Raw genomic sequence first — 56,488 nt, forward strand, 5'->3', positions numbered from 1 at the left:
TGACTTACTTTAGTGTGAGACTCTTGATACTTTTGCTATCCGATCCGAGGATCGGTTCGCTGCCATCAAGCGCCCACACTTATCGGCTGTTAATTTTTAAAGAACGTTTCTGCGAGAAATTCTTCCTTCTCAGCAGCGCTGCGTTGTCAGCAGCAGAGAAACGAGATTATGAACACTGTTTCGCAGTTCGTCAACAACTTTTTTAACTACTTCGTTGCGACTGCGGGGTTCATCTTCCTGCGCCGACCGGCGCCCTGCAGGCATCCGACCAACTCCGCTTCCCCCTTCCGCGCTGCGTTGCCGTTAGCGCGAAAGAGGCGTGATTCTAGGCATCCCGCGCCGCAAGCGCAAGGGGGTTCGCAAAAATATTTAAGAGGCCTCGCACGCCCCCGCCGCCTCAACCAAATGATCAATGAACGCCCGCGCGGTCGCCGGCAAGTGCCGGCGCTGCGGATACGCAGCATAGAGTTGTAGCGGCGCGGCCGGCCTGTCGAGCGCAACCCGCACCAGTTCCCCGCGTTCGATCAGGTCGCGGCACGCGGCCTCGACGACGATCGCAAAACCGACCCCGCACCGCGCGGCTGCCAACGCGAGCGTGCCACTATCTACTCGCAACCGCTCCTGCACACGCAAACTGGTCGGATGCCCGCCCGCGCCGACGAATCGCCATGGCCGCCCCTCGAGCACACCGACGGTAGTGCCTCGAGCGCCTCGATACGCACGGGGCTGCCATGCGCGGCAATCACCGACGGCGCCGCGACAACCACGCTCGGCAGGCTCAACATCGGCTTCACGACGCACGCGCTGTCCGGCAGGCGCCGCGGCCGACAACGACTGCCAGGTCGAGATCCTCGAGCCCTGTTTCCAGCCCGGCGAGACTCGTCGAGCAGCGCAGGTCCACGGCCGGATGCCGGCACGCGAAGTCGGCCACGGCCGCGCCGAACAGCTGCGGACCGATTTCGCTCGGCAGGCTCACGCGCAGCCGGCCCTGCAAGCGGGACTGCTCGGACGCAAGCGCATCGAGCGTTTCGTCGAGCACATCGAGCATCGGCCCGCACCGCTCGAACAGCAGCCGGCCCGCGTCGGTCAGCGTCAGGCCGCGCGCGTGCCGCTCGATCAGGCGCGTCGGCAGGCTCGCCTCCAGTTGCGCGACATGCCGGCTGACATTGGCATGGCATCGACCTACATCCGCCTCGTCGCGGCGTCCTCCGTGAGCGCAGCCTTCCCCGCTCCGGACCGTCGCACCGGTTTCAGTGCGCTGCAAACGGCCGCAACCCATTTCGGCACGACGCTCGCGTTCGCGCTGGGCGCCTGGATGCTCGACGGCCACGCGGTGATCCGGGCCGGCATCGCCCCGCTGCTGTGGGCCTGCCTCGTCGGCTCGCTTGCGTTGCCGGCCTATCTTTGGTGGTTGCGCGCGCACGCGTAACGGCGCATCGCGCCATGTCACATCGATGAAACGATTCTCCACCGCATTCCGGCCCGGTCGATCAAAACTGAAACGTTTTTGGCGGCCAAGCTTTCATTACGTCAAGTTACTTCTTGGAAATCAGGCGTTTGCGGCACCTGGCACGGTGTTCGCATGATCCGCCCTCGGCAGGGCTGCGCGCGGGTCATGGCGATCGTTGCATGCGCAGCCGGTCCATCGTGCGCTGCCGTCCCGCTCCCGCAAGCCGGGCCGGCCACGCCCCCGTTCGATCCATTCTGTCACGCGCCGCATGACGCGGCCGCGTCGGGAGGACACCATGCATCCCCCTGGATTCAAACGCTCGTCACGCTGGCCACGCGTGATGCTCTGCAGCCTGTTCCCGGCGCTGATCGCCGCCACGGCGATCGCGCCGCCGAACGCACTCGCGGGCGGCAAGGTCGCGCCGCGCGGCCACGCCCAGGCGCCGTCCGGCAAGGAAGGCTGGGGCAAGCCCCAATACCCGCCATCGGGCCCGCACCCGGGCGACACCGTCAACAAGTCGGCGACGAACAATCGGATACCGAAGCAATAAAGACAGGCACCACACCATTTTTTCGAATTGTCGGGGGACTCGTCCGAATCATCGGACACGATGCGTGAGGTTTGACATGAGCGCTTTGCGAACCCTATTCCGTCAGTTCAGGCATGTGGCGCGCTGTATCGTCGCGGCAGCACTCCTGGCCGCGGCCGGCGTCAGCCATGCAGTGCCGAGCGATGCCCAGATCGACCTGAAGATCCTGATCATCGCGAGCCAGCAGGCCGGCAGTTCGCCCGAGCTGGCAGCCGCCCGATCGATCCTCGATCGCGTGGGCATTCCGTATACGATCTACACGTACGACACGAACAACCCGACGCTGCCGCCGCTCGAAACCGGCAACCACGCGCTGTACCAGGGGATCGTCCTGCCGGTCAGCGACTACCGCTACATGAACCCGTTCGCCGGCGGCGCGCTTGCGCAGACGCTCGCGCGCTACCAGTTCAAGTACAACGTCCGGCTTGCGAGCTTCTATACGTGGCCGGGCGACAGCGCCTGCCTGCAGTACGTGAACTACCAGGACACGACCGCGACGCCGCTGTCGTCGCTGCTGACGTCGTCGGGGCAGGCACTGTTCCCGTACATGAACGCCGGCACGTCCACGAGCAGTCCGCTCACGATCTCGAACGCGTGGACGTACTTCGCATCGCCGGCCAGCCCGCTGCCGACCGGCACGACCGTCACGCCGATCGTGCAGGCCACGGGCCCGGGCAACGCGACGTACTCGATCGGCGCCACCTGCCTGTTCGCGAACACGACGCCGCTCACGGGCGACAGCACGACGCGCGAGACGATGTCGCTGATGTTCGACAACAGCCAGTACCTGACGCACTCGATCACGCTGTCGTACGGGATCGCGAACTGGCTCACGCGCGGCCTGTTCCTCGGCAGCCGGCACGTCTACATCGATCCGCAGGTGGATGACAACGGCATTCCCGACGAGATCTATCCGTACGCGCAATCCGACTCCACCGGCCTGTGGTACGACGTCCGGACCGGCGCCACGACCAGCACGAGCCCGCCCGGCCAATGCCCGCTCGGCTCGACGAGCCCGGCGACGGGCCTCACCGGCTGCGAGTACCGCACCACCGGCGCGGACTTCACCAACATCGTGAACTGGCAGTCGCTCGTGAACCTGACGACGCCGAACGCGTCCGCGGTCAAGCTTACGCTCGCGTACAACGGCGAAGGCTACGGCAAGGCGTTCGGCGGCCAGGGTTTCTACCCGCCGAGCGGCACGGATTCGCTGTCGCTGCAGACCGCGCTGCTGCAACGCAATTTCAAGTGGATCAGCCACACCTACGACCACGAACTGCTGGATCCGCCGTACACGACCACCGCCGCGCAGGTCACGGCCGAGATGCAGAAGAACCTGACCGTCGCGAACCGGTTCGGCTTCACGACCTTCAGCGCAAGCACGCTGGTGACGCCGGAAATTTCCGGCCTGTACAACCCGACGACGCTCGGCGCACTCGCGTCGTTCGGCACGCGCGTGCTCGTCTCCGACAGCTCGAAGCCGACGCCGCCCGTCGGCACGGCCGGCTGCCCGGTGAACAACGGCGGGGTGGCGTGGCCGCTGCCGGCGTTCAACGCGGGCAAGTACAGCTGCGTGAACCAGACGATCTTCGAGGTGCCGCGCTATGCGACCGCGCTGTTCTACAACGTGTCGCAGCCATCGGAATGGGTTGCCGAATACAACTACTTCTATGGCGCGAACGGGATCGACCCGACCCGCTGGGGCTATGACCTGACCTACGCTCAGGTGCTCGACAAGGTGTCCGACCAGCTCGTCGTCTACCTGCTCACGTACGACAACCGGCCGATGATGTTCCACCAGTCGAACCTGCGCGCATACAGCGGCACGAGCACGCTGCTCGGCGACCTGCTCAACGCGACGTTCACGAAGTACAACAAGTACTACAAGAACCTGCCGATCCAGAGCCCGTACCTGTCGACGATCGGCACGCTCGCGAACCAGCGGATGGTCTACAACGCGTCGAACGTGGCGGCAACGCTCACGCCCGGCAAGTCGATCGTCGTCAGCGCATCGCGCTCCGACGGGCAATCGGTGGTCGTGCCGGTGACGGGCGTCACGATCGGCACGTCGACCGAGGTATACGGCGGCCAGAACATTTCGAACCTCACGCTGCTGCCGGCCACCGCCTATACGACGCAGATCACGCCGGCGCCCGCGTGGCAGTAGCCGCGCGATCGGCGCATCGCAGCGCAGCACGGACGCCCGCCGCCACGCGGGCGTCCCGCTGACTGTATCTTTCCCCCCGCGAAATCGAGGTCGATAATGTCGGTGTCCCCGCTCCGGAAGGAGAGCTGCCATGACCGACCACGCTTCGTCGCCGGGCGACCCCGATCTCGCTCAAGGCATCCCGCTGGCCGACCTTCCCGACGGCGGCATGGTGACCGGCCATGTCGGCGATGCGCCGGTCCTGCTGGTGCGCCGGGCAGGCACGTGCTTTGCGGTGGGCGCGACCTGCACGCATTACGGTGCGCCGCTCGCGGACGGGCTCGTGGTCGACGACACGATCCGCTGCCCGTGGCATCACGCTTGCTTCAGCCTGCGTACCGGCGAGGCGCTCCGCGCGCCGGCGCTGTCCGGCCTGACGTGCTGGCGCGTCGAGCAGCGCGACGGCAAGGTCTTCGTGCGCGACGCGTTGCCTGCCGCCGCACCGCCCGTCTCGCCGGCCGCCTCGCATCCCGCATCGGTGGTGATCGTCGGCGGCGGCGCGGCCGGCAACGCCGCGGCACAGACATTGCGGCAGCAAGGGTATCAAGGCGCCGTCACGCTGCTGAGCGCCGATCCTGCATTGCCGTACGACCGGCCGAACCTGTCGAAGGACTACCTCGCCGGCACCGCGCAGGCCGACTGGCTCCCGCTGCATGCGCCGGAGTTTTACGCGGAGCGGCAGATCGACGTGCGCTGCGGCGCGCGTGCGGTCAAGCTCGACCCCCGACAGAAAATCGTCACGCTCGCCGATGGCGGCCAGCTTGCGTACGACGCGCTGCTGCTCGCCACCGGCGCTGATCCGATCCGCCTCGCGGCGCCCGGCGCGACGCTGCCGCACGTGGCCGTGCTGCGCACGCTCGCCGATTGCGATGCGCTGATCGCGCGCGCCGGCAGCGCGCGCCGATGCGTCGTAGTGGGCGCCAGCTTCATCGGGCTCGAGGTCGCGGCCGCGCTGCGCACGCGCGGCGTGGAAGTCCATGTGGTCGCGCCCGAAGCGCGCCCGATGGAGCGCGTGCTCGGCGCCGCGCTCGGCGACATGGTCAAGGCGCTGCATGAAGCGCACGGCGTGACCTTCCATCTCGGCGCGACGGTCGCGGCGATCGAAGCGGATCGCGTGACCCTGTCGACCGGCGCCGCACTGGCCGCCGAGCTGGTCGTGACCGGCATCGGCGTGCGCCCCGATATCGCGCTCGCGCAGGACGCGGGCCTCGCGATCGATCGCGGCGTGACGGTCGACGCGTTTCTGCAAACGAGCGTGCCGGGCATCTATGCCGCAGGCGACATCGCACGATGGCCGGACCCGAGAACCGGCGAGCGCATCCGCGTCGAGCACTGGGTGGTCGCCGAGCGCCAGGGCGCTGCAGCCGCGCTGAATATCCTCGGCCAGCGCAAGCCGTTCGCGGCGGTCCCGTTCTTCTGGAGCCAGCACTACGACGTGGCGATCAACTACGTCGGGCACGCGGAGCACTGGGATCGCATCGATGTCGACGGCGATCCGGCCGCGCACGACTGCACCGTCACGTATTGGCGCGACGGCAAGCCGCTCGCGGTCGCGACGGTCGGGCGCGACCGCGCGAGCCTCGATGCGGAAGCCTCATTCGAACGACAGACGCCGGCGTGACGCGCGCGCGTGCCGAAAGCAGGAGGATCTGCAACATGACGACGAGGTTCAAGACGGGCGACCGGGTCACGTGGAATTCCGCGGCCGGCCACGTGACGGGTACGAGCATCGCGATTCATACGCCGGATTGCGATTACAAGGGCCATCGGCACCACGCGTCGCCGGGCGATCCGCAGTACGAGACCAGGAGCGACAGGCCCGACCCCGTCGCCGCGCATCGCGGCCGCGTGCTCCCGCGCGTTTCCGGAAAGGGGGACGCGTGAAGCTGCCATTCTTCACGATCGGTCATTCCGACCGCACGCTCGACGACTTCATCGGCATGCTGACCGACGCCGACATCGCGCTGCTCGCGGATGTCCGCAAGATGCCGCGCTCCCGAACCAACCCGCAATACAACGAAACGACGCTCCCGGTCGCGCTCGCCGCATTCGACATCGCGTACGAACACGTCGCCGCGCTCGGCGGCCTGCGCGGCAAGACGCGGAGCGTGTCCGACGACGTCAACGGCTTCTGGACCAACGACAGCTTTCATCGCTACGCCGATTACGCGCTCACCGAGGCGTTTCGCGCGGGCCTCGACCACCTGATCGAGCAAGGGCGCCGGCAGCGCTGTGCGGTCATGTGCGCGGAAGCCGTGTGGTGGCGCTGTCACCGGCGCATCGTCGCCGACTACCTGATCGCGCGCGGCGAGACCGTCTTCCATATCATCGGGCCGAACCGTCTCGAGCCTGCCCGCCTCACGCCGGGCGCCGTCGCTCAGCCCGACGGCACGATCGTGTATCCGCGCGCGGCCGACCACACCGGCGAGCCGGATCCCGGCGAACTCCCTCACGGTTGAATCCGGGATGCGGCGACGCGAACGGCCCACGCTTCCGGCGCCCGCGATCCTGCATTACCATCTTGCGTCCGCCGCGACTGCCCGCCCCCGGCATGCCGGCCTCGTCCACCACCCGCTCCCGCACCGATGCTCACGCTCGTCATCCTCGCCGGCCTCTGGGCCGGCCTGCAGAACTCCCTCGCCGGCGGCGGCTCGTTCGTCACGCTGCCCGCGCTGATCGTGTCGGGCATGTCGCCGCTGGCCGCGAACATCACGTCGACGGTCGCGCTGTTTCCCGCGCAGGTCACGACCGGCTGGGCCAGCCGCCAGATGGTGCGCGGCGCGGGCAAGCTGCCGTTTCGTGCGCTGTTCATGATCAGCATCGTCGGCGGCGCGCTCGGCGGCCTGCTGCTGCTGAAGACCCCGTCGTCGATCTTCTCCCGGCTCGTGCCGTGGCTCGTGCTGTTTGCGACGGCCGTGTTCGCGTGGGGCAGCTTCTTTCGCAAGCCGAGCCAGGAAACCGTCCATCTCGGCCCGGTGACGACGGCAATCGCGCAGTTCGCGATCGCGATCTACGGCGGCTACTTCGGCGGGGGGATCGGCTTCCTGATGATGGCCGCGCTGACGATGGCGGGCCTGTCGCCGCGTCACGCGGCATCGACGAAGAACGCGCTCGCGGGCGTGATGAACGCGTCGGCGGTCGTGCTGTTCCTGACCTCGCCGCTGCTGCACTGGCCCGCCGCGCTCGCACTCGGCGGCGGCGCGATCGTCGGCGGCCTGCTCGGCTCGTGGGCGCTGCACCGCGTCAACGAGCGGATTCTGCGGATCGGCATCGTGTGCATCGGCGTCGCGCTGACGATCGGGCTGTTCGCCAAGCCGTTCTGACCGGCGAAGTCACCGGCCGGCGCCGGGGCCCCGCCCCCGCTCAGCCGAACGGCCGCACGCCGATCAGCCAGCCGTGCAGGAACAGCGCGAACACGGCCCAGATCACGAGGCCGGCGACGATCGCGATCGCATCGCCGGACGTCTTGCCGGCCGGGTAGCGCACGCCGTCCCGGCGATCGCGCGCGCGCGACACCACGAAGCTCGCGAGCGACCAGACGAAGAACGCGCCGAACAGCACGACCGCATGCAGCGTGCCGTTCGCGAGCAGGTGCGCGACCGCCCACACCATCACGCCGGCCACCATCGGATGCCCGACGAGCGCCTTGATGCGGTTCGCCGGCACGTGCGACGCCGCGATCAGCACGAACGCGATCGCGGTCAGCATCCCGGTCAGGTGCCGCACGCCGGCCGGCGACACCCACAGCAGCGTCGCGCCGCCGCGCGCGATGCCGTAGCCCCAGACGATCAGCACGAAACCGACGAGCGACGCGACCGAATAGCGCGCCTTCCAGCCCTTCTCGCCGAGACGGGCGATCTGCTCGGATCGCCAGCCGTCCGCGACGAGGCGGATCGAATGCACACCGAGGAAGATCGCCAAACCGAGAATCAGCACGAGCATCGGTTGTCTCCATCTGGATGGATGATGAGTGGGGAAGCGTGCCGCGTGGCGTTCTGCGCGCCGTCTGCGGGGCACGACCGCGCCGATCATAAACGCCGTGCCGCCGGTTGTGAAGCGCGGACGTCGGTGAAACCGGACCGCGGACAAGGTGTCGGGCATGCCGGGCAAACAGGCACGCGCGATGCGCTGAACGGAAAGCGGATAAATGGCCGGCCGCGACGCCCTCCGCGGCCTGCGCTGTCATGTCGCGCGCTTGGGCTTCGGCTTGCGCTTCGCCGGCCGCGGGCCGGCCAGCAGCGCGGCGCGATATGCGCCGCGGCACCAGTCGAACAGCGCGCCCGCGTCCTCGAGCACGTCGGCCGGCGTTTCGTAATAGCCCTCGAGCGCGACGGTGCGCGTGCGCCCCGGATAGGAGAACGGCCCCATCCCCGCCGCGACGAACGCCGGGCGGTTGACGTCGTCGACACGCAGGAACAGCGACCCGCGCGACATGAAGCCGAACATCACGCCGTCGATCCGCAGCGATGCGCCGCTGAAGAACCGCGCGACCTCCACCGCGCCGAGGCTCGCGAGCTGATACGCGATCTCCTCGCCGTGCGCCTTCTCCGACTGCCAGCTCACGCGCGCTCCGTGCAGCGCTGCGTCCACGCGTCGAGTTCCGCGTCGGCGAAACCAACGGCCGCCGCGCTGTCGCGGATCTGCCGCCAGGTCGCCGGGTCGACCGGAATCCCGTCCGCGCCGCGCACGGCGCGGCTTGCCTCTTCCGGCTCGCCGGGCATCCGCACCGGCGCGTCGCCCACCTGCGGCGACGCCTTCGCCCACGCGACGAACGCGTCGGCTTCGCGCTGCGCATCAGCCGCGTCGAACGCCTGCGGATCGATCAGCACCGACAGCATCCCGTTAACGATCGCGCTCGTCTTCTGCAGCGTGCCATCGTGCGTCGTGTGCCCGCCGACCAGCGCGCCGCCGAAGATCTCGCACATCGCCGCGAGCGCATAGCCCTTGTGCAGGCCGAACGGCAGCAGCGCGCCGAACGGCTGCTCGTGCATCACGGCCGGATCGTCGGTCGGCCGACCGCGATGGTCGATCAGCGACCCGGCCGGCACGCGCTTGTGCTGGTTGTACGCGACGCGCGTCTTGCCGTACGCGATCGCGCTCGTCGCGAAGTCGAGCAGCAGCGGCGGCTTGCCCGCGCGCGGATAGGCCGCGCAGAAAGGATTCGTGCCGAAACGCGGATCGGCGCCGTTCAGCGGCGCGACCAGCAGGTCGCCCGGCACGTTGACGAAATGGAACGACACGAGGCCCGCGCGCGCGCATTGCTCGGCCCAGTGGCCGATGCGGCCGAGGTGATGGACGTCGCGCAGGCCGACCGCGCAGATGCCCATCCGCCGCGCCCGCTCGATGCCCTCGACCATCGCCTCGAACGCGATCACCTGGCCGAAGCCGCGCCCGCCGTCGATCGTCAGCACCGCGCCCGCGTCGCGCACGATCGCCGCATGCGCGTTCAGCGCGAGCTGCCCTTCCCGCCACGACGCCACGTAGTTCGGGATCGTGCCGATCCCGTGCGAATCGTGGCCCGCGAGGTTCGCGCCGACCAGATGATCGGCGACGAGCCGCGCCTCGCGCTCGCTGCTGCCCGCCCGCGCCCAGATCGCGGCAACGAACGCGTGCAGCTGATCGGCATGCATGCGCAGCGGGTCGGTGGCGGGCGGCTGGTGCGGTTCGCTCATCGGCGTGTTTCCTCGCGGGTGGGATCGGTGCTCGGGCGGTCAGCCGCTCAGCGCGCGGAAGCGATCACGTCGGCGACGGCCGCCGTGAGCTTCTTCGCATACGGCACGTGCAGGAACTCGTTCGGGCCGTGCGCGTTCGACTTCGGCCCGAGCACGCCGCACACCATGAACTGCGCGGCCGGGAAGCCGGCCTGCAGCACGTTCATCAGCGGGATCGTGCCGCCGAGGCCCATGTATGCGCAGTCCGCGCCGAAGTGGCGGCGCGACGCGGCGTCGAGCGACGACGCGAGCCACGGCGCGAGATCGGGCGCCGCCCAGCCGGTCGCCGCGCCCGCGTCGGGCTTGAACGTGACCTTCGCGTTGTACGGTGGATCGAGCTCGAGCAATGCCTTCAGCTGCTGCACGGCCTGCGCGGCGTCGACGAGCGGCGGCAGGCGCAGCGAAAGCTTGAACGCGGTGCGCGGGCGCAGCACGTTGCCCGCGTCGGCGAGCGGCGGCAGGCCGGCCGCGCCGGTCACCGACAGCGACGGCCGCCAGGTCGAGTTCAGCAGCGCCTCGCGCGGGTCGGTCGTGGTCGGCAGCACCGGCTTGCCGTCCGCGCCGCACGCCCACGGCAGCCCCTTCCACACGGCATCGCCGAGGATCGCGGCGGTGGCGTCCGCTTCCTGCAGGCGGCTCGCGGGAATCTCGCAATGGAACGCGCCCGGCAGCAGGTTGCCGTTCTTCGCATCCTCGAGCCGTTCGAACAACTGGCGCATCACGCGGAAGCTCGACGGCGCGATGCCGCCGAACACGCCCGAATGCACGCCCTCCTCGAGCACCTCGACCTGCAGGTCGCCGGACACGAGCCCGCGCAGCGACGTCGTCAGCCACATCTGGTCGTAGTTGCCGGCGCCGGAATCGAGGCACACGACGAGCGACACCTGGCCGAGCCGGTCGCGCAGCGCGTCGACGTACGGCAGCAGGTCGTAGCTGCCCGACTCCTCGCAGGTCTCGATCAGGCCGACGCAGCGCGGCCGCTCGACACCCTGCTCGTCGAGCGCACCGAGCGCCGCGAGGCTCGCGTAGATCGCGTAGCCGTCGTCCGCGCCGCCGCGGCCGTACAGCTTGCCGTTCTCGTACTTCGGGGTCCACGGGCCGAGATCCGCGCGCCAGCCGTCGAATTCGGGCTGCTTGTCGAGGTGGCCGTACAGCAGGATCGTGTCCGTGCTGCCCGAGCGCGTCGCGGGCGTCTCGAAGAAGATCACCGGCGTGCGGCCCGGCAGGCGCACGATCTCGAGCTTCAGGCCCTTGACCGGCTGGCGTTCGGCCCATTGCGCGGCATCGGTGACGACACGCTCGAGATAGCCGCGCTTCGCCCAGTCGGGGTCGAACGCAGGGCTTTTCGCGGGGATCGCGATGTAGTCGGTCAGGGCATGGAGGATTTCATCGTTCCACTTGCGCTCGACGAAGGTCACGAGCTTGTCATGGTCGAGGACGGGGGTAGTGTCGACGGAAGTCATGGTGGGGTGCCTGGATCGGGCTGACGAAAACCAGGATGATACGCCGACGGCCGCGCCCCGCTCCTTCAGCCGGCGTTCAGCGCGCCGCCGGGAACGCCGCGCCGAGCCCCGCGGCGCACGCGAGTGCGTCGTCCCACAGGCGGCGCGTCAGCGCACCGGCATCCTCGTCGCGCGCGAGCGCCGCCGCCTCGCCGGACCACAGCAGCGAGAAGTCGTCGCGGCCCTGCCGCTCGAGCGCGCCGCGCAGCGGATCGACCGCCGCCGTCGCGAGCGGAAACGCGGGCGCGAGCGCGCTCATCGGCCCCTGCTCGCGCATGAAGCGCGTCATCAGGCCGCGCGCGGGGCGGCCGGTATACAGATTGGTCACGCGCGTGCCGTCGTCGCGCGCCGCGCGCACCGCCGCCTGATGCAGCGCGGAACGGCCGGCCTGCGGCGTCAGCAGGTAGCCGGTGCCGATCTGCACGGCCCGCGCGCCGAGCGCGAACGCGGCCGCGATGCCGCGGCCGTCGGCGATCGCGCCCGCCGCGATCACCGGCGCACGCACCGCATCGACGACCTGCGGCAGCAGCGCGAACAGGCCCGGCTGCGCATGGATGTCGTCGGTCAGGAACATGCCGCGATGGCCGCCCGCTTCCGCGCCTTGCGCGACGATCGCGTCGACGCCGCGCGCATCGAGCCAGCGTGCCTCCTCGACCGTCGTCGCCGACGACACGACCCGCGCCCCGGTGCGCCGCACCCGCTCGAGCAGCGCGTCGTCCGGCAACCCGAAGTGAAAGCTCACGACGGCCGGCCGCAGATCCTCGACCACCGCGCACATCGCGTCGTCGAACGGCGCGCGGCCGGGGCCGCCCCGCACGTCCGCCGGATCGAGGCCGGCCTCCGCGTAGTAGCCGGCGAGCGCCGCGCGCCAGCGTGCCTCGACCGCATCGTCCGGGGCGGGCGGCGTGTGACAGAAGAAATTGACGTTGAACGGCGCCGCCGTGCGAGCGCGAATCGCCGCGATCTCGTCGCGCAGTTGCTGCGGGCCGAGCGCCGCGCAAGCGAGCGAACCGAGGCCGCCGGCTTCGCACACGGCGATCGCAAGCGGGCTGAACGAACCGACCATCGGAGCCTGTATCAACGGCAGGCGGGAAGGCAGCGGCGCGCCGCATGCCGTGTGCGTGTCGTGGTCGGGAGCAGGATCGATGAGGGTCATGGCAGGCCGGATTCGATGGTCAAGGAATTTTCGATCATACGCCGCTGGCGGCGTTTCGCGGCCGGCAAGGCCGGCTGTGCAAGCGCTGCGCCGGCGTGCGCGGTCGGCCGCCCGTCGCGCCCGTGCGGCGGCCGCTATCGCGGCGTGCAGCGGCGCCACGCACCCCGGCGCCATCGCGGCATTCCCCCGGCATTGAGATTTCGTTGAGATTTCTTGAGGTTCGTTCGTCCATTAAATATCGTGCAGCGCCGGCCTCATCCGGCAATTCGTACCGCAAGTGACTTCCTTGGAATCCGATTTGATCAATTCACGACAACCGCTGACGATGGACAGCATTTTTCGGCGCCAGCCGGCTCAAGGTAATTGAAATGAATTTCAGAAAATTGGCACCGCTCGTCGTCGCACTGGCATTGGCCGGTTGCGGCGGCGACGCAACCGTTTCGTCTTCGCTGCCGCCGGACGAAACGACAACGCAGCAACAAGCCGCGTTGGCGAACATGAACGAAGCGACCTCCAGCAAGCTCGACGCGTTGCTGGCGATACGCGCCGCGCATCCGGACGGCGACGTCGGCCAGCTCGTCGATGCGTTGTCGCGCGAGTTCCTTGGCACGCCTTACCGAGGCGACATGTTGAAAGGGTCCGCGACCACGCCGGAACAACTGGTGATCGACTTCAGCGGACTCGATTGCTTCACCTATCTCGACTATGTCGAGGCCGCAAGAAAGGCGACGACGAAAGCCGATTACGCCAGCCGTCTCGTCCGCACGCGCTACGTGAACGGCGACATCGGCTTCACGCACCGCCGCCATTTCTTCACCGACTGGGCCAACCAGCCGCAACTGCTGGCCGACGACGTCACCGCCTCGATCAGCGTCCACGCCGTCACGATCCCGAAGCAGCTCAACAGGAAAGCCGACGGCGGCACCTACCTGCCGGGATTGCCGGTCGTCTCGCGCGATATCGTCCATATCCCGAGCGAATTCGTCGATGACTACGTCGTCAGCCGGCTGCGCACCGGCGACTTCATCGGCTTTTACGCGAAAGCGGACGGTCTCGACGTCACGCACGTCGGCTTCTTCATCGAGACGCGCGATGGGCCGATGCTGCGCAATGCGTCGTCGAAGAAAGCCAATATGAAAGTCGTCGATACGCCGTTTCTCGAATACGTGAAGAATACGCCCGGCATCGTGGTGCTGCGACCACGCGCCTGAGCGATGCCGCCGCCGCGACCGGCGCGCCGACTGGCGGCGCTCGCGGCGGCGCTCGCGATGCGGATCTGTTACGGATCGATTCGCACCTGCGGCGGCGGCCCGCGCCCTCGACCCTCCCCTCTCCTTCCGAAGACGCCCGACATCCGGCATCGAGGCGACCGCGCCCCGGCACGCGTGTCCCGGGCGAACCTTCCGCCCTTCAAATCCCCGCATCTCAACGAAACGTCAATTCGTTTCGATTTATTGAATGATCGCCGTCAAACGTCCTTTGAATAGGACGTCAGGCGTCACTTTTATTGACAGCAAGGCGATAACATCCGGGCAAACAAACTCACTGGCCGCGCGTCATTGCACGGCCGCCGGCGTCATTCCCGCCGTTCCCTGCCGCCCAACCCACGGAGGCTCGCATGTCCGAGGCCACATCTTCTCCCGCTGTCACCACCGACACGTCCGCGCCGAAAATCGGCGTGATCCCCGCCACACTGATGGTCGCCGGCAACATGATGGGCTCCGGCGTCTTCATGCTGCCCGCGAACCTCGCCGCGACCGGCGGCATCGCGATCTTCGGCTGGCTGATCACCGTGGTCGGCGCGGTGTCGCTCGCGCTGGTGTTCGCGAAGCTCGCGGCGATCGACCCTGTCGCAGGCGGCCCGTACGCGTATGCGCGCAAGTCGTTCGGCCCGTACATGGGCTACCAGACCAACCTGATCTACTGGCTCGCGAACGTGCTCGGCAACGTCGGCCTCGCGGTCGCGGGCCTCGGCTACCTCACGCACTTCTTCCCGGTGCTGAAGGATCCGCTCGTGTTCGCGCTCGCGCAGATCTTCGTGATCTGGCTGTTCACGTACGCGAACATCCTCGGGCCGAACGTCGTCGGCAAGGTGCAGTCGGTCACGACGATCTTCGCGCTGGTGCCGATCCTCGGCATGGCCGTGTTCGGCTGGTTCTGGTTCAGCAAGGACGTCTATTTCGCGGGCTGGAACGTGTCCGGCGCGAGCAGCTTCAGCGCGATCGGCGCGACGCTGAACTTCACGCTGTGGGCGTTCATCGGCGTCGAGAGCGCGTCGGTGTCGGCGGGCGTGGTCGAGAACCCGTCGCGCAACGTGCCGATCGCGACCGTCGGCGGCGTCGTGCTGGCGGCCGTCTGCTACGTGCTCAGCTCGACGGTGATCATGGGGATGATCCCGAACAAGGCGCTGCTCGCGTCGAGCGCGCCGTTCGCGGACGCCGCGCGCCTCGCGCTCGGCAACACCGCCGCGAACGCGGTCGCGCTGTGCGCGGCGCTCGGCTGCCTCGGCTCGCTCGCGGGCTGGACGCTGCTCGTCGGCCAGACCGCGAAGGCGGCCGCCGACGACGGCCTGTTCGCCGGCGTGTTCGCGCGCGTCAACTCGAAGAACGTGCCGTCGGCGGGCCTCGCGATCGTCGCGGTGATCATGTCGGTGCAGGTGCTGGCGACGATGTCGCCGAGCGCGAGCGAGCAGTTCGGCAAGATCGCGTCGATCGCGGTGATCATGACGCTGCTGCCGTACATCTACTCGTGCATCGCGATCAAGGTGCTCGGCTACGGCAAGATGCCGTCGCACCAGTTCACGTTCTACACGATCGTCGGGCTGATCGGCGCGCTCTACGCGCTGTGGGCGATGGTCGGCTCCGACGGCCAGCAGACGCGCTGGTCGCTGATCTTCGTCGTCGCGACGATCGTGTTCTACGAGCTGTCGATCAACCGCCAGCGCGAGATCGAGGAAACCCACGTGCATCCGGGCGGCCGCTCGCCGCGCTGGGTGCGCTACGTCGCGCTGTCCGTCACCATCGCCGCGCTCGCCGCGACCTTCTGGATCTCCGTGGGCCGCCATCAGGCCGACATCCTTCACGCCCGTTCGCCGATCGCCGCGGCGGGCGCCCAAGCAACCCAGCAAACGGGGGAATAACACATGACCGCTTCCTTGACCCAACAGTCATTCCGTCGCCTCGGCATGAAGGCGCTGCTGGTGCAGCACGACATCGACGAGCGCACCGCCACCGGACGCGCCGCGACCGCGCTCGCCGAGGAGCTGCGCGAACGGCTCGTCGACGTCGTGATCGCGACATCCGCCGACGATGCGCGCGCGGTCGTCAACGCCGACCCGGCGATCCAGTGCCTGCTGCTGAACTGGGAGCTCGGCGGCGACGCGACCCACGCGCCGGCGCAGTCGGTGCTCGACGCGATGCGCGCGCGCAATGCGACCGTGCCGGTGTTCCTGCTCGCGAGCCGCGCGAGCGCGGCGGCGGTGCCGGTCGAAGCGATGCGCAAGGCCGACGACTTCATCTGGATGCTCGAGGACACCACCGCGTTCATCGGCGGGCGCATCGTCGCGGCGATCGAGCGCTACCGCGAAACCGTGCTGCCGCCGATGTTCCGCGCGCTCGCGAAGTTCTCGCGCGTATACGAGTATTCGTGGCACACGCCGGGCCACACGGGCGGCACCGCGTTCCTGAAATCGCCGGTCGGCCGCGCGTATTTCGAATTCTTCGGCGAGGCGCTGCTGCGCTCCGACCTGTCGATCTCGGTCGGCGAGCTCGGCTCGCTGCTCGACCACTCGGGGCCGATCGGCGAAAGCGAACGCTACGCGGCGCGCGTGTTCGGCGCGCATCGCTCGTACCATGTGACCAACGGCTCGTCGATGTCGAACCGCGTGATCCTGATGGCGAGCGTCACGCGCAACCAGGTCGCGCTGTGCGACCGCAACTGCCACAAGTCGGCCGAGCACGCGATGACGATGTCGGGTGCGATCCCGACCTACCTCGTGCCGTCGCGCAACCATTACGGGATCATCGGGCCGATCATGCCCGAGCGCCTGACCGCCGCCGCCGTGCGGCTGTCGATCGAGCACAACCCGCTCGTGAAGGGCCGCGACGGCATCGACCCGACGCCCGTGCACGCGCTGATCACGAACTCGACGTACGACGGCCTGTGCTACAACGTCGCGCGCATCGAGGAGCTGCTCGGCCAGAGCGTCGACCGCCTGCATTTCGACGAAGCGTGGTACGGCTACGCGCGCTTCAACCCGCTGTACCGAGACCGCCACGCGATGCACGGCGACCCCGCGCGGCACGACGCGAGCAAGCCGACCGTGTTCGCGACGCAATCGACGCACAAGCTGCTCGCCGCGCTGTCGCAGGCGTCGTTCATCCACATCCGCGACGGCCGCAACCCGATCGAGCATGCGCGCTTCAACGAGGCGTACATGATGCATGCGTCGACGTCGCCGCAGTACGCGATCATCGCGTCGAACGACGTGAGCGCCGCGATGATGGACGGCCCCGGCGGCGAGGCGCTGACCACCGACGCGATCCGCGAGGCGGTCGCGTTCCGGCAAATGCTCGGCCGCCTGCATGCGGAGTGCGAGGAAAACGACGACTGGTTCTTCAACGGCTGGCAGCCCGATACGGTGGTCGACCGCAAGACGGGCCGGCGCATGCGCTTCCATGAAGCGGACGAGGCACTGCTGGTCGCCGATCCGTCGTGCTGGGTGCTGCATCCGGGCGACGCGTGGCACGGCTTCGGCGACATCGAGGACGACTACTGCATGCTCGACCCGATCAAGGTGTCGATCGTCACGCCGGGCGTGTCGCCGAACGGCGGGCTGATGCCGGTCGGCATCCCGGCGACGATAGTCACCGCGTATCTCGACCGGCACGGGATCGTCGTCGAGAAGACGACCGACTTCACGATCCTGTTCCTGTTCTCGCTCGGCGTGACGAAGGGCAAGTGGGGCACGCTCGTCAACACGCTGCTCGACTTCAAGCGCGACTACGACGCGAACGCGCCGCTCGAGCAGGTGCTGCCCGATCTCGTCGCGCGCTATCCGGACCGCTATCGCAAGCTCGGCCTGCGCGATCTGTGCGACCTGATGTTCAACGCGATGAGCGACCTGAAGACGACCGAGATGATGTCGCGCGGCTTCTCGACGCTGCCGACGCCGGATTTCAGCCCGGCGGAAGCGTTCGAGCGCCTCGTGCACAACGAGATCGAGATGCTCGAGCTGTCGGAGATGGAAGGCCGCACCGTCGCGACCGGCGTCGTGCCGTATCCGCCGGGCATTCCGCTGCTGATGCCGGGCGAGAACGCGGGGCCGTCGGACGGGCCGCTGCTCGGCTACCTGAAGGCGCTCGAGCAGTTCGACCTGCGCTTCCCCGGCTTCACGCACGATACGCATGGCGTGGAAGTGGAGGACGGCGTGTATCGGATCGCGTGCATCAAGCGCAAGGCAGGCGACGCCAACACGCGCTGATCGCGTGGCGCGAGCGACGCCCCGCCGGCTTGCGGCAGGGCGTCGCGATCATCGCGCGCCCCCGGCCGGCCGTCAGCCGGCCGGTTTCTCCTGCAGTTGCCCGATCCACGCATCGAGTTGCGCGTCGCCGTCGTCGTCGAGCTTGCCCTTGAGCGCGCCGTACCACGCTTCGACTGCCTCGGCCGGTTGCGTGGCCTTGAGGATGCCGAGACTGTTCTCCAGAAACGCCGAAAAGAACGGAATCCCGCGCATGTAGAGGAACGTCGAATCGGTGATGCGCACGTGGCCATAAACGTCGCGCACCCAGGTCAGGTGCGGCAGCGCTTCGGCGAAATGGCCGCTCTGCGTCAGCGCGGAAATGAAGTGAGTGCGCGCGGTGACGTCGGATTGCTCGTGCGTTTCGTGGTTGACCTCCGCGGCCTTCTGCAGCCACGCCTCGCCGCGTTTCACTTCGCCGCACATCACCGACGTGGTCGCCAGTTGCACCGCGTTGTGCGCGCTCGGCTCCTTGTCGAACAGCGAGAGCCAGTACGGAAACGCTTCCGGGTAGCGGTGCATCGCAGAATAGGCCAGCGCGCACAGGCGGCTTGCGTCCGCGATGCGCTCGGCGTGCGGCGCGGCGGCGGCGATTGCTGCCTCGTGCCTCCCGGCCTGGAAGGCCGCCAGCGCGGGCGCCAGTTCGGGCGCGATGTCGGGTTCGTCGCGCGCGGCTTCGGGTGGCGTCTGCGGCGCGGGCGGTTCCGATGACGTCGACGCGGACGCCGCTTCCGCTTCGCGAGATTTCTTGCCGAACAGTTTTCCCAACAGGCCCATCAGGTGTTTTCCTTTTTTGTCGTGGTGCGTGCGCATCCGGCAAGGCGGGCCCTCCGCCTCGTGCCGGGCCGTCAGCATCTTACGCCACGATCCATCCCCTTCCGGTAAGCGGCCGGGCTCGTCGCCGCGATGCGCCGGAAGTGCCGGCGCAGCGACTCCTCCGATCCGAAGCCCGCGCGCATCGCCACCTGCGCGAGCGGCATTGCCGGATTCGCCTCGAGCAAGTCCTTCGCGACGTTCACGCGCTCGCGGATCAGCCACGTGACCGGCGACATCCCGGTGGCGTCGGCGAACTGCCGCTGCAGCGTGCGCGGGCTCATCGCGGCGTGCGCGGCCAGCGACGCGAGCGTATGCGGCTCGGCCGCATGCGCGCGCATCCAGTCGATCAGCCTGGCGAGCCGGTCGCTGCCGCCCGGCGCGACCGGGCGCGGCACGAACTGCGCCTGGCCGCCGTCGCGATGCGGCGGCAGCACGAGCCGCTGCGCGACACGGTTGGCGATCGCGCCGCCGTGATCGCGGCGCACGAGATGCAGCAGCATGTCGAGCCCGGCCGCCGAGCCGGCCGACGTGATCACCTGCCCCGCGTCGACGTACAGCGCGTCCGGATTCACCGTCAGCGCCGGATAGCGCGCCTGCAGCCGCTCCGCGTAACGCCAGTGCGTCGTCACGGTCAGCCCGTCGAGCACGCCCGCGGCCGCGAGCACGAACACGCCCGAGCAGATCGAGCACAGCCGCGCGCCGCGCCGGTGCGCGGCGCGCAGCTTCTTCAGCAGCGGCTCGGGCGGCAACTCGTCGGGGTCGCGCCAGCCGGGAATCACGATGGTGTTCGCGCGATCGAGCATTGCGAGCCGGTACGGCGCGGCCACCGTGATGCCGCCCGCCGCGCGCACGGGGCCCGGCTCGCTCGCGCACACCGCGAAGCGATACCAGTCGACGCCCAGCTCCGGGCGCTCGAGCGCGAACAGTTCGACCACGCAGCCGAATTCGAAGGTGCAGAGGCGATCGTAGGCGAGCGCGACGACGAGATGGTTTTGCATGGCGCAATGTTACCGGAACTTGTCAATCGCGCCACTGCCGCGCGGCACGCCGAACCGCGATACTGACCCCATGTTCATCGCGTCCCGCGCCCTTCAGGAGAAACCCCGCATGTCTTACGTCACCGACGTTCCCGCCGCCGACAGCCCCGCCGCCCTCGCGCATTTCGAAGCGTCGCTGCGCTTCGAGACCGATTGCTGGGACGTGCACGACGCGCTCGCATCCGGCGCGCCCGATTTCGTGCTGCTCGACGTGCGCAGCCCCGGTCAGTACGCCGCCGGCCACGTGCCCGGCGCGCGCAACCTGCCGCACCGCAAGATCGTCGCGGGCAAGCTGGCCGGTTATCCGGCCGATATGCTGTTCGTCGTCTACTGCGCCGGGCCGCACTGCAACGGCGCGGCCCGCGCCGCGATCCGCCTCGCGCGGCTCGGCCGGCCGGTCAAGCTGATGATCGGCGGCGTCACGGGCTGGTGCGACGAGGGTTTCGCGCTGGCCAGCGAAGCCGGTCCGACGGACAGCCTGGCCGCCTGATCGTCACCAAAAGCGCAACAATCAATTGTCTGCACGTCAACGGGAAAAGCGCGACAATCGGTCCCATTGCAGTCCGGATGGAGCAGCAACATGCAGACCGAAGTCCTGATTCAAGTCGCCGGCTCAGTCGCCGCGATCGCGCTCTACTTCCTGCCGGCGATCATCGCCGACCGGCGCCGCCGCCACGACAAGCTGACGATCGCGCTGTTCAACGCGCTGTTCGCGTGGACCGGAATCGGCTGGCTGATGACCCTCTACTGGGCCTGCCAGCCGAACCCGCACGCCGACGTCGTGCAGGACATCCTCGCGAAGCGCCGCGGCATCAGCATGCGGACCTTCTCGACCGGCCTCGTCGAACGCGTGCAGCGCCGCGTCGCCGCCCAGGAACAGTGGGCGCAGAAGCAGGGCTGCCGCTGAGTCTCCTTTCCCTTTAGCGCGCCGCCTCGAACTTCGGCATCCTGACGTTGGTCGAGGCCCGGTAGCGCCAACTCAATGCGTCGCGCGGCGGCAAGCCGCCGGCGCGCAGCAACGCCCCCACCGCCCCTGCCGTCACCGCCCGCGCGATCCGTTCGCCCGGGCAGCCGTGCGGCCCCGCGCCGAAGCCGAATGCCGGCCCCGGCGGCCGGCCCGGCACGAAACGGTGCGGGTCGCGGTGCACGGCCGGATCGCGGTTCGCCGCCGCGAGCACCACCAGGATCGCGTCGCCCGCATCGACCGTCACGCCGGCCAGCGTCGTGCGCGCCGCGACGAAGCGCCGGGTGTTCTGCACCGGCGCGTCGAAGCGCGCGACTTCCGCGACGAATGCGTCGAGCGCCGCGTCGTCGTCCACTGGAATGCCGCCGCCATCGGGATGGTGGCCGGGGTCGAGCCACGCAGCCAGCGTATTGCCGAGCCACGCCGCCGTCGCCTCGCAGGTTTGCGACAGCAGCCCGACCAGGTTCGCGATCAGCGCGCCGCTCGCGTGCCAGCCGACGTCCCGCGCCGCGTGCTGCACCGCCGCGACCAGGCTGCGGTCGTCCGTGCGCGACGCGGCGACGAGCGCGGTCATCCGCTCGAGCAGGTGCCCGGCCGCGTCGCTCGCACGGGCCAGTTGCGCATCCGTCGACAGCGGCGACAGCGCCGCGACGAAGTCGGTCACCCATGCGGCGACGCCGTCGAGCCGCGCGTCGTCGAAGCCGAGCAGGTCGGCCACCGCGCAGACCGGCACCGTCATGCACCAGGCGTCCAGCGCGTCGGGCCCACGCGCCGGCCGGCGCTGCGCGGCCAGCACGGACGCGCGACGGCGCAGCGCCTCCGTGTCGACCGCCGCCAGCGCGGCCTGCATCGCGCGTTTCGGCACGTCGTGCCGCAGCGCGCCGTCGTTCATCCGGATCAGCTGCGCGAACAGCTCGCCCGCCGTCGTGCCGCACAGCGCGGGCGGCACGGGGGCGGCGAGCGGCCGGACGCGGCACGCGGGATGGCCGAGCACGGCGCTCACGCTCGCGGCGCTGCTCGCGACCCACAGGCCGAGCTTGGCATCGAACACGAGCGGCGGCCCGTCGACGAGCGCCGCATAGTAGGGGTAAGGATCGCGGTGCGTGACCGCGGCAATCGGATCGGTCGGGTTCATGCGTGCAGTATCGGCCTCGCTGCGCGCATGATGTTTCGGGCCCGCATGAAACGTCGATGCGGCGGGCGCCGCAGCCGCCCAACCGGCCGGCAAGCCTCTCCTAGGCGGCGGACCGGCAGCGATGGGCCTGCATCCGCACGCGCACCCGCCCGGCCGAGATCGCGCGCGGTTCCGCGACGCACGTCTCGTGGTGGAACATTTCCTGCCGGAAGTGCCCGCTTTCGTCGAACCACTGGCAAATCAGCCAGTCGGCCTCGTCGAAGACGACCGGCCCGGCATAAATGACCGTCATGCGCGGCCCACCCGTTTTCAGCGTCACGACGTCGCCGACGCGAAACCGGGTACGGAGAATATCTCGGATCGTCATGGCTCTCTCATTACTTTTATATTGATTTTCCGGCATCGTCGAGCCGGCATTTTTTAGGCTGCCGTGAAGATTATCAATCTACAAAAAAACCGGCAACTCCCATTCGAGCCAAATTACAAAAAAATGCCGGAAACGCCCGCCCTGCGGGCGATTTCCGGAATCTTTCCATCAAATTGATGCGATACGATTAAAAACACCTGATCGAAAATACAGGGTTCGGCGAATTTGCCGGGCGCCCGGCCCATCGTCACTTAATTAATCGAGCGCGGATGCACTTGATTGGTGTCAATCAATGTTTCAACTGGAAACGATCCCACATTCTTTTCGGCATCAGTTTTCGAACGAGCGCGGTGAATTATTCTCTGCAGCGAACCAATGATCGAGCCGGGCGCCCGATACGGCTGCTTGAGCGAACGTAAACGTGCCGTCCTGCACCATTTCGGTGACCCCGCGCAGGAACGCGCCAAGAGCGGCCCGCGCGAGCGCGCTGCCGACGCTCACGCGCTTCACGCCAAGCGCCGCGAGCGCATCGAGGCTCAGCAACGGGCCCGACAGCCCCATCACGACGTTCACCGGCGCGTCCACCGCGCGCGTGAGCGCGGCGATCTCGTCGGGATCGGTCACGCCCGGTGCATACAGCACGTCGGCGCCGGCGTCGCGATACGCGACGAGACGCGCGATCGTGTCGGCCAGGTCACGCCGCCCGTTCAGGTAGTTCTCGCAGCGCGCGGTCAGCGTGAACGGGAACGGCAGCGCACGCGCCGCGTCGACGGCCGCCGCGATGCGCGCCACCGCGGCGTCGCGCGGATAGATCGGCGCGTCGGGGCGGCCCGTCGCATCCTCGATCGAACCGCCGACCGCGCCGGCGCCGGCGGCGAGCCGGATCGTCTCGGCCACCGTCCGCGGATCGTCGCCGAAGCCGTTCTCGAGATCGGCGCTGACCGGCAGGCCGCCGGCCGCGACGATCTCGGCAATGTGCGCGAGCATCGCGTCGCGGCCGATCGCATTGTCGGGCAGGCCGCGCGAATGCGCGTAACCGGCGCCCGTCGTCGCGAGCGCGCGAAAGCCGGCCATCGCGAGCAGGCGCGCGGTGCCGGCATCCCACGGGTTCGGCAGGATGAACGCGCCGGGCTGCGCATGCAGCGCGCGCAATGCGTGCGCGTGGCGGATCTGAAGGTCGGAAGGGATCATCGCGGGGCTCCGTTGGAACGTGGAAAGCCCCAGCGTACGCGCGCGGCGTGCAACGACGCTTCGGCGTGCGCTGAAATGTCGACGCGCGCGACGGTGGCGGTGGCGGTGGCGGTGGCGGTGGCGGTGGCGGCGGCGGCGGCGGCGGCGGTGGCGGCGGTGGCGGCGGTGGCGACGGTGGCGACGGTGGCGACGGTGGCGACGGTGGCGACGGTGGCGACGGTGGCGACGGTGGCGACGGCAACGCGTCCCGCGATCCGTCAGACCACGTACGCGCCCTTCGCGTGCAATTCGGCTTCCGCGTGTTCGAGCGCGGCGATCGCGTCGCTGCCCTCGAGCGCGAGCAGCTGCGCGACGAGCGCCTCGGCCAGCGCGTGCGCGGCGACCAGCGACGGAAAGAACGACGGGCTGTCGTGCGTGAAGATCAGTTGCGCGTCCGCATGCAGCGCGATCGGCGACACCGCGCTGTCGGTGATCGCGACGATCCGGCTGCCCTGCGCCTTCGCGGCCTGCGCGACGCGCGTCGCTTCCGCCGAATACGGCGCGAAGCTGACGATCACCGTCGCGCTGTGCTTCGCGATCGTGCGCAGTTCCATCTCGAGCGAGCCGGCCACGCCGGCGAGCAGCGACACGGTCGGCCGGAACAGCCGGTAGCCGTATACGAGCCCGAACGCGACCGGATAGCACGAGCGGAACCCGGCGACATGCACGTGCGACGCCTTGCGGATCAGCTTCGCGGCCTCCGCGAGCGCGTGCGCATTCTGCGCGGCGGTCGCGGAGAGATTGTGCTGCTGGGCGGCGAGCAGGTCGTGCGCGAGCGATGCCTTCGCATCGGGCCGCACCAGCGAGCGCGCCCGCTGCGTGAGCGGCTCGGGGCGCGTGCGCACGCGCGCGACGCACAGGTCGCGCAGCTCGTTCCAGCCGGGAAAACCGAATTGCTGCGCAAGCCGCACGAGCGACGCGGGCTGCACCTGCGCGCGCTGCGCGACCTTGCGCATCGACGACACGGCGACTTCGTCGGGATGATCGAGGAGAAAAGCCGCGCCCGCCTGGAATTGCGGGCTCAGCTCGGAAAATTGCGCCCGGATCCGGGACGCGAGTTCATCGAAATTGGCGGCCATCTTGGTGAAAGCGGAAACCGGTCGCCCATGGTATCACCGGCCCCGCGCGCACCGGTCAGCGCAGCACGTCGATCCGCTCGGCATCGACCTTCACGCGGCCCGACCACTTGCGCTCGAACTCGCCGGTCAGCTTCACCTCGTTGCGTTCGCTGACGGGCTGGCCGCCGGCCCACAGCTTGTCGTCGATCTCCACGCGGATCGTGCCGGTCGCGTCGGCGAATTCGTAATCCTCGCCGCCGACGTGCTTGACGATGCGCCCCTGCAGCAGTACGTGCTGGTCGTCCTTGCCGTTGGCGAGCAGTTCCTTCACGGTGGTCGCCGCCACGGTGGACGGCCCCGTGTATTGCGCGTGTGCGGCGGCCGGCAGCACGGCGAGCGCGATCGTCAGAATGGTGGCCAGTTGCTTCATGATGTCGTTCCTTTTCTTTGCATGACGCGCGTTCCCGATGAACGCGACACCCGAATATTACGAAACGTAAGATTAAGCAAAGCTGAAGATTGTGACGACGTGACGCAACGCCGCATTGGACGAGTACGAAGAAACCTGCTCGCGAGCGCCAGGCTTCCGTCGTCGGCCGCTCAGGCGACGCCGCTCACGCCGGCACCCTGCGCGATGCTCGACGCGACCAACTGCTGATAGATGTCCTGCTGGCCGGCCGGAAGCACGGGGCACAGCGTGTCGCGGCGCATCGCGTCGCCGAACAGGCGCTCGACCACCCAGCCGACCAGGTACAGCGCGGCCAGGCAGCCGCCGGCCGTCGCGACATTGCCGACGCTGGCGAACGGCCGGTCGTCCGGCATCACGCCGGCCTCGCGCAGCGCGTGCCGCGCATCGGGGTGGGTGGCGGCCCGCCGCCCGGGCAGCAGGCCCAGCCGATCGAGAATGAACGAACCGGCGCAAATCGAGCCGATCAACTGCCGCTCCGGCCGCAGCCGGAAGGCGCCGGTGAAGGCCGGATCGGCCAGCGCGGCCGGCACGCCCTCCCGGCCGCTCGAAAACAGCACGACATCGGCCCGGTTCGCCTCGGCCAGCGCGCCGTGGGTGTCGACGGCGAGGCCGTGGGCCGATCGCAGCGTCGGCTGCAGGCCGAGGATCCGGACGTCCCAGTCGCGGCGATTGCGGCCCAGGATGTCCCACATCAGGAACAGGTCGATGTCGGTGAATTGGTCGAAAGCGACAAGGGCGATTTGCTTCATCGGCGGCTCCATGGATTGACGGTTATCCGTCGCGCATCACAAAAAGGAAGCCGCAGCTTAGCGACGCAGGCGATACCATACACAGCCTGTATGTTTCTCGGGATACACCGCATGTTGACGCGTGACCACTGGATCGCCGCCGGCTTCGACGCCCTCGATCGCGAGGGCTATCCGGGCGTGTCCGTCGAGCGCCTGGCGCGGCGCCTGAACGTGACGCGCGGCTCGTTCTACCACCACTTCCGCAGCCGCGATGCGTTCGTCCATGCGCTGCTCGCGCAATGGGAAGCGGACTATACGGCGCGCATGCTCGCGCACGCGGCGCAAGGCCACAGCCTCGAAGACGTCCTCGCGCGCTACCTCGCGATCGCCGCGGAAAAGCAGCCCGGCCGGGAAATCGCGATTCGCGCGTGGGCGCGCCGCGATCCGCTCGCCGCCGAATACCAGGACCGCGTCGACCGCACGCGGCTGGCGTTCGCGATCGACACGTGCCGCGCGCGCCTCGCGGATCCCGGTCATGCCGAGCTCGTCGGCCGCGTCGCCCACCTGTGCCTGATCGGCGGCCAGCAATCCGGCGACCGGCACCAAGCCACATCGTTCTCACAATTCATCCGCACAGCGCTGACGCAGTTGCACGATGCACCGCGACCGAACCGCGCGTGAACGATCGCCGCGGCGCGCATCGCGCCGGCGCGCCTTAAGCCTCCGCTAACGCGCCCGCGCCTATCATCACGCCAACCGGCGCCCTGTCGCGCCGCCACGGAGAAACACGAAAGCCATGCGCGTACTGCTCGTCGAAGACGATCCGCTGATCGGCAGCGGGCTCGAACAGGGTCTGAAACAGGAAGGCTTCGCGGTCGACTGGGCCAGGGACGGCGATGCCGCGTCGCTCGCGCTGCGCACGACCCGCTACGGCCTGCTGCTGCTCGATCTCGGGCTGCCGAACCGCGACGGCCTGTCGGTGCTCGCCGCGCTGCGTCGCCGCGACGAGAACGTGCCGGCGATCATCATCACCGCGCGCGACGGGCTGTCCGACCGCATCGCCGGCCTCGACAGCGGCGCCGACGACTATCTCGTGAAGCCGTTCGCGCTCGAGGAACTGCTCGCGCGCATCCGCGCGGTGAACCGCCGGCACGCGGGGCGCGCGCAGACCCTGCTCGCGATCGGGCCGCTGCGGCTCGACCCGGTCAAGCACCAGGTCTGGCTCGGCGACGACGAAGTGGCGCTGTCGCCGAAGGAATTCGTGCTGCTGCACGAACTGATGCGCGAGCCGGGCGCGGTGATCTCCCGCGAGCAGTTCGAGGAGCGCCTGTACAGCTGGGGTGAGGAAATCGAAAGCAACGCGGTGCAGGTCCACATCCACAACCTGCGCAAGAAGCTCGGCCACGACACGATCCGCACGGTGCGCGGCGTCGGCTACCGGATCGGTGACGTCGCATGACGGGCCTGCGGCAGGCGATCGCGCGCTGGCGCGGCGCATCTCTGCGCCGGCGGCTGCTGTGCTGGCTGCTGCCGGCCGCCTGCGCGATCGGCGTGCTGGCGAGCGCCGGTACCTACTGGGCCGCGCTGCGCGAGCTCGACGACCTGCTCAACGACCAGATGCGCAGCATGTCGAAGCAGATCGTCGTCGGCCCGAACGGCGAGCTGTCGTTCAGCCGGCGCGGCGGCGGCGGTGACGACGACGAGCACCATTTCAAGACCGACGATCCGGATGCGGTGCTGCTGCAGGTGTGGCGCAAGGGCGCGCTCGTCTATTCGACCGACCGCGATTCGAAGCTGCCGCCGCCCGCACAGGCCGGCTTCGCGAGCGTCGATGTCGATGGCCAGATGTGGCGCACCTACGTAACCGAACGCGGCGGCACGACGATTCGCGTCGCGCAGGCGCGCTACGCGCGCCGCGAGGCGATCGCCGGCATCGCCGTGCACCTGCTGTGGCCGGTGCTCTCGATGCTGCCGGTGCTCGCGATCGGGCTGTGGTTCGGCATCGGCGCGGGGCTGCGGCCGCTGCGCACGATCGCCGCCGGGCTCAAGCGCCGCAACGCGAACAACCTCGAGCCGGTCGACGTCGCGTCGATGCCGAACGAGATGCGTCCGCTCGCCGAGGCGATCAACGACCTGCTCGCCCGCCTCGATCGTTCGTTCACGCTGCAGCGTCACTTCATCGCCGACGCCGCGCACGAACTGCGCACGCCGATCATGGGGCTGTCGATCCAAGCGCAGCTGCTGCAGCGCGCGGCGACGCCCGGCGAACGCGAGCACGTCCTCGCGCAGATCCACGCGGGCACGACCCGGCTCAGCCACCTCGCCGAGCAGTTGCTGACGCTCGCGCGCGTCGAACCGGATGCGCAGGCGGCCGCCTTCGCGCCGGTCGATCTCGCCGCGCTGTGCCGTGCGGTGGTAGCCGACCGCGCGCGCGTGGCCGACGCGCACCACGTCGACCTCGGCGCGACCGGCGCGTCGCGCGTGATGGTCGCCGGCCACGCCGACACCTTGCGCGTGCTGCTGAACAACCTCGTCGACAATGCGATCCGCTATGCGGGCGACGGTGCACGCGTCGACGTCGGCGCGCGCGTCGACGGCGCGACGCCGGTGCTCGAAGTTTCGGACGACGGCCCCGGCATCCCGGACGCGGAGCGCGCGGACGTGTGGGAGCGGTTCTATCGCGGCGCGGGTTCCCAGGCGGCGACGACGTCGGGCAGCGGCCTGGGCCTGTCGATCGTCAAGCGGATCGCCGAGCAGCATCGGGCGACGGTCGCACTCGGCACGAGCGCGGGCGGCCACGGCCTCACCGTCACGGTGCGCTTCGATGCACCAGCATGAATCCGTGCGGATGCCCGGTTTGTCCACAGATTTTGTTGGCAAGCTTGTGGATATCCTGCGCAACATCACGCTAAACCCTTGATCCGGCGGGCTTTGGCATGCGTGATGCAGACGGGGCTCGCGCGTGCGGCACACTGCACGCCATTTTTTCGGAATTCGCACCACGGCCCCGCGGGCGATGCACCGGGAAGCGTCGCGGCTGCGTGGGCGCCGACCCCGCCAGTTACCCACAGTTTTTGTTGGCAAGCTTGTGGATATCCTGCGCACGCCTGCGCTAACCCGTTGATCGGACGGCGAATCGTGCGGCGCGTCAGCGATGCGGCACCGCGGCGGGCCGCAACGGCTTGACGCTCGCGCACGCGACGCGTCACCATCACGCCAGCCGGCATCCTGTCCACGCAGTACAACGACAATCAACTCGCTCGAGGGGAAGGCCATGCATCATTTCAGCGCGCTGAAGCTGCTCGTCATGCTCGTCATCATCGCGATCTGCATCTATCCGTATGTCCGCATCGTCCGGCGCACCGGCCACTCCGGCTGGTGGGTGCTGACGATGGCCGTACCGATCCTGAACTTCATAATGCTCTGGGTGTTCGCGTTCGTGCGCTGGCCGGCCGTCGACGACCAGCGCGGCTGAGCGCCGCCGCCTCTCGGCGGCCCGGCTTTTCCACAGATTTTGTTGGCAAGCATGTGGATAGCCTGCGCATACCGCGGTCAACTGCCTGATCCGAAAGGCTTTCCTTGCGCCGTCGCGAATGAGGCACGCGCACGCCGGGAGGCCGGCGCGCGCGCCCTGCTTGTCCACAATTTTTGTTGGCAAGCATGTGGATAGCCTGCGCATACCCCGCTCAAGCGCTTGATCCGAAAGGCTTTCCCGGCATCGCCACGAATGAGGCACATGGGATGCCGGGAGCAGAGCGCCCCGCCAGGCGCACCCCGCTATCCACAGATTTTGTTGGCAAGCATGTGGATATCCTGAGCATGTGCGAGCTAAGTGGTTGATCGCACAACATTTCAGGTCGCGCGTCGAATTCGCGTCACGCCCGGCGCGCCGCGCCGATCAGCCGAGCGCCGCGATCGCGATGCGCGTCGCCGCCGCGATCACGTCGTCCTTCGCCTGCGCATCGGCGCGCGCCTGCGTGTAGTACACGGCCAGCGCGACCGGCCCGCCCGCAGGCGACCACAGCACGCCGACGTCGTTGGTCGTCCCGTAGTCGCCCGTGCCGGTCTTGTCGCCGACCTGCCAGCCCGCCGGCACGCCCGCGCGAATCCGCTTGTCGCCCGTCTTGTTGCCGCGCAGCCATGCCACGAACTGCGCGCGCTGCGGCGCGGGCAATGCGTCGCCGAGCGCGAGCACGCGCAGGCTGGCGGCCATCGCGGCGGGCGTCGTCGTATCGCGCGGGTCGCCCGGCAGCGCGGTATTCAGTTCGGTTTCCCAACGATCGAGCCGGAACGTGTCGTCGCCGATCGTGCGCGCGAACGCGGTCACCGCCGACGGCCCGCCGAGCACCTTCATCAGCAGGTTCGCGGCCGAGTTGTCGCTGTACTGCGCGGTCGCCTCGCACAGCTCGCCGACCGTCATGCCCGCGCCGACGTGCTGCTCCGTCACCGGCGAATAGCGCACGAGATCGGCCTGGCGATACGTCACGCGCTGCGCGAGCAGCGCCGGACGCGCGACGCTCTGCGCGAGCACCGCGGCGATCAGCATCGCCTTGAACGTGCTGCAGAACGGGAAGCGCTCGTCGGCGCGATGCTGCACGCGCCGGCCGGTCGCGGTGTCGATCGCGCACACGCCGAGGCGGCCGCCCGCCGCGCGTTCGAGCGCATCGAACGACGTCGCGGAAGCAACGGACGGCGCGCCCGCCTGCGACGACGCGCATGCGTTCACGGTCAGGACGAGCGGCGCCGTCGCGGCGGCCAGCAGCAGGGTTCGGCGTTGCGATGAGTAGGTCATGGGGGTGTCTCGTAGTGGAAGGGAAGCGTGATGCCGGCCCGGCGAGACGAACTATCGTCAGTTTACGGTTCACTGACAAGCAACGATAATTGAGCGCTGACAAAAGAATTTCTTATGACCAAGCTCCGCCCCCATCTTCCGCTCAACGCCCTGCGCGCGTTCGAATCGTCCGCGCGCCACCTGAACTTCACGCGCGCCGGCCTCGAGCTGAGCGTGACCCAGGCCGCGGTCAGCCAGCAGGTCCGGATGCTCGAGGAGCGGCTCGGCTGCACGCTGTTCACGCGCCTGCCGCGCGGGCTCGGGCTCACCGACGAGGGCCGCGCGCTGCTGCCGGTGCTGAGCGATGCGTTCAGCCGCATCGAGACGGTGCTCAAGCAGTTCGACGGCGGGCGTTTCCACGAGGTGCTGTCGCTCGGGGTCGTCGGCACGTTTGCCCTAGGCTGGCTAATGCCACGCCTGAAACACTTCCGCGACACCCATCCGTTCGTCGAGCTGCGGCTGCGTACCAACAACAACGTCGTCGATCTCGCCGCCGAGGGGCTCGACTTCGCGATCCGGTTTGGCGTCGGCAACTGGCCGGCCACGCGCAACCAGCCGCTGCTCGACGCGCCGCTCAGCGCGCTGTGCGCGCCGGAGATCGCCGAACGCCTCGCGCAGCCGGCCGATCTCGCGAACGAAACGCTGCTGCGCTCGTACCGCACCGACGAATGGCTCGGCTGGTTCGCGGCCGCGCAGCTCGAGCCGTGGCCGGTCGGCGGGCCCGTGTTCGATTCGTCGCGGCTGATGATCGAGGCAGCGATGCAAGGCGCCGGCGTCGCGCTCGCGCCGGCCTGCATGTTCGCGCGCGAGCTGCAGCTCGGCCTGCTCGCGCGGCCGTTCGACATCGACGTGCGGGCGGGCGGCTACTGGCTCACGTCGCTGAAGTCGAAGCCGCTCACGCCGGCGATGACGCTGTTTCGCGACTGGATCGTCGACGAGGCGGCCGGCTCGATGCCGGCAGCATGAGCTTCGCGGCCGTGCCGCTTGTCCACAGATTTTGTTGGCAAGGATGTGGATATCCTGGGTACCCGGCGCCTAACTCGTTGATCCGGCACGATTTCCCGCCGCGACACCCGCTTCGGGCAGGCCGCCCGCGCGAGGCAGCCGTCACCCGCGCGGCGCCCCGGCATTACCAACCATCGCGACGCAATGGCGCACGAGTTATCCACAGATTATGTTGGCAACCCTGTGGATATCGTGCCGATGCGGCATGTAAGCATTTGATACAACGGGAGATTCGCTCCGGCGCCACCCCGGTGGCGCAGACTAGGCACGCGCGATCCGATCGCCGCGCCTCCTTTCGGCGGCAGGCAGGTTCTCCACAATTTTTGTTGGCAAGCTTGTGGATATCCTGCGCACGCGATGCCTAACCCATTGAGCGCACGGCATTTTGTGCGCGTGCGCAATCGGTCGGCCGGCGGGCATGCGCGGCGGCGCGCGCACCGCCACGCGGGGATTCAGCGCTTCTCGAGCGAGCCGCGCAAGTCGCGCGCCTTGTCGCGCAGCGCCTCGTAGCCGGAGCGCGCATGTTCGGGCAGGTCGGGGTCGCCGATCAGCGCGCCGAGGGTTTCGATCAGGCTGAAGAGGATGCCTTTTGCCGCGCCGACGGCGATGCTCTGCGATTCGATCGACTCGTGCAGGTGGTTGACCGCCGCTTCGAGATGCTCGAGCTTCTGCTCGCCGTCGTCGGGCCGCTTGTCGGTCGTCATCGTGTGCCTCCGGAAAGTTCGAGGGTCATGTCGCGATTCTATGCCTGCGTGCGCGAACGTGGCGCGACATCGCTCAACGTTCACGCATGCCGCGCTACAGCACCGCGACGACCTTCACGCGCCCCGGCTCCGCCGCCGCGACCACCTGGCCGTCGACGCGCCGGAACGTCAGCGACACGCTGTCGTCACCCACCCGCAGGCCGTCGATCCGCAGCCAGTCGACGCCTTCCGGCAGCGTCGGCCGCTCGACCCGCACTTCGTGGCGCATGGCGTCGACGCTCACGCCGAGGCAGGCCTGCAGCATCATGAACGGCGCGCCTGCCGCCCACGCCTGCGGCAGGCACGCGACCGGATAGGCGGTCGGCGGCTCGCCGCGCCGGCGCGGGAACCCGCAGAACAGCTCCGGCAGCCGCATCTCGAAGCTCACCGCGGCCTCGAACAGCGCGCGCAGCAGGTTCAGCACGGCGGCCTTGTCGCCGTAGCGCGCGAGCCCGCGCGCGGCAAGCGCATTGTCGTGCGGCCACACCGAGCCGTTGTGGTACGCCATCGGGTTGAAGCGCGGCTGGCCGGCGGCCAGCGTGCGCACGCCCCAGCCGGTCTGGAACAGCGTCGAGCCGAGCACGTCCGCGACCGCCGCGCCGCGCGCCCGATCGGGCAGGCCGAACGCGAGCAGATGGCCGGCATTCGACGCGAGCACGCGACACAGCTCGCCGTGGCCGTCGAGCGCGATCCCGTAGAAATTCGCCTCCGGCATCCAGAACAGCGCCTCGACCTGTTCGCGCAACTGCTTCGCGCGCAGCGCATAGCGCGTCGCGTCGGCCGCGTGGCCGCGCCGCTGCGAGCACGCCGACATCGCGTCGAATGCCGCGCACGCATACGCCTGCACTTCGACGAGCGCGATCGGCCCGTCGGGGAAGCGGCCGTCCGCGTGGAACACCGAGTCGTGGCTGTCCTTCCAGCCCTGGTTCGCGAGGCCGCGCTCCGACGTGCGCTGGTAGTCAAGCAGTCCGTAGGGATTGCGGTCGCACTTGTCGGTCACCCACTGGATCGCGCGTTCGAGCGCGGGCCACAGCTCGTCGAGCAGCGCGTCGTCGCCGGTGTGCTCGACGTACGCGCCCGCCAGCACGACGAACAGCGGCGTGGTGTCGACGCCGCCGTAGTACAGCTCGAACGGCACCTCGCCCGTCGCCGCCATCTCGCTCTTGCGGCATTCGTGCATGATCTTGCCCGGCTCGGCATCGCGAAACGCGGACGTCTCGCGCGCCTGGCGCGACGCGAGAAACCGCAGCACGCCGCGCGCGAGCGACGGCTGCAGCCACAGCATCTGCAGCGACGTGATCACCGCGTCGCGGCCGAACGGCGTCGAGAACCACGGAATGCCCGCATACGGATACGGGCCCGTGTCGAGCTGCGTCGTCAGCAGGCCGAGATCCGCGAGCGATCGGTCGAGCCATGCATTGAACAGCGGGTTGCCGGTGCGCACGCGGGCCATCGTCGCGCGCCGCGCGCGCATCGCGCGGTGCACCGCGACGAGCGCCGTGCGCAACGCGGGGCGGTCGCACGCAGGCGCTTCGCCCGGCACATCGCCGACCGTCGCCTCGACGGTCAGGTAGATCGACACGCACGCCTGCGCGGCGATCGTCAGCGTGTAGTCGGCGCGATCGACCGACAGCACGTCGGGCGCCGGCGAGAAATTGAGCGTCACCGCGCGTTCGACGCCGTCGAGCCCGTCGTAGCGCAGGCGCACCGCGCCTGCTTCGATGCGCGGCGCGGCGACCGTGCCGCGGCGCACGCGCTGCGTGCCGCGCACCTCGAACATGTCCTTGAAATCGGCCGAGAACGACAGCGACAGCGGCACCTCGGCCTCGCTCGCGCCGTAGTTCGTCAACATCAGCGCCTCGTAGAGCACGTTGTTCGCGAGCACGCGCATCCGCTCGATGTGGATCACGCCCTCGGGCGTCTCGCGGCCGCCGAGCGGCGGCAGCGGCCGGTTCGTCAGGTGCGCGGTGAACGATGCGTTGTCGGCGCTCGTCGCGCCCGACAGCAGCGACGGCGCGCGGCCGCCGAACGTCAGGCGCCAGTTCGACAGCACGCGCATGTCGTCGACGAACAGGCCGTCGTCGTGGCCGCCGATGTCGCCGAGGGCATCGCTGACCACGAACGCGTCGTCGGCCTTCAGCACGTACTGGTTGTTGCGCGCGGCCGCCAGCGGATCGGCTTCCGGCGCGATGAATGCGGGGCCCGACGCCTTGGTCGGAGGAAGGGGCGCGACCTGCGGCGCTTGCGTGGTCGTTGCGTCGGCTTGATTCGGCATCGATGCTCCTGGGTCGGACAGCACGCGCGGCGCGCGTCGCCGGTTCCGCACAGGATAGGCCAGATTGCGCCGGGCGCGCAGCGAGCCGGATGCGCGGCGGCCCCGCGCGGCGTCGATGCCGGGCGGGGCCGCTTGTGTGTGCCGCCGTGTCGGCGGCCGGTCAGAGGTGGCTCAGAAGCGCCACAGGATGTTGCCGAGCACCGCGTTGTCGCGCACGCCGCTGCCGAACTGGCCGCTGTACGACACGCCGAGCGTCAGGTTCTTCGTCACGCTCGCGTCGAGCCCGACCTCGAGCACCGCGCTGTCGCGCGCGATCGGCACGCCCGCGACCTGGAACGACGAACTGCCGCTCGCAAACGCGAACGTCGACTTCGGCCGCGCGTTGCCGAACGCGTGCCGCCAGCCGACCGTCCCGCGCGCCGTCAGCGCGCCCTTCGCGAGCAAGCCGAGCTCCGTCGCCGCGCGCACGCCGAGGGTCGAGAAGCCGACGTGGCTCGTGTCCGAATCGGCGTGCAGCGCGGCCGCGCCGCCGGTTTCCGTGTAGCCGCTCGTATGCAGCCGCACGTACGCGAGCCCGGCGAACGGCTCGAGCGCGACGCGCCCCACGGGAATCGCGTAGCCGACCTCGCCGAACACCTGCGCGGTGTTCGCGTTGTAGCCGGCCGAGTTGCTGTCGCTGAAGCCCGCGTACGACGGATGGCGGTCGCTGTTGATCCGGTGCCACGTGTACGCCGCGCCGCCGCGCACGCCGAGCGCGTCGAACTGCGTGCCGCCGTACAGCACGACCGAGTAGCTGTTCAGCGACGCCGACGCGCTCTGGTCGTTGTCGAGCGAGCTGTGCGTGACGCTGCCCGCGAGGCCGACGCGCGTGCGCTCGTCGAGCGCCATGTCGGCGCCGGCGATGAAGCCCGTCATGCTGCGGTTGATCGTCGACGCGTTACCGTCGCCGGCCAGCCGGCTGCGGCCGCCGAAGCCCTGCCCCCACACGACCGGCCGGTACGGCACGTTGCTGACGCAGCCGGCGTGCGAGCCGAGCCGCCGCTCGGGCGCCAGCGTGTTGCCGCGCGCCGCGGCCGCGCCCGTGTCGTCGCACAGCGCCGAGCCGCCCGACGACAGCGCCGCGAGCGGCCCCGAGCCCGCCGCGAGCCCCTGGCGCACGCGATCCGACACCGCGTCGCGCACGTAGCGGCTGTCGGTCATCAGCATGCTCTTCGCGCTCGCCTGGAACTCGCCGCCGAGCTGCCGGAACGCGGTGCGTGCGGTCGGCGCGTCGGCGACGAGCACCGAGTCGTACACCGGGTTGCCGTCGCCCAGCGTGCCGATCGCCGTGGCGACGGCCACTTCGTTCGGCGTCTTCGCGACCGACGCGAACGACGTGCCGTTCGCCCCCAGCTGCAGGTACACGTGAGTCGGGTCATAGCTGAGCGTCGGCGTGACGAACGCATAGTTCGAGCTCACGCCCGTGAACTGCCCCTGCACGCCGCCGACCGCGCTCAGGATCGTGTACGGCTGGTTGGCCTGATACGACGCCTGGCTCGCGATCACCTGCACATTGCCGCCGTTCAACGTCGCGCTGCCCGTCGCCGCGAGGCTGCCGCTTTGCTGCGGCGTCGTGGCGACCTGCATCGTCGAGCCCGGCTGGAACGTCACGTTGCCCGCGACGTTCAGCGCCTGCCCCGGCTGCGACAGCGACGCGGTGCCGCCGCTCGCGACGACGAGGCCGCCGATCGTGCCGGTGCCCGTGACCGTCGCGCCGCCCTGCACGGTCACGGCCGATGCGGCCAGCGAGCCGTTGACGGCCAGCGTGCCGGCCGCGACCGTCGTCGGCCCGGACAGCGTGCTCGTGCCGGTGAGCGTCAGCTGGCCGCTGCCCGCCTGCGTGAGCGAGCCGCTGCCGGACAGGATGCTGGCGACCATGACGTTGCCGGACTGGTTGAAGACGAGCGCGCCGTTGTTGGCGATGTCGCCCGCGACGCTGCCCGACGTGCCGCCGTTGCCGAGCTGCAGCGTGCCGCCGGCCGCGATCGTGGTGCCGCCCGTGTACGTGTTGCTGCCGGTCAGCACCTGGGTGCCGCTCGCCACCGTGACGCCGCCCGCGCCCGCGATCGTGCCGCCGAACGCGGTGCCGCCACCGTTCAGCGCCAGCGCGTTGCCGCCGAGATTCACGTTGGTGCCGGCCGCGCCCGACAGCGCGCCGATCGTCTGCGCGCCCGTCGCGCCGCTCACGTCGAGCGTCGCGCCCGTGCCGGCGAGGTTCACCGCGCCCGTCGACGCGAGGCTGCCGCCCGCGCCCAGCGCGAGCGTGCCTGCGTTGATCGTCGTGCCGCCGGTGTAGCCGGCCGCGCTCGCCAGCGTCACCGTCGCTGCGCCGGTCTTCACGAGCGCGCCCCCGCCGGTGATGCTGCCGCTCAGCGTGAGCGCGTTGCTGCCGCCGAGCGTCAGCGCCGCACCCGTCCCGAGGTTGACCGCGTTGCCGAACGTCATGCCGGTGCTCGTATCGAGCGTCGCGGCGCCGCCGACGTTCAGCGCGCCGTTGCCGAGCGCCCCGCTGTTGCCGAGCACCACGCTGCCGCTGTTCAGGTTCGTGCCGCCCGTGTACACGTTCACGCCGGTCAGCGTCTGCGTGCCGGTGCCGGCCAGCGTCAGGCTGCCGGCGCCGCCGATCGTGCCGCCGAAGGTGCCGCTGGCGGTTCCGCCCAGCGTCAGCGCGTTGCCGCCCAGATTGACGCTCGTGCCCGCGCCGCCCGACAGCGCGCCGAGCGACTGGGCACCCGTCGCTGCGCTCAGGTCGAGCGTCGCCCCCGCGCCGGCCAGGCTCACCGCGCCGGTCGACCCGAAACTGCCGCCCGCGCCGAGCGCCAGCGTGCCGTCGTTGATCGTCGTGGTGCCGGTGTACGTGTTCGCGCCCGTCAGCGTCGTGGTCGCCGGGCCGTTCTTGACGAGACCGCCCCCGCCGGAAATCGGGCCGCTCAGCCCGAGGGCATTGCTGCCGCCGAGCGTCAGCGCCGCGCCCGTCGCGAGGTTGACGGCATTGGTGAGCGTCAGGCTCGCGTTCGTATCCAGCGTGGCCGCACCGCCCACGTTCACCGCGCCGAAGCCGAGCGCCTGGTTATTGCCGAGCACGAGGGTGCCGCTGTTCAGGTTCGTGCCGCCCGTGTACGTGCTCGCGCCGTTCAGCGTCTGCGTGCCGCTGCCGGCCAGCGTCAAGGCGCCCGTGCCGCCGATCGCGCCGTTGTATGTCGCGCTGCCGCTGCCGCCCAGCGTCAGCGTGCTGCCGCCGAGGCTCACGTTCGTGCCTGCCACGCCCGTCAACGCGCCGATCCTCTGCGCGCCGCCCGCGCTGATGTCGAATGCGGCGCCCGCGTTCGCCAGGTTCACCGTGCCGTCCGCCCACAGGCTGCCGCCCGCGCCGATTGCCAGCGTGCCGGCGTTGATCGTCGTGCCGCCCGTGAAACTGCTCGCGCCCGTCAATGTCGTCGTCGCCGCGCCGTTCTTCACGAGCGCGCCGCCACCGGTAATCTGGCCGCTCAGCCCGAGGGCGTTGCTGCCGCCGAGCGTCAGCGTCTTGCCCGTCCCGAGGTTGATGGCGTTGGCGACCGTCATGCTCGTGGTCGTATCGAGCGTCGCCGTGCCGCCGACGTTCAGCGCGCCGTTGCCGAGCGCGTTGCCATTGCCGAGCACGAGGCTGCCGGCGTTCAGCGTCGTGCCGCCCGTAAAGTTGTTCGCACCGGACACCGTCAGCGTCCCCGCGCCGTTCTTCACGAGGCCGCCCGCGCCGGAGATCGTGCCGCCCAGGCCGAGATCGGTGCTGCCGGCGAGCGTCAGCGTCGTGCCCGTGGCGAGGTTGACGGCGTTCGCGAGCGACACGTTGGTGGTCGCGTCGAGCGTGGACGAGCCGCTGACGTTCACCGCGCCGATGCCGAGCGCCGTATTGCTGCCGACGGCGAGATTGCCGCCATTCAGGTTCGTGCCGCCCGTGTACACGTTCACGCCGGTCAGCGTCTGCGTGCCGGCGCCTGACAGCGTCAGGCTGCCCGAGCCGCTGATCGTGCCAGCGTAGGTCGCGTTGATGCTGCCGCCGAGCGTCAGCGAATTGCCGCCGAGATCCACGGTCGTGCCGGCCGCGCCCGCCAGCGCGCCGATCGTCCGCGCGCCCGACGCGGTGCTCAGGTCGAACGTCGCGCCCGCGCCGGTCAGGTTGACCGTGCCCGTCGTCGCCAGGCTGCCGGCGCCGCTCAGCGCGAGCGTGCCGCTGTTGATCGTCGTGTCGCCCGTATACGTGTTCATGCCGCTCAGCGTCGTCCTCCCCGCACCGTTCTTCACGAGGCCGCCGTCGCCGCTGATCGTGCCGGACAGCCCGAGATCGTTGCTGCCGCCGATCGTCAGCGTCGAGCCGTTGTTGAGATTGACCGCGTTGTTGAGCGTGACGTTCGTGCTCGTGTCGAGCGTCGCCGCGGCATTGACGTTCAGCGCGCCGACGCCGAGCGCCCCGTTGTTGCCGGCCACCAGGCCGCCGCCGTTCAGGTTCGTGCCACCCGTGAACGTGTTCGCGCCGGACAGCGTCAGCGTGCCGCCATCGTTCTTCGTCAGCGCGCCGCTGCCCGACACCGTGCCCGACAGCGTGATCCCGGTCGCGCCCTGCACCGTCAGCCCGCCCACGAGCGCCACGTTGTTGGATACGTTGAGCCCCGCCGTGCCCGCCTGCAGCGCGCCGCCGCCGCCGGTGATGGTGCCGGTGCCGAGCGACGCGTTGTCGTTGATGATCGCGACGCCGCCCGACAGCGTCGCGTCCTGCGCGGTGGACGCGCCATTGATCGTCCAGGTGCCGTTCTCGACGCTCAGGTGATTGAAGTTGATGTAGTTGTTGACCGCGATCGTGCCGTTCGCAGGGGTGCCCTGCTGCAGCTTGAGCGTGTTGTCGCCGCCCGCGCCGCCGTCGACGATGCCCGTCTGCGCCACGTTGAGCGTGTTCGGACCGACCGTGATGTTGAACGCGGTGCCGGTGCCGCCCGCCGTGTTGACCGACGAGCCTGTCTTCGCGATGAACGTGTTGTTGCTGTTCGCGCCCATCGACACGCTGCCGTTGATCGTGCCCGAGTTGGTGAACGTATTGCCCTGCCCGGGCGTGCCGTTCGTGCCGAGCGACACGCGGCCGTTGATCGTGCCGCTGTTCGTCATGTTGACCTTGCCGCCGCCGTATGCGGCGACCACGGGCGCATCCGCGCCGGACAGCGTCGCGCCGACCAGCGGGTTCGAGCCGATCGTGCCGGTGTTCGTGATGGTCGACGTGCCGCCCGTGCCGTTCTGGACCGACAGCGCCATGCCCGTCACGCCGCTGATCGCGACCCCGGTCGAGCCGTTCATCGTGCCGTTGTTGGTGACGGTGGCGGTGCTCGCCGACGCATTGCCGACCACCGCGCCGCTCGACAGCACGCCGAGCCCCGAGCCGAGCGCCGACGGGTCGATCGTGCCGTTGTTGGTCAGCGTGGTGTTGTTGCCGGTCAGCGACATCGCCGTGCCGCCGACGCCGAGCAGCACGCCGACGCTCGCACCCGGGTTGACGGTCGCGTTGATGTTGTTCGCGCTGTTCGCATAGCTCGGCGCGAGCGGGTTGGCGACGCCCGAGCAGGTCACGGTGGTGCCCGCCGTGCTGCAGGTCGCGTACGCCGGAACGATGCCGGCGCCGGAGAGCGCGAGGCAGACGCCGGTCGGCAGCAGGAAGCGCGGGAGTGTCTCTTTGGTTTTTCTCGAACGCATGCGGTTCATGCTGATTCTCTCCTGTCAGCAGATACGGACGGCAAGGAACGGCTCGATGGCTCTTGATGGCAACGACGACGGCTGAAAATCGCGGGCAAACACGTACCCCTCCGACGCCGCGGAAAACGTTGTCGGCGGATGGATTCAGATGGTGAAGATTGAAATCGGCCCGGAAATGCGAACAGCGACGCTAGTCAAATGGCATGACGGCGACCCCTCTGGCAGCGACATTCTGGTTGATTTGATAACTGCCCTGCGTTTTGTCAGACAAGGCTATATCAAACCAACCCTATTTGCCAATCGATATGTCGAGATGAATTGACTTGGGTAGCCGGATATCGACTGGATTGCATGATTCAGTCATGCAAATCGCTGCGTGCGATCGCAGCGCCGGCGCGCAAAGGCTTTCCGGCAGGGCACAACGGCGTGAAACGTTTAGCACGGCGACGCGGGCGCATGCCGTCGCGCGCCACTCCCGGGAATGCCGCGGCGCAATAGTTTTCAAACTGAAAAAATTGCCGATTTTATTCGTTAATCGCCGAAATAATTAAGTTTTCGATTAACGGCGAGAATCCCTTTTTTTCGGGCCTTTCATTTCGGATTTCGATTCACCCGAACGAAGTGTGGCGTGAAATGTGCAATTTGATTCGATGACCGACGGGGGATCGTCGGGGGGCGCGCGGGCTGCGCCGCAACAACCGTGGAGGAAGAGAAATGGGGCCGAATATTTGAACGGCGGCCCCGGCCGTGTCGCGCGTCAGGCTGCCGCGCGCACCGGGAACTGCCCCATCGCCGCGCCCGCGCCGCGCACCGCGCAGGTCAGCGGATCGTCCGCGACCCGTGCCGTGAGGCCGGTCTCGTCGTGCAGCCGCTTGGCGAGATTTGCGAGCAGCGATCCGCCGCCCGTCAGCACGATGCCGCGATCCGCGATGTCGGTGATCAGCTCGGGCGGCGCGTTCTCGAGCGTGCGCTTGACCGCGCTCACGACCGCGTTCAGCGGTGCGGCGAGCGCGTCGGCGATGTCGTGGTTGCTGAGCTCGATCGTGCGCGGCAGGCCGTCGACGACGCTGCGGCCAACCGCCCGCATCGTGTCGCGCGGCACGTTGGCGCTCGCGGTGCCGATCGTCTTCTTCACATGCTCGGCGGTCTGCTCGCCGAGCTGGACGCCGTACAGCGTGCGGATATGGTTGACGATCGCCGCGTCGAACTGCTCGCCGCCGACGCGGATCGCCTCGCGATAGACGATGCCGCCGAGCGCGATCACCGCGACCTCGGTCGTGCCGCCGCCGATGTCGACGACCAGCGAGCCGATCGCGTCGGTCACCGGCAGCCCTGCGCCGAACGCGGCGGCGAGCGTCTCGTCGACCAGCGTGACGCGCGCGGCGCCCGCCGCGAGCGCCGCCTCGGACAGCGCGTGCCGCTCGACCGCCGTCGCCCCGGACGGCACGCACAACGTGACCTCGACGCGCCGGCCGAAGCGCGAGCGCGTGCGCGACATGTCAATGAAGTGACGGATCATCTGCTCGGCCGCGTGCGCGTCGGCGATCACGCCGTGCTGCAGCGGCCGCACCGCTTCAAGATGCACCGGCTCGCGGCCGAGCAGCGCTTTCGCGCGCTCGCCGACCGCCTCCAGCATCGGCCGGGCAACCGCGCCGTCCGGCTTGCGGAAACAGATGACCGACGGCTGGTTCAGCACCACGCCCCGCTCGTGCGTGTAGATCCGCGTGGTCGCGGTACCCGTATCGATCGCAACGGGTTGCGCAAACAGCTTTCCGAACAGCGGTGTCGGCATGATCAGGCCCTTTACAAACGGGTGAAACGTTTTCGGCGACGCACGGCGTGTGCCCGCCCATCTCCGGCTTAGCGGCAAATTGTGCCGATACTTTAATCAAATCTCGTGATTTTTTCGCGACTAAATGACCGGTGTCCGCCCCGCCGGCGCATCCGTGCCTCGCTCCGTACCCCTAAAACACGTTAATCTCTCGGTTTTGCCTGCTCCCGCCAGGCACCCGCTGCCCGATCACGCCAGGTAAACACGATGTCAGCGCCTGATTCCTACCGCTGGCGGGGGCTGTACCGCCTCTGTCCGATATTCGTTGCCGTCTGGTGCTGCGCCGCCGCCGCGCAATCCGGCCCCACCGCCGACGCGGCCGCCGCCACCGGCGCCGCCGTTCCGCCCCCGAATGTTTCGCACGCCTGCACACCCGACGGCGGCCCCGCCGGCCGGCCGTCGGTCGGCCTCGTGCTGTCCGGCGGCGGCGCGCGCGGCTATGCGCATCTCGGCGTGCTGAAGGTGCTGGAGGAGAACCGCATTCCCGTGGACTGCATCGCGGCCACCAGCATGGGCGCCGTGGTCGGCGGCCTGTACGCGAGCGGCATGGCCGCCGCCGACATGCAGAAGCGCCTGTCGGAAGTGAACCTCGCCGACATCGCGTTCGACGTGACGGAGCGCGCGGACCTGCCGCAAAGCCGCCGCGAGGACGAGCGCCTGTACGTGAACGGCCTGGCGATCGGCTTCGGCGCGAAGGGCGTGAAGGCGCCCGCCGGGCTCGTGCAGGGCAACCGCCTGCAGGCGCTGCTCGCCGACTGGACGGCAGCGGTGCCGACCAACCAGCAGTTCGACCGGCTGCCGATCCCGTACCGTGCGATCGCAACGGACCTGCAGACCGGGCAGATGGTCGTGCTCGACCATGGCTCGCTGCCGCTCGCGATTCGCGCGAGCATGGCGATGCCGGGCCTGTTCGCGCCCGCCGAGATCAACGACCGCGCGCTGGTGGACGGCGGCCTCGTCAGCAACCTGCCCGTCGACACCGCGCGGCAGATGGGCGCGGACGTCGTGATCGCGGTCGACATCGGCTCGCAGCTTCGCCCGCTCGACGCGCTCGCGTCGCCCGCCGACGTGATGCAGCAGATGGTCGGCATCCTGATCCGCCAGAACGTGTCGTCGCAGCGCGAGCACATGACCGCGCGCGACGTGCTGCTCACGCCCGCGCTCGGCTCGCTCGCGTTCACCGATTTCCAGAACGCGAGCCAGGCGATCGCCGCCGGCGAGGCCGCCGCGATCGCGGCGCTGCCGAAGCTGAAGCGCTACGCGCTGACGCCGGAGCAGTACGCCGAATATCACGCGGCGCACGCGCAGCCGCTGCCGCCGCCGGTGCGCATCACCCGTATCGAGATCCGGACCAGCGGCGGCGTGCCGAAGCGGGTCGTCAGCAATGCGCTTCACGTGAAGCCGGGCGACATCTACGATCCGAAGGCGGTCAGCCAGGACCTGCTGTCGCTCACGACGAGCGGCAATTTCGAGAGCGTCACGCAGCAGGTCGTCAGCGCGGGCGACGAGAACCGGCTCGTGATCGACGCGCGCGAGAAATACTGGGGGCCGAACTTCCTGCTGTTCGGCCTCGGCATGTCGAGCAGCTCGACCGACGAAGGCGGCTTCCGGCTGCACGCCGGCTACCGCCGCCCGTGGCTCACCGAATCCGGCCTCGAATTCCGCGCGGACGCGACGGTCGGCAGCGACCTCGATGCCGTGCACGTCGAGCTGCGCCAGCCGCTGTCGGTGAAGTACGGCGACTACATCGCGCCATACGCCGAGTACCAGCGCCGCTATGCGAGCCTGTACGACGAAACCGGCGACGTGAAGGTGACGCGGTACCTGGTCCAGACGTCGCGCGCCGGCATCGACTTCGGCGTGCCGATCGGCCGCCTCGGCGACTTCCGGATCGGCGTCGCGTACACGCACACCCACGGCTCGCCGACCTACAACGTGCCGCTGCAGTTCGACGACGACGTGAGCACCGAGTCGATCCTGCTGTTCCCCAGCTATTCGGCGGACGCCCTGTCGGCCCGCGCGCGGCTCGTGATCGACCAGCTCGACGATCCGCGATTCCCGCGCAAGGGCTATTACACGGAGTTCCGCGTCGAGCGCTCGCTGATCTCGCGCAACGGCGCGTCGACGGCCACATTCGACTCCAGGATCAACAACGCGCCGTACACCGAGCTGTACGGCAAGGCGATGGTCGCGCAGTCGTTCGGCCGGCACAGCATCAGCGCGACGATCGAGGGCGGCAAGAGTATCGGCGGCACGAACCTCGTCAACGCATTCAATTTCACGCTCGGCGGGTTCCAGCATCTGTCCGCCTATGCGGCCGACCAGTTGAACGGCGATTCGCTCGCCTACGGGCAGGTGACCTACATGAACCAGCTCGCGACGTTCAACACGTCGCTGGTCAAGGCGCTCTATGTCGGCGCGAGCGCGGAAGTCGGCAACGTGTGGCTGGGCGGCTCGCGGATCGGCGGCGGCTCGATGAAGCAGAGCTATACGTTCTTCACCAGCATGACGACCGCGGCCGGCCCCGTGTACATCGGCGTCGCGCTCGCGCCGGGCGGCCGGCGCAACTTCTACGTCCAGCTCGGCCGCACCTACTGACGACGCAGCCGGCGCCGCCGCTCAGGTCGGCCAGCTGATCTCGAAGCGCGCGCCGCCGAGCTCGGTCGGATCGACGATCGCGATCCGGCCGTTGTGCGCGTGCAGCACCTGCCGCGTGATCGCGAGGCCCAGGCCGTAGCCGCCGGTGCGGCGGTCGAGCCGCACGAACGCGTCGAAGATCCGCTCGCGCTCGTCCACCGGCACGCCGGGGCCGTCGTCCTCGACGTAGATGCGGATGTTGCCGTGCACGACCGCGATGCCGACCGCGATGCGCGACTGCGCATACTTGCTCGCATTGCGCAGCAGGTTGCGCATCGCGTACGCCATCAGCCGCCGGTCCATCGCCACGCGCAGGTCGGCCGCGATCGCGATGCGCGTCTCGATCGCCTTCTCCGGATACAGCAGCGCCGCATCGTTGACCTGGTGCTCGAACCATGCGGCGAGCGCCGTCGGCTCGAGGCTCGACTGCAGCGAGCTGTATTCGAGCCGCGCGTACGTGAGACTCATGTCGATCAGTTCGTCGAGCTCGGTGACGTCCTGCGCGATGCTGTCGAGCGCGCCCTGGTACTCGGCGGCGGAGCCGGGCTCGCGCAGCATCTCGAGCGCGAAGCGCACGCGCGCGAGCGGCGTGCGCAGTTCGTGCGAGATGCCGTTGGTGAGATCGCGCTGCGCGGCGATCAGCCGCTCCATGCGGATCGCGAGCGCGTTCAGCGTGCGTGCAAGCGGGCCGATGATCACGCTGTGCGATTCGCGCGCGCGCGTGTTGAAGCGCCCGCCGGTGAAGTCGATCGCGCGCTCGCGCACCATCACGAGATCCGACCATACGGGCCGCATCCAGCGGTAGGCGGCGAGCGCCGGCAAGGCGAGGATGAACGCGAGCACGATCCAGATGTCGCCCGGCAGCGCATCGAACGCATGCCACACCACCTGCGGCGACAGCGCGACGCCGAGCGCCAGCGCCGGCACGAGCGCCGTCAGCAGCACGAGCCCGAGCAGGTGCATGTAGGTGCGCACGTAGAGGCGCGACCAGCTCGGGATGCGATCGGCGCGCGTGTCCGTCCACGCGCGGCGGAAATGCAGCCAGCGCCACTTCACGTAGCGCAGCGGCGACAGCGGGGGCGCGTCAGCGCGCGCGCGGAATCGGTGGATCATCGCGGCTCCCGGCGGCCGGGCCGGCCGTGCGCGGGGGTCGCGCGACCTTGCGCGGCGTCACTCCCACGCATGCTTGCTGAACTGATAACCCTTGCTGCGGATCGTCTTGATCCGCTGCGGGTTGCTCGCGTCGTCGCGCAGCTTGCGGCGCAGCTTCGAGATGCGCCCGTCGATCGTGCGGTCGAGCCCGTCGAATTCGACGCCGCGCAATTGCAGCATCAGGTCGTCGCGGCTGACGACTTCGCCCGCGTGGCAGACGAGCGCCCACAGCAGGTCGAACTCGGCCGACGTCAGGTCCGGCACGCTGCCGTCCGGCAGCATGACGGTGCGGTCGGTGCGGTCGATCGAGAACTTGCCGAACGTGTGGCGCTCCGGCTGCGCGGCCGTGCTTTCGATACCGCGCGCCGGCGCGCGGCGCAGTTGCGCCTTGATCCGCGCGAGCAGGATGCGCGGCTCGACCGGCTTGTGCACGTAGTCGTCCGCGCCGAATTCGAGGCCGAGCAGTTCGTCGAACGGCTCGTCGCGCGCGGTCACCATGATGATCACGCCGTCGTACTGCTTGCGTGCCTCGCGGCAGATCTCGAAACCGTCCTTGCCCGGCAGGTTCACGTCGAGAATGACGAGGTCCGGGCGCAGGGACAGGATCGCCGGCACGGCGGCGTCGCCGTGCAGCACCGTCTCGACTTCATAGTCGTTCTTGCGCAGATAGCCGGCGATCAGCGTGGATAAGCGGGTGTCGTCCTCGACGAGCAGGATCCGGAAAGACATGGGTCGGCACTTGAATCACAGGGGGAAACAGCGGCGGCCGCGCCGGCGGATGCCGGGCGTTTCGCGCCGCGAAACGTACCGCATGATACTGCGCCTGCCGTTTGCTTTCTTGCTTGTCTTGAAAATCGGGGCGCGAATGCCGCCTTGCGGCGCATGCCGCGCGTGCCGCGCGCGCGGAAAGCTTGACGAATCCGCGCCGAAACGGTTCCATACGGGCTCGCCGCAATCCGGGCGCCGCGCCGCCCTCGTCTGACTTCATGAATTACCAACCGATCCTCGAACGCATCCACACCGAACTCGCCCCCTGGATCGGCCAGGGCCGCGTGGCCGACTACATCCCCGAGCTCGCGAAAGTGCCCGCCGACAAGTTCGGGATGGCGATCGTCACGCTCGACGGCAACGTTTACACGGTCGGCGATGCACGCGAACGCTTCTCGATCCAGAGCATTTCGAAGCTGTTCGCGTGTACGCTCGCCTTCCAGTTGCTTGGCGACGCCCTGTGGGAGCGAGTCGGCCGCGAGCCGTCCGGCACCGCATTCAATTCGCTCGTCCAGCTTGAAAGCGAACGCGGCAAGCCGCGCAATCCGTTTATCAATGCTGGCGCACTGGTCGTCACTGACGTGCTGTCCCGCCGCTTCGTGCGCGCTGAGACTGCGCTCGTCGAATTCGTGCGACGGCTGATCGGCACCAACGATATCGACTACGATTCGCGCGTCGCGCTGTCGGAATTGCAGCACGCGGAGCGCAACCGCGCGATGGCGCACTTCATGGCGAGCTTCGGCAACATGCAGATGCCGCCGGACGTCGTCGTCGACGCGTACTGCCGCCAATGCGCGATCACGATGAACTGCGTCGAGCTCGCACGCGCCGCGCTGTTCCTCGCGAACGGCGGCGTCGCGCCGGTCACGGGTGAGCGGATCGTCGATTCGAGTTCCGCGAAACGGCTGTCGGCGCTGATGCTGACCTGCGGCACCTACGATGCAGCGGGCGACTTCGTGTACCGGGTCGGGCTGCCCGCGAAAAGCGGGGTCGGCGGCGGCATCGTCGCGGTGCTGCCGGGAGAGATGGCCGTGTGCGTGTGGGCGCCGGGGCTCGACGCGAACGGGAACTCGCTCGCCGGCACATTGGCGCTGGAGTGGCTGACGACTTATTCGGGGCGGTCGATTTTTTGACGTGCCGAGGCCGATCCGGCGGCATGAGGGCCGGTCGACCCGCTCGGCTACGGTCGTTCAAGCACCTTTACCTTTATGCAAAGAATCCACGCGCAACCCCGGCGGGCCGGGTCCGTCCCGCGCACGAGCGTGCCGCCCGGCTTCGGCGGCCGCTAATTCATGATCGGCCGTGGTCATATATGACCCAGCAGGACGAGCACGACGACCACGACGACGACGAGCCCGATGGCGCCTGACGGCCCATAGCCCCAGCTTCGGCTATAGGGCCATGAAGGGATCGCGCCGAGGAGCAGGAGAATCAGTAAAACGATAAGAATCGTACCTAACATGGCAGCGCCTCCTGGAACGAATTCAACGCTGTGGCAAATACCACCGTTCCTGGTGCCGCAATTTCCATTCCGCTACGGACGAGCGGTGCCGCTTGCTCGTCCGCAATCGCTCGGAAGGTCGATTTTTTGAGCAGCGCGGGAGCGCGACCCAATCGCGCGGGATGTACGCCCCCTCCCCGCGTTACCGCGCGATGAACACGCCCGTCGTCGGGCACGTGCCCTGCGTATTGCCGTCGATCACGAGCGACGCGGCACTCGGGAACTGCGCGGCCGCGTTCGTCTTCACCGCGATCCACGCCTCGGTGAAGTAGCTGACGCCGTTCGCCTTCGTGCATTTCAGCGACACCGCGCCGCGCGTGTTGCTGCCGAATGCGCCTTCGAACGCGGACAGCAACTGGTTGCGGGTCACCGTCCGGCCCGCGTTCGCCTGCAGGAATGCGTTGAACGACGTGTTCCCGAGGCGGCTGATCATGCCGCTCGCCTGGTTCCAGTACGCATCCGGCGACGCCGCGTTCGCGCAGGTGCCGTGCTTGAACCACTCATGCTTGTCGAGACACGACGCGACGCCCGGCATGTAGGTCGACAGCGTGTTGCGCGTCGCGCTGCTGATCGGGTACGCATCCATGCTGCACCACGCGTGGCTGCTGTCGAGATCGATGTCGCGCTGCGGCACGCCGCAGAAGAACGGCTGGTTGCCGTCGTAGTTGTTCGGCCACAGGCCGTGCAGCGACAGGCTGGTCGCCGCGTAGGTGCCTGCGAGGTTGTCGCACTCCGGCGTCGAGTGGGTCGCGCAGAAGCCCGGCTCCCATGAGGAAGCCAGCAGCAGGTAGTCGTAGCTGGTCTGGGCGGCGGCGTGCAGCGAGGCGGCAGTGACGGCAAGCGCGAGCGCGGCGCGGAGAAGCGTCTTGAGCATGTCTTTCCCTCGGATAAGGCGCGGTCGCGGGATGCGCCGCGAGATCGTCTGCGTCTGCCCGCGATTGTCGCCGCGGCACCGTGGCACGAATATGAAGGCAACGCGACGCGCGACGCAACAATCTTGTCGATTGCCGAACGCGCCGTTCGACAAAGCCAGGCCAATCCGCCAGAATCGTCGCCTCCGAGGGCGCAAGCCCGCCCAGGCCGCACCAGACGGAACCACGACCGATGACGACCACGATCACGCGCCGGCGACCGCTCGGCGCCGGCGCGCTGGCGGGCAGCCTCGCGCTGTCCGGCTGCTTCACGCCGAATCTCTTCGACGACAAGCAATACACCGAAGGCGTCTCCCGCTTCATGATCACCGAGGACGGCAGGAAGCTCGTGGTGCTCGGCGAGCGGTACCACTCCATCTTCGACATGCCGAACAAGCTTCGGCCGGTACTGATGTCTCATTACCGGAAATCGCTGCGCTCGTCGTTCTACGGCCTTCATGTCGACGGCGACGCGGTGACCGGCGCCTATCACACGACCCTGCCGAAGGACGCATCCGCCGACGACCGCCAGGCCGCCATCGCCGACGGGTTCAAGGAACGGACGGACAGCCTGTCGCTCGGCGGGCAGATCAGCGGCAAGCGCTATTCGGCCGACGGCTTCGAACAGAAACCGGACGCGGCCGCGCAGCCGTTCAACCGGCATTACACCGTCACCATTCGCGAATCGCTGTCGCCGGTCGACAAGGGCATCCGGTTGCTGGCGACGCCCGTCACCGTCGCGGCCGACGGCGTGCTCGTGCTGGGCGGCATCCTGCTCGTGCCGGTGGTGGCCATCGCGATCCAGGCGAACGGCAGCCTGCGGATCATCCAGTAGAGACGCCCACACGGCCACCGCAACGGGAGCACCGACATGGCAGACTCGCCGCTTCAAACGCCGCCGCTCGGCCCGCTGCTGAAACGCTGGCGGCTCCTGCACCGCGTGAAACAGCACCACGCCGCCGAGCTGTTCGGCGTCGCGCAATCGACGATCTCCCGCTGGGAGGCCGGCGTGCAGCAGATGTCGCCGGACGAGCGCGCGCTCGCCGAGCGGCTGCTCGCGGCCCGCCTCGATTCCGCGGGCGACCGCGCGCTCGCGCGGCTCGTCGATGCGCATCCGGGGCAGGTCCACCTCGTGTGCGATCTCACGCATCGCCTGCTCGCGAGTTCGCGCCTGCGCGCCGCCGAATTCGGCATGCCGCTGTCGGCGCTGCTCGGCACATCGCTGTGGCGTTATGCGACGCCGGAAATCGCACGCGTCGAAGCGTCGCTCGACGCGCTCGGCTGGCGCGACCGCGCGGGCCCGCCGAGCGTCGAGTTCGGCAGCGGCGCGAACGCGTCGCGCGTCGTGCCGATCCGCCGCAGCACCTGCCGCTGGACGCGGATGACCCTGTCCGACGGCTCCGCCGCGCGGCTCGTCGAGACGCTGTGACGCCCCGCGCATATTTCATGCGTGGACGGCGGGCCGCTGCGCGGCGTACGCTTGGCGGCTTCCTGCAAGGAGCCTGGCGATGAGCGTCTCGATCAACCCCGACACGATCCGCGCGCGGCTCGATTTCCTGCGCGAAGCGGAACGCCTGAAGGACGTGCTGCGCAGCGGCCGCACGTCGCAGGGCCGCCCGGAAAGCACCGCCGAGCATAGCTGGCGGCTGTGCCTGATGGCGCTCGCGTTCGCCGACGCGCTGCCCGGCACCGACCCGCTGAAGGTGCTGAGGATGTGCGTCGTGCACGATCTGGGCGAAGCGCTGCACGGCGACATTCCCGCGATCGAGCAGGCCGCGCATCCCGACCGGCACGCGCACGAGCGCCGCGACCTGCTGGCGCTGACCGCCGGCCTCGACGCCGCGCTGCGCGACGAGATCGTGGCGCTGTGGGACGAATACGAGCAGGCCGCGTCGCCTGAAGCGCAGGCGGTGAAGGCGCTCGACAAGCTGGAAACGATCCTTCAGCACAACCAGGGCGACAATCCGCCCGATTTCGACTACGCGTTCAATCTCGGCTACGGTCGGCGCTATACGAGCGCGAGCCCGCTGTTCAGCACGATCCGCGCGATCGTCGATGCGGACACGCAAAGCCGGATCGACGGCGCCGCGCCGCATGTGCCCGCCCCGGTGGCACCCCAACCCTGACGACGAAAAAGGACGCGACGCCGCCGCGTTCGTTCGTCACACGTGCCGGTTTTCACGGTTCGACACCCTGCCGGCCGCCCGACGCGCCACGTTGCACATCTGCGCACAATTGGTGACATAAATCGGCTCGATATCGTCCGACGAATTCGCTTACCATGAGCGGCCGCGACGAAACCTGACAGTTGCCTTGCCGCGCTTGCAGCCAGCGCGTGACGCCCGTCACCTCCGTCGCGGCCATTCGAACGACTGATCGACCACTCGCTTAGCCGACGCGCGACCCATCGTCGCCGTGCACTCTCATGAAACAGAACCGCCGCCGCTGGCGCATCGCGCTCGCAAGTCTCGCCGCCGTCGCGCTCGTCGCCGGCCTCGCCCTGCACTTCCTCGCGCCGGACAAGCACCCGGAATACCTGAGCGCGCCGGTCACGCGCGGCGACCTCGAAAACACCGTGCTGGCAACCGGCGCGCTGCAGGCGTTCCGGCAGGTCGACGTGGGCGCGCAGGTGTCGGGGCAGCTCAAGACGCTGAAGGTGAAGCTCGGCGACAAGGTCACGAAGGGGCAATGGCTCGCGGAAATCGACCCGGTGATCTCGCGCAACGCGCTGCGCCAGGCGCGCACCAGCGAGGAGAGCCTGCTCGCGCAGCAGCGCGCGACCGCCGCGCAGCTGAAGCAGACCGAACTCGCGTTCCGGCGCCAGCAGGCGATGCTGCCCGACGACGCCACCTCCCGCGAAGCGTTCGAAAGCGCGCGCGCGGCGCTCGACGTGCAGCGCGCGACCCTCGCGTCGCTCGACGCGCAGATCCGCGCGGCCCGCATCCAGATCGAGACGGCGGAGGCCAATCTCGGCTACACGCGCATCGTCGCGCCGATCGACGGACAGGTGGTCGCGATCGTCACGCAGGAAGGCCAGACCGTGATCGCGCAGCAGCAGGCCCCGGTGATCCTGAAGCTGGCCGACCTCGACACGATGACGGTGAAGGCGCAGGTGTCCGAGGCGGACGTGATCCGCGTGCATCCCGAGCAGAACGCGTACTTCACGATCCTCGGCGATCCCGACAAGCGCCATTACGGCAAGCTGCGCGCGATCGAGCCCGCGCCGCAGAATTTCCTCGAATCGCAGAGCACCCTCGGCGGCATGTCGAGCGGCGGCGCCAAATCGAACGCCGCCGTGTTCTACAACGCGCTGTTCGAGGTGCCGAACCCCGGCCACCGGCTGCGCATCTCGATGACCGCGCAGGTCAACATCCTGCTCGGCAGCGCGCGCAACGCGCTCAGCATTCCGGCCGCCGCGCTCGGCGCGAAGGACAAGGACGGCCGCTACGCGGTGCGCGTGCTGCGCGCCGACGGCACGCTCGACACGCGCGCGGTGCGCACCGGCATCAACACCAACGTCAAGGTCGAGGTGCTCGCGGGCCTGAAGGAAGGCGAGCGTGTCGTGATCGGCGACGCCGCCGACGCCGCCGCGGGCGGCGCGTCCGCGCCGGGAGCGTGACGATGGCCCGGCCGCTGCTGCAGCTGACGAATGTCACGCGGCGCTTCGCCACCGGCGACAAGGACGTCGTGGTGCTGAAGAACGTCAGCCTGTCGATCGATGCCGGCGAGATCGTCGCGATCGTCGGCGCGTCGGGGTCCGGCAAGTCGACGCTGATGAACATCCTCGGCTGCCTCGACCACCCGAGCGAAGGCCGCTACACGGTCGGCGGGCGCGAAACCGGGACGCTCGACGGCGACGAGCTCGCGCGCCTGCGCCGCGAGCATTTCGGCTTCATCTTCCAGCGCTATCACCTGCTGCCGCACCTGAGCGCGGTGGGCAACCTCGAGATGCCGGCCGTCTACGCCGGCAGCCCGCACGCCGAGCGGCGCGCGCGCGCGTCCAGCCTGCTCGCGCGCCTCGGGCTCGCGGATCGCGAGGACCATCGGCCGAGCCAGCTGTCGGGCGGCCAGCAGCAGCGCGTGAGCATCGCGCGCGCGCTGATGAACGGCGGCGAGGTGATCCTCGCCGACGAGCCGACCGGCGCGCTCGACTCGAAAAGCGGCCGCGACGTGATGCGGATCCTGCTCGAGCTGAATGCGCTCGGCCACACGGTGATCCTCGTCACGCACGACGAGCATGTCGCCCGCCACGCGCGGCGCATCGTCGAGATCAGCGACGGCGAGATCGTCGCCGACCGGCCGAACCTGCATCCTGTGATCGACGCGATGGAAGCGGATGCGAGTGCGAGTGCGAGTGCGGATGCGGATGCGGGTGCGGGTGCGGGTGCGGGTGCGGGTGCGGGTGCGAGTGCGAGTGCGAGTGCGAGTGCGAGTGCGGATGCGGATGCGGATGCGGATGCGAGTGTGAGTTCGGATGCCGAAGCAGAAGCAGAAGCCCAAGCCGACGCCGGCGATGTCGCGACATCGGTCCGGCCCGCACACGAAGCCGCACACGACGCCGCACACGCACACGCGCCCGCGCCCGCTCGCACGCACGGCGACGACGCGCTGTCGGTCGTCGCGCCGCCGCGCGCGCGGCGCCTGTCGGCCGGCACCGGCCGTTTCGCCGAAGCATTCCGGATGGCGTGGATCGCGCTCGTATCGCACCGGCTGCGCACGCTGCTGACGATGCTCGGCATCATCATCGGCATCATGTCGGTGGTGTCGATCGTCGCGATCGGCGAAGGCGCCAAGCGCTACATGCTCGACGAAATCGGCAGCATCGGCACCAACACGATCAACCTCTACCCGGGCCTCGACTGGGGCGACAGCCGCGCGGACACGATCCAGACGCTCGTGCCGGCCGACGTCGCCGCGCTCGCCGAACAGCCGTACGTCGACAGCGTGACGCCCGAGACGTCGCGCTCGCAGCTGCTGCGCTACCGCAACGTCGACGTCAACGCGCTCATCAGCGGCGTCGGCGATCGCTTCTTCCAGGTGCGCGGCATGCGGATGGCGCAGGGCGTCGCGTTCGGCGCGGACGAAGTGCGCCGCCAGGCGCAGGTCGCGGTGATCGACCAGAACGCGCGGCGCAAGCTGTTCGGCGCGAACCGCAACCCGCTCGGCGAAGTGATCCTGATCGGCAACCTGCCGTGCGTCGTGATCGGCGTCACGGCCGACAAGAAGAGCGCGTTCGGCGACGTGAAAAGCCTCAATGCGTGGGTGCCGTACACCACCGCGAGCGGCCGCCTGTTCGGCCAGCAGTATCTCGACAGCATCACGGTGCGCGTGCGCGACGGCCAGCCGAGCCAGGCGGCCGAGCAGAGCGTGACGAAGCTGATCACCCAGCGGCACGGCCGCAAGGATTTCTTTACGTACAACATGGACAGTGTCGTCAAGACGGTCGCGAAGACCGGGCAGTCGCTCACGCTGCTGCTGTCGCTGATCGCGGTGATCTCGCTCGTGGTCGGCGGCATCGGCGTAATGAACATCATGCTCGTGTCGGTCACCGAGCGCACCCGCGAGATCGGCATCCGGATGGCCGTCGGCGCGCGCCAGGCCGACATCCTGCAGCAGTTCCTCGTCGAGGCCGTGCTGGTGTGCCTGCTGGGCGGCGCGATCGGCATCGTGCTGTCGTTCGGCGTGAGCATCCTGTTCTCGCTGTTCGTCGAACAATGGAAGATGGTGTTCTCCGCCGGCGCGATCGTGACGGCGTTCCTGTGCTCGACGCTGACGGGCGTCGTATTCGGCTACATGCCGGCACGCAACGCATCGCGGCTCGATCCGATCGATGCGCTCGCGCGAGACTGACGGAGCCCGCCCATGACGACACCCGCCTCCCTGCCTGGCCGCGCCGCCGCGCTCGCCGCCGCGCTCGCGCTGGCGGCCGGCTGCACGGCGACGCGCAACGGGCCGCTGCCCGCCGTCGCGATGCCCGCGAACTGGGCCTCGCCCGTGGCGCCCGCCGCACCCGCCGCACCCGCTGCCTCGCCCATGGCGGCCGACTGGTGGCGCAGCTTCGGCGATCCGGTGCTCGACGGCCTGATCGACGACGCGCTGCGCACCAACGGCGACCTCGCGATCGCGGCGATCCGCGTGTACCGCGCACGGCTGCAGGCCGGCCTCGTCGACACGAACCTCACGCCCACCGTGACGCTCGGCGCGTCGGGTTCGGTCACACGCACGCTCGACACGCACCAGACGTCCCGCGCGAGCGGCGTCACCGGCACGCTGAGCTACGAGCTCGACCTGTGGGGCCGGCTCGCGGCGCAGCGCGACGCCGCGCGCTGGGAAGCCGACGCGACCGAGGCCGACCGCGAAGCGGCGCGGCTGTCGCTGATCGGCACGACGGCCTCGCTGTACTGGCGGCTCGGCTACCTGAACCGGCTGATCGCGCTCGGCGACGCGAACATCGCGTATGCGCAGCGCACGCTCGCGCTCGTGCAATCGCGCCATGCGGCGGGCGCGGTGTCGGGGCTCGACGTCGCGCAGGCCGAACAGAACCTGTCCGCGCAGCGCGCCGCGCAGACGCAGCTGATCCAGCAGCGCACCGAAAGCCGCCACGCGCTCGCGATCCTGTTCGACCGGCCGCCGCAGCAGCTTGCCGCCGAGCCGCAGGCGCTGCCCGGCGGGCCGCTGCCCGAGGTCGCGGCCGGCCTGCCCGCGAACCTGCTCGGCCGCCGCCCGGACCTGCGCGCCGCGGAATTCCGCCTGCGCGAATCGCTCGCGAACGTCGACGCGACCCGCACGAGCTTCTACCCGGCCTTCACGCTGACGGGCAACGTCGGCACGTCGAGCACGAGCCTCGAACGCGTGCTGACGAACCCGGTCGGCACGCTCGGGCTCGGGCTCGCGCTGCCGTTCATCCAGTGGAACACGATGCAGCTGCAAATCAAGGTGTCGAAGACGCAATACGAGGAAGCGGTGGTCACGTTCCGCCAGCGCCTGTACGGCGCGCTCGCCGAAGTCGAGAACGCGCTCGCCGCGCGCGTGCAGCTCGAACGCGAAGCCGAGCAGCGTGCGCTGTCGCTCGCGCAGGCGCAGCGCGCGGAAACGCTCGCCGGCACGCAGTTCCGCGCCGGCGCGACCGGCGTGCAGCCGT

50 protein-coding genes and 2 pseudogenes (1 of these 52 cut by a window edge) are annotated in these 56,488 nt (G+C 69.2%); 27 read left to right on the forward strand and 25 right to left on the reverse strand.

What is annotated here, in order from left to right; translation table 11 throughout:
* Nucleotides 1-206 (forward strand): hypothetical protein (locus tag HWY45_RS36615; RefSeq protein WP_208450112.1); only part of this gene is annotated, 206 nt, incomplete at its 5' end.
* Nucleotides 207-369: 163 nt separating this feature from the next.
* On the opposite strand, the gene HWY45_RS15925 is transcribed toward HWY45_RS36615, so the two are convergent.
* On the reverse strand, nt 370-801 hold the full coding sequence (locus HWY45_RS15925; protein ID WP_170304055.1) for a LysR substrate-binding domain-containing protein: 432 nt from the start codon (nt 799-801) through the stop codon (nt 370-372).
* On the reverse strand, nt 791-1,279 hold the full coding sequence (locus tag HWY45_RS37435) for a LysR family transcriptional regulator (protein WP_081069896.1): 489 nt from the start codon (nt 1,277-1,279) through the stop codon (nt 791-793). Before HWY45_RS37435 ends, HWY45_RS15925 begins: the two co-directional genes overlap by 11 nt.
* A 466-nt stretch (nt 1,280-1,745) precedes the next feature.
* On the opposite strand from HWY45_RS37435, the gene HWY45_RS15935 reads away from it, so the two are divergent.
* The 6 genes from HWY45_RS15935 (at nt 1,746) to HWY45_RS15960 (ending at nt 7,568) form a co-directional block, all read left to right on the forward strand.
* On the forward strand, nt 1,746-2,000 hold the full coding sequence (locus HWY45_RS15935; RefSeq protein WP_230942243.1) for a hypothetical protein: 255 nt from the start codon (nt 1,746-1,748) through the stop codon (nt 1,998-2,000).
* A 76-nt stretch (nt 2,001-2,076) separates the two neighbouring features.
* Nucleotides 2,077-4,206, forward strand: coding sequence for an Agd3-related carbohydrate deacetylase (locus HWY45_RS15940; protein WP_230946833.1), 2,130 nt, complete (start codon nt 2,077-2,079; stop codon nt 4,204-4,206).
* 130 nt (nt 4,207-4,336) lie between these two features.
* A complete protein-coding gene (locus HWY45_RS15945; protein ID WP_059884753.1) occupies nt 4,337-5,866 on the forward strand; it encodes an FAD-dependent oxidoreductase in 1,530 nt (509 codons plus the stop codon).
* Between the two features lie 35 nt (nt 5,867-5,901).
* On the forward strand, nt 5,902-6,129 hold the full coding sequence (locus tag HWY45_RS15950) for a hypervirulence associated TUDOR domain-containing protein (protein ID WP_059884801.1): 228 nt from the start codon (nt 5,902-5,904) through the stop codon (nt 6,127-6,129).
* Nucleotides 6,126-6,704: a DUF488 domain-containing protein gene (locus tag HWY45_RS15955; protein WP_059884751.1), complete on the forward strand. Its 579-nt coding sequence runs from the start codon at nt 6,126-6,128 to the stop codon at nt 6,702-6,704. The genes HWY45_RS15950 and HWY45_RS15955 overlap by 4 nt, the downstream gene beginning before the upstream one ends.
* A 126-nt stretch (nt 6,705-6,830) precedes the next feature.
* Nucleotides 6,831-7,568, forward strand: a complete 738-nt coding sequence (locus HWY45_RS15960; protein ID WP_059803798.1) for a sulfite exporter TauE/SafE family protein — start codon at nt 6,831-6,833, stop codon at nt 7,566-7,568.
* A 40-nt stretch (nt 7,569-7,608) separates the two neighbouring features.
* Here HWY45_RS15960 and HWY45_RS15965 read toward each other — a convergent pair whose 3' ends face one another.
* From HWY45_RS15965 to HWY45_RS36850, 6 genes are all read right to left on the reverse strand, one after another.
* A complete protein-coding gene (locus HWY45_RS15965) occupies nt 7,609-8,187 on the reverse strand; it encodes an NnrU family protein (protein WP_059562581.1) in 579 nt (192 codons plus the stop codon).
* 240 nt (nt 8,188-8,427) lie between these two features.
* The gene (locus HWY45_RS15970) at nt 8,428-8,808 is read right to left on the reverse strand and encodes a TfoX/Sxy family protein (protein ID WP_059562663.1); all 381 of its coding nucleotides are present in this window, start codon (nt 8,806-8,808) and stop codon (nt 8,428-8,430) included.
* Nucleotides 8,805-9,917, reverse strand: coding sequence for a malate/lactate/ureidoglycolate dehydrogenase (locus tag HWY45_RS15975; RefSeq protein WP_059884750.1), 1,113 nt, complete (start codon nt 9,915-9,917; stop codon nt 8,805-8,807). The genes HWY45_RS15970 and HWY45_RS15975 overlap by 4 nt, the downstream gene beginning before the upstream one ends.
* A gap of 47 nt (nt 9,918-9,964) precedes the next feature.
* Nucleotides 9,965-11,419, reverse strand: a complete 1,455-nt coding sequence (locus HWY45_RS15980) for a M20 family metallopeptidase (RefSeq protein WP_059803804.1) — start codon at nt 11,417-11,419, stop codon at nt 9,965-9,967.
* Nucleotides 11,420-11,495: 76 nt separating this feature from the next.
* On the reverse strand, nt 11,496-12,614 hold the full coding sequence (locus tag HWY45_RS15985; RefSeq protein ID WP_059562572.1) for an NAD(P)H-dependent flavin oxidoreductase: 1,119 nt from the start codon (nt 12,612-12,614) through the stop codon (nt 11,496-11,498).
* Nucleotides 12,615-12,921: 307 nt separating this feature from the next.
* Complete coding sequence (locus tag HWY45_RS36850) at nt 12,922-13,113, reverse strand: hypothetical protein (RefSeq protein ID WP_230941833.1); 192 nt, start codon at nt 13,111-13,113, stop codon at nt 12,922-12,924.
* Between HWY45_RS36850 and HWY45_RS15990 the strand changes: the two genes are divergently transcribed.
* The 3 genes from HWY45_RS15990 to HWY45_RS16000 all read left to right on the forward strand — a co-directional run bounded on the left by HWY45_RS15990 (nt 13,112) and on the right by HWY45_RS16000 (nt 18,096).
* Nucleotides 13,112-13,825: a DUF1460 domain-containing protein gene (locus HWY45_RS15990; protein ID WP_230946831.1), complete on the forward strand. Its 714-nt coding sequence runs from the start codon at nt 13,112-13,114 to the stop codon at nt 13,823-13,825. The genes HWY45_RS36850 and HWY45_RS15990 overlap by 2 nt on opposite strands.
* A 407-nt stretch (nt 13,826-14,232) precedes the next feature.
* Complete coding sequence (gene adiC / locus HWY45_RS15995; protein WP_059562565.1) at nt 14,233-15,753, forward strand: arginine/agmatine antiporter; 1,521 nt, start codon at nt 14,233-14,235, stop codon at nt 15,751-15,753.
* 3 nt (nt 15,754-15,756) lie between these two features.
* Nucleotides 15,757-18,096 carry an Orn/Lys/Arg family decarboxylase gene (locus tag HWY45_RS16000; RefSeq protein WP_059884746.1) on the forward strand — a complete coding sequence of 780 codons (2,340 nt, stop codon included), beginning with the start codon at nt 15,757-15,759 and terminating at the stop codon, nt 18,094-18,096.
* Nucleotides 18,097-18,168: 72 nt separating this feature from the next.
* Here HWY45_RS16000 and HWY45_RS16005 read toward each other — a convergent pair whose 3' ends face one another.
* Nucleotides 18,169-18,909 (reverse strand): tetratricopeptide repeat protein, encoded by a 741-nt coding sequence (locus HWY45_RS16005; protein WP_059884799.1) that lies wholly within the window; start codon nt 18,907-18,909, stop codon nt 18,169-18,171.
* A gap of 71 nt (nt 18,910-18,980) precedes the next feature.
* Entirely contained in the window at nt 18,981-19,946 is a 966-nt protein-coding gene (gene ftrA / locus HWY45_RS16010; RefSeq protein ID WP_059884744.1) for a transcriptional regulator FtrA, read from the reverse strand.
* Between the two features lie 109 nt (nt 19,947-20,055).
* Between ftrA and HWY45_RS16015 the strand changes: the two genes are divergently transcribed.
* Nucleotides 20,056-20,475 (forward strand): rhodanese-like domain-containing protein, encoded by a 420-nt coding sequence (locus HWY45_RS16015; RefSeq protein WP_059884742.1) that lies wholly within the window; start codon nt 20,056-20,058, stop codon nt 20,473-20,475.
* Nucleotides 20,476-20,565: 90 nt separating this feature from the next.
* Nucleotides 20,566-20,892, forward strand: coding sequence for a superinfection immunity protein (locus HWY45_RS16020; protein WP_059562551.1), 327 nt, complete (start codon nt 20,566-20,568; stop codon nt 20,890-20,892).
* A 13-nt stretch (nt 20,893-20,905) separates the two neighbouring features.
* Here the strand turns inward: HWY45_RS16020 and HWY45_RS16025 are convergent, their stop codons facing one another.
* From HWY45_RS16025 to HWY45_RS16050, 6 genes are all read right to left on the reverse strand, one after another.
* Entirely contained in the window at nt 20,906-22,084 is a 1,179-nt protein-coding gene (locus HWY45_RS16025) for a cytochrome P450 (RefSeq protein WP_059884797.1), read from the reverse strand.
* A 100-nt stretch (nt 22,085-22,184) separates the two neighbouring features.
* The gene (locus tag HWY45_RS16030) at nt 22,185-22,451 is read right to left on the reverse strand and encodes a YodC family protein (protein ID WP_059562543.1); all 267 of its coding nucleotides are present in this window, start codon (nt 22,449-22,451) and stop codon (nt 22,185-22,187) included.
* A gap of 330 nt (nt 22,452-22,781) precedes the next feature.
* A complete protein-coding gene (locus tag HWY45_RS16035; protein WP_059884740.1) occupies nt 22,782-23,642 on the reverse strand; it encodes an isocitrate lyase/PEP mutase family protein in 861 nt (286 codons plus the stop codon).
* Nucleotides 23,643-23,899: 257 nt separating this feature from the next.
* Nucleotides 23,900-24,760, reverse strand: a complete 861-nt coding sequence (locus HWY45_RS16040) for a MurR/RpiR family transcriptional regulator (protein ID WP_017328754.1) — start codon at nt 24,758-24,760, stop codon at nt 23,900-23,902.
* A gap of 55 nt (nt 24,761-24,815) precedes the next feature.
* On the reverse strand, nt 24,816-25,169 hold the full coding sequence (locus HWY45_RS16045; RefSeq protein WP_059884738.1) for a YgiW/YdeI family stress tolerance OB fold protein: 354 nt from the start codon (nt 25,167-25,169) through the stop codon (nt 24,816-24,818).
* A 170-nt stretch (nt 25,170-25,339) separates the two neighbouring features.
* A complete protein-coding gene (locus HWY45_RS16050; protein WP_081059634.1) occupies nt 25,340-25,969 on the reverse strand; it encodes a DJ-1/PfpI family protein in 630 nt (209 codons plus the stop codon).
* Between the two features lie 99 nt (nt 25,970-26,068).
* On the opposite strand from HWY45_RS16050, the gene HWY45_RS16055 reads away from it, so the two are divergent.
* The 4 genes from HWY45_RS16055 to HWY45_RS16070 all read left to right on the forward strand — a co-directional run bounded on the left by HWY45_RS16055 (nt 26,069) and on the right by HWY45_RS16070 (nt 29,411).
* A complete protein-coding gene (locus HWY45_RS16055; protein ID WP_059884735.1) occupies nt 26,069-26,617 on the forward strand; it encodes a TetR/AcrR family transcriptional regulator in 549 nt (182 codons plus the stop codon).
* 115 nt (nt 26,618-26,732) lie between these two features.
* Nucleotides 26,733-27,395 (forward strand): response regulator, encoded by a 663-nt coding sequence (locus HWY45_RS16060; protein WP_059562531.1) that lies wholly within the window; start codon nt 26,733-26,735, stop codon nt 27,393-27,395.
* Complete coding sequence (locus HWY45_RS16065; protein WP_059801615.1) at nt 27,392-28,774, forward strand: ATP-binding protein; 1,383 nt, start codon at nt 27,392-27,394, stop codon at nt 28,772-28,774. Before HWY45_RS16060 ends, HWY45_RS16065 begins: the two co-directional genes overlap by 4 nt.
* A 436-nt stretch (nt 28,775-29,210) precedes the next feature.
* Nucleotides 29,211-29,411 (forward strand): DUF805 domain-containing protein, encoded by a 201-nt coding sequence (locus tag HWY45_RS16070; RefSeq protein WP_059801617.1) that lies wholly within the window; start codon nt 29,211-29,213, stop codon nt 29,409-29,411.
* 423 nt (nt 29,412-29,834) lie between these two features.
* On the opposite strand, the gene blaPEN-bcc is transcribed toward HWY45_RS16070, so the two are convergent.
* The gene (gene blaPEN-bcc, locus HWY45_RS16075) at nt 29,835-30,728 is read right to left on the reverse strand and encodes a PEN family class A beta-lactamase, Bcc-type (protein ID WP_059884734.1); all 894 of its coding nucleotides are present in this window, start codon (nt 30,726-30,728) and stop codon (nt 29,835-29,837) included.
* A 114-nt stretch (nt 30,729-30,842) separates the two neighbouring features.
* Between blaPEN-bcc and penR the strand changes: the two genes are divergently transcribed.
* On the forward strand, nt 30,843-31,733 hold the full coding sequence (gene penR, locus HWY45_RS16080) for a beta-lactamase transcriptional regulator PenR (protein ID WP_059884732.1): 891 nt from the start codon (nt 30,843-30,845) through the stop codon (nt 31,731-31,733).
* Nucleotides 31,734-32,224: 491 nt separating this feature from the next.
* Here penR and HWY45_RS16085 read toward each other — a convergent pair whose 3' ends face one another.
* The 3 genes from HWY45_RS16085 to HWY45_RS16095 form a co-directional block, all read right to left on the reverse strand.
* Nucleotides 32,225-32,476, reverse strand: coding sequence for a hypothetical protein (locus tag HWY45_RS16085; RefSeq protein ID WP_059562515.1), 252 nt, complete (start codon nt 32,474-32,476; stop codon nt 32,225-32,227).
* Between the two features lie 94 nt (nt 32,477-32,570).
* Nucleotides 32,571-34,790, reverse strand: a complete 2,220-nt coding sequence (locus tag HWY45_RS16090) for an amylo-alpha-1,6-glucosidase (RefSeq protein WP_059801785.1) — start codon at nt 34,788-34,790, stop codon at nt 32,571-32,573.
* Between the two features lie 171 nt (nt 34,791-34,961).
* On the reverse strand, nt 34,962-40,556 hold the full coding sequence (locus HWY45_RS16095; RefSeq protein WP_059884730.1) for an autotransporter domain-containing protein: 5,595 nt from the start codon (nt 40,554-40,556) through the stop codon (nt 34,962-34,964).
* 139 nt (nt 40,557-40,695) lie between these two features.
* Between HWY45_RS16095 and HWY45_RS16100 the strand changes: the two genes are divergently transcribed.
* Nucleotides 40,696-40,869: a hypothetical protein gene (locus HWY45_RS16100; RefSeq protein WP_155628691.1), complete on the forward strand. Its 174-nt coding sequence runs from the start codon at nt 40,696-40,698 to the stop codon at nt 40,867-40,869.
* A 435-nt stretch (nt 40,870-41,304) separates the two neighbouring features.
* Here the strand turns inward: HWY45_RS16100 and mreB are convergent, their stop codons facing one another.
* The gene (gene mreB, locus HWY45_RS16105; RefSeq protein ID WP_059562509.1) at nt 41,305-42,339 is read right to left on the reverse strand and encodes a rod shape-determining protein; all 1,035 of its coding nucleotides are present in this window, start codon (nt 42,337-42,339) and stop codon (nt 41,305-41,307) included.
* 246 nt (nt 42,340-42,585) lie between these two features.
* On the opposite strand from mreB, the gene HWY45_RS16110 reads away from it, so the two are divergent.
* Nucleotides 42,586-44,976 (forward strand): patatin-like phospholipase family protein, encoded by a 2,391-nt coding sequence (locus HWY45_RS16110; RefSeq protein WP_059884729.1) that lies wholly within the window; start codon nt 42,586-42,588, stop codon nt 44,974-44,976.
* Nucleotides 44,977-44,997: 21 nt separating this feature from the next.
* Here the strand turns inward: HWY45_RS16110 and HWY45_RS16115 are convergent, their stop codons facing one another.
* Nucleotides 44,998-46,128 (reverse strand): ATP-binding protein, encoded by a 1,131-nt coding sequence (locus tag HWY45_RS16115; RefSeq protein WP_059884727.1) that lies wholly within the window; start codon nt 46,126-46,128, stop codon nt 44,998-45,000.
* A 57-nt stretch (nt 46,129-46,185) separates the two neighbouring features.
* Nucleotides 46,186-46,896 carry a response regulator gene (locus HWY45_RS16120; protein WP_059562499.1) on the reverse strand — a complete coding sequence of 237 codons (711 nt, stop codon included), beginning with the start codon at nt 46,894-46,896 and terminating at the stop codon, nt 46,186-46,188.
* 257 nt (nt 46,897-47,153) lie between these two features.
* Here HWY45_RS16120 and HWY45_RS16125 point away from each other — a divergent pair, with 257 nt between their 5' ends.
* On the forward strand, nt 47,154-48,068 hold the full coding sequence (locus HWY45_RS16125; protein ID WP_059562496.1) for a glutaminase: 915 nt from the start codon (nt 47,154-47,156) through the stop codon (nt 48,066-48,068).
* Between the two features lie 173 nt (nt 48,069-48,241).
* On the opposite strand, the gene HWY45_RS16130 is transcribed toward HWY45_RS16125, so the two are convergent.
* On the reverse strand, nt 48,242-48,397 hold the full coding sequence (locus tag HWY45_RS16130) for a DUF3309 family protein (protein WP_069236638.1): 156 nt from the start codon (nt 48,395-48,397) through the stop codon (nt 48,242-48,244).
* A 181-nt stretch (nt 48,398-48,578) separates the two neighbouring features.
* Nucleotides 48,579-49,310, reverse strand: a complete 732-nt coding sequence (locus HWY45_RS16135; protein ID WP_059884725.1) for a ribonuclease T2 — start codon at nt 49,308-49,310, stop codon at nt 48,579-48,581.
* A gap of 230 nt (nt 49,311-49,540) precedes the next feature.
* On the opposite strand from HWY45_RS16135, the gene HWY45_RS16140 reads away from it, so the two are divergent.
* The 7 genes and pseudogenes from HWY45_RS16140 to HWY45_RS16170 all read left to right on the forward strand — a co-directional run.
* Nucleotides 49,541-50,182 (forward strand): hypothetical protein, encoded by a 642-nt coding sequence (locus HWY45_RS16140; RefSeq protein WP_059884723.1) that lies wholly within the window; start codon nt 49,541-49,543, stop codon nt 50,180-50,182.
* A gap of 36 nt (nt 50,183-50,218) precedes the next feature.
* A complete protein-coding gene (locus HWY45_RS16145) occupies nt 50,219-50,776 on the forward strand; it encodes a helix-turn-helix domain-containing protein (protein WP_059562487.1) in 558 nt (185 codons plus the stop codon).
* Nucleotides 50,777-50,867: 91 nt separating this feature from the next.
* Nucleotides 50,868-51,473: an HD domain-containing protein gene (locus HWY45_RS16150; RefSeq protein ID WP_059884793.1), complete on the forward strand. Its 606-nt coding sequence runs from the start codon at nt 50,868-50,870 to the stop codon at nt 51,471-51,473.
* Nucleotides 51,474-51,772: 299 nt separating this feature from the next.
* Entirely contained in the window at nt 51,773-52,966 is a 1,194-nt protein-coding gene (macA, locus tag HWY45_RS16155; protein ID WP_059562484.1) for a macrolide transporter subunit MacA, read from the forward strand.
* A gap of 2 nt (nt 52,967-52,968) precedes the next feature.
* Nucleotides 52,969-53,760: pseudogene (locus tag HWY45_RS37305) on the forward strand (ABC transporter ATP-binding protein); the annotation flags it as partial.
* 210 nt (nt 53,761-53,970) lie between these two features.
* Nucleotides 53,971-55,197 (forward strand): annotated as a pseudogene (locus tag HWY45_RS37310) (ABC transporter permease); the annotation flags it as partial.
* A 12-nt stretch (nt 55,198-55,209) separates the two neighbouring features.
* On the forward strand, nt 55,210-56,488 hold the 5' portion of the coding sequence (locus HWY45_RS16170; RefSeq protein ID WP_059884718.1) for an efflux transporter outer membrane subunit. It continues 116 nt past the right edge of the window; only the first 1,279 of its 1,395 coding nucleotides appear in the window; it begins with the start codon at nt 55,210-55,212; its stop codon lies beyond the right edge, outside the window.

Origin of the sequence: Burkholderia stagnalis, assembly GCF_902830275.1 — a bacterium.
Lineage (GTDB): Bacteria > Pseudomonadota > Gammaproteobacteria > Burkholderiales > Burkholderiaceae > Burkholderia > Burkholderia stagnalis.

Coding starts and splice junctions, on each gene's coding strand:
- HWY45_RS37435 (WP_081069896.1), bottom strand. CDS start 1,279: ATGGGTTGCGGCCGTTTGCAGCGCACTGAAACCGGTGCGACGGTCCGG.
- HWY45_RS15935 (WP_230942243.1), top strand. CDS start 1,746: ATGCATCCCCCTGGATTCAAACGCTCGTCACGCTGGCCACGCGTGATG.
- HWY45_RS15940 (WP_230946833.1), top strand. CDS start 2,077: ATGAGCGCTTTGCGAACCCTATTCCGTCAGTTCAGGCATGTGGCGCGC.
- HWY45_RS15945 (WP_059884753.1), top strand. CDS start 4,337: ATGACCGACCACGCTTCGTCGCCGGGCGACCCCGATCTCGCTCAAGGC.
- HWY45_RS15950 (WP_059884801.1), top strand. CDS start 5,902: ATGACGACGAGGTTCAAGACGGGCGACCGGGTCACGTGGAATTCCGCG.
- HWY45_RS15960 (WP_059803798.1), top strand. CDS start 6,831: ATGCTCACGCTCGTCATCCTCGCCGGCCTCTGGGCCGGCCTGCAGAAC.
- HWY45_RS15965 (WP_059562581.1), bottom strand. CDS start 8,187: ATGCTCGTGCTGATTCTCGGTTTGGCGATCTTCCTCGGTGTGCATTCG.
- HWY45_RS15975 (WP_059884750.1), bottom strand. CDS start 9,917: ATGAGCGAACCGCACCAGCCGCCCGCCACCGACCCGCTGCGCATGCAT.
- HWY45_RS15980 (WP_059803804.1), bottom strand. CDS start 11,419: ATGACTTCCGTCGACACTACCCCCGTCCTCGACCATGACAAGCTCGTG.
- HWY45_RS15985 (WP_059562572.1), bottom strand. CDS start 12,614: ATGACCCTCATCGATCCTGCTCCCGACCACGACACGCACACGGCATGC.
- HWY45_RS15990 (WP_230946831.1), top strand. CDS start 13,112: ATGAACGAAGCGACCTCCAGCAAGCTCGACGCGTTGCTGGCGATACGC.
- HWY45_RS36850 (WP_230941833.1), bottom strand. CDS start 13,113: ATGTTCGCCAACGCGGCTTGTTGCTGCGTTGTCGTTTCGTCCGGCGGC.
- adiC (WP_059562565.1), top strand. CDS start 14,233: ATGTCCGAGGCCACATCTTCTCCCGCTGTCACCACCGACACGTCCGCG.
- HWY45_RS16000 (WP_059884746.1), top strand. CDS start 15,757: ATGACCGCTTCCTTGACCCAACAGTCATTCCGTCGCCTCGGCATGAAG.
- HWY45_RS16005 (WP_059884799.1), bottom strand. CDS start 18,909: ATGGGCCTGTTGGGAAAACTGTTCGGCAAGAAATCTCGCGAAGCGGAA.
- ftrA (WP_059884744.1), bottom strand. CDS start 19,946: ATGCAAAACCATCTCGTCGTCGCGCTCGCCTACGATCGCCTCTGCACC.
- HWY45_RS16015 (WP_059884742.1), top strand. CDS start 20,056: ATGTCTTACGTCACCGACGTTCCCGCCGCCGACAGCCCCGCCGCCCTC.
- HWY45_RS16020 (WP_059562551.1), top strand. CDS start 20,566: ATGCAGACCGAAGTCCTGATTCAAGTCGCCGGCTCAGTCGCCGCGATC.
- HWY45_RS16025 (WP_059884797.1), bottom strand. CDS start 22,084: ATGAACCCGACCGATCCGATTGCCGCGGTCACGCACCGCGATCCTTAC.
- HWY45_RS16030 (WP_059562543.1), bottom strand. CDS start 22,451: ATGACGATCCGAGATATTCTCCGTACCCGGTTTCGCGTCGGCGACGTC.
- HWY45_RS16035 (WP_059884740.1), bottom strand. CDS start 23,642: ATGATCCCTTCCGACCTTCAGATCCGCCACGCGCACGCATTGCGCGCG.
- HWY45_RS16040 (WP_017328754.1), bottom strand. CDS start 24,760: ATGGCCGCCAATTTCGATGAACTCGCGTCCCGGATCCGGGCGCAATTT.
- HWY45_RS16045 (WP_059884738.1), bottom strand. CDS start 25,169: ATGAAGCAACTGGCCACCATTCTGACGATCGCGCTCGCCGTGCTGCCG.
- HWY45_RS16050 (WP_081059634.1), bottom strand. CDS start 25,969: ATGGAGCCGCCGATGAAGCAAATCGCCCTTGTCGCTTTCGACCAATTC.
- HWY45_RS16055 (WP_059884735.1), top strand. CDS start 26,069: ATGTTGACGCGTGACCACTGGATCGCCGCCGGCTTCGACGCCCTCGAT.
- HWY45_RS16060 (WP_059562531.1), top strand. CDS start 26,733: ATGCGCGTACTGCTCGTCGAAGACGATCCGCTGATCGGCAGCGGGCTC.
- HWY45_RS16065 (WP_059801615.1), top strand. CDS start 27,392: ATGACGGGCCTGCGGCAGGCGATCGCGCGCTGGCGCGGCGCATCTCTG.
- HWY45_RS16070 (WP_059801617.1), top strand. CDS start 29,211: ATGCATCATTTCAGCGCGCTGAAGCTGCTCGTCATGCTCGTCATCATC.
- blaPEN-bcc (WP_059884734.1), bottom strand. CDS start 30,728: ATGACCTACTCATCGCAACGCCGAACCCTGCTGCTGGCCGCCGCGACG.
- penR (WP_059884732.1), top strand. CDS start 30,843: ATGACCAAGCTCCGCCCCCATCTTCCGCTCAACGCCCTGCGCGCGTTC.
- HWY45_RS16085 (WP_059562515.1), bottom strand. CDS start 32,476: ATGACGACCGACAAGCGGCCCGACGACGGCGAGCAGAAGCTCGAGCAT.
- HWY45_RS16090 (WP_059801785.1), bottom strand. CDS start 34,790: ATGCCGAATCAAGCCGACGCAACGACCACGCAAGCGCCGCAGGTCGCG.
- HWY45_RS16095 (WP_059884730.1), bottom strand. CDS start 40,556: ATGAACCGCATGCGTTCGAGAAAAACCAAAGAGACACTCCCGCGCTTC.
- HWY45_RS16100 (WP_155628691.1), top strand. CDS start 40,696: ATGGTGAAGATTGAAATCGGCCCGGAAATGCGAACAGCGACGCTAGTC.
- mreB (WP_059562509.1), bottom strand. CDS start 42,339: ATGCCGACACCGCTGTTCGGAAAGCTGTTTGCGCAACCCGTTGCGATC.
- HWY45_RS16110 (WP_059884729.1), top strand. CDS start 42,586: ATGTCAGCGCCTGATTCCTACCGCTGGCGGGGGCTGTACCGCCTCTGT.
- HWY45_RS16115 (WP_059884727.1), bottom strand. CDS start 46,128: ATGATCCACCGATTCCGCGCGCGCGCTGACGCGCCCCCGCTGTCGCCG.
- HWY45_RS16120 (WP_059562499.1), bottom strand. CDS start 46,896: ATGTCTTTCCGGATCCTGCTCGTCGAGGACGACACCCGCTTATCCACG.
- HWY45_RS16125 (WP_059562496.1), top strand. CDS start 47,154: ATGAATTACCAACCGATCCTCGAACGCATCCACACCGAACTCGCCCCC.
- HWY45_RS16130 (WP_069236638.1), bottom strand. CDS start 48,397: ATGTTAGGTACGATTCTTATCGTTTTACTGATTCTCCTGCTCCTCGGC.
- HWY45_RS16135 (WP_059884725.1), bottom strand. CDS start 49,310: ATGCTCAAGACGCTTCTCCGCGCCGCGCTCGCGCTTGCCGTCACTGCC.
- HWY45_RS16140 (WP_059884723.1), top strand. CDS start 49,541: ATGACGACCACGATCACGCGCCGGCGACCGCTCGGCGCCGGCGCGCTG.
- HWY45_RS16145 (WP_059562487.1), top strand. CDS start 50,219: ATGGCAGACTCGCCGCTTCAAACGCCGCCGCTCGGCCCGCTGCTGAAA.
- macA (WP_059562484.1), top strand. CDS start 51,773: ATGAAACAGAACCGCCGCCGCTGGCGCATCGCGCTCGCAAGTCTCGCC.